Source organism: Nocardia sp. BMG111209, assembly GCF_000381925.1.
Classification (GTDB): Bacteria; Actinomycetota; Actinomycetes; order Mycobacteriales; family Mycobacteriaceae; genus Nocardia.
This window is the reverse complement of the sequence record NZ_KB907309.1, coordinates 1,091,969-1,149,639: the sequence shown is the minus strand read 5'-3', so window position 1 is coordinate 1,149,639 and position 57,671 is coordinate 1,091,969. Positions and strand designations below refer to the sequence as shown.

Annotated in this window: 49 protein-coding genes (2 of these 49 running past the window's edge); 24 read left to right on the top strand and 25 right to left on the bottom strand. The window is 69.7% G+C overall.

Annotated features, from left to right (window positions below):
• A protein-coding gene (locus tag G361_RS0136365) for a DNA polymerase IV (protein WP_019932071.1) crosses the window boundary here: on the bottom strand, positions 1-1,002 show its 5' portion. It extends 153 nt beyond the left edge of the window; 1,002 of the gene's 1,155 nt are visible here — the first part of the coding sequence; the start codon lies at positions 1,000-1,002; the stop codon falls past the left edge of the window.
• A gap of 147 nt (positions 1,003-1,149) precedes the next feature.
• Between G361_RS0136365 and G361_RS0136360 the strand changes: the two genes are divergently transcribed.
• On the top strand, positions 1,150-1,584 hold the full coding sequence (locus G361_RS0136360; protein ID WP_019932070.1) for a PaaI family thioesterase: 435 nt from the start codon (positions 1,150-1,152) through the stop codon (positions 1,582-1,584).
• Here the strand turns inward: G361_RS0136360 and G361_RS0136355 are convergent, their stop codons facing one another.
• From G361_RS0136355 to lon, 3 genes are all read right to left on the bottom strand, one after another.
• Positions 1,585-3,189: an FAD-dependent monooxygenase gene (locus G361_RS0136355; RefSeq protein WP_019932069.1), complete on the bottom strand. Its 1,605-nt coding sequence runs from the start codon at positions 3,187-3,189 to the stop codon at positions 1,585-1,587.
• A 114-nt stretch (positions 3,190-3,303) separates the two neighbouring features.
• Positions 3,304-3,837, bottom strand: coding sequence for a hypothetical protein (locus G361_RS47550; RefSeq protein WP_155981964.1), 534 nt, complete (start codon positions 3,835-3,837; stop codon positions 3,304-3,306).
• 375 nt (positions 3,838-4,212) lie between these two features.
• Positions 4,213-6,618: an endopeptidase La gene (gene lon, locus G361_RS0136340; protein ID WP_026343934.1), complete on the bottom strand. Its 2,406-nt coding sequence runs from the start codon at positions 6,616-6,618 to the stop codon at positions 4,213-4,215.
• Between the two features lie 140 nt (positions 6,619-6,758).
• On the opposite strand from lon, the gene G361_RS0136335 reads away from it, so the two are divergent.
• The gene (locus G361_RS0136335; RefSeq protein ID WP_026343933.1) at positions 6,759-9,908 is read left to right on the top strand and encodes a BTAD domain-containing putative transcriptional regulator; all 3,150 of its coding nucleotides are present in this window, start codon (positions 6,759-6,761) and stop codon (positions 9,906-9,908) included.
• On the opposite strand, the gene G361_RS0136330 is transcribed toward G361_RS0136335, so the two are convergent.
• Both G361_RS0136330 and G361_RS0136325 read right to left on the bottom strand, forming a co-directional pair.
• The gene (locus G361_RS0136330; protein WP_026343932.1) at positions 9,892-10,632 is read right to left on the bottom strand and encodes an ABC transporter permease; all 741 of its coding nucleotides are present in this window, start codon (positions 10,630-10,632) and stop codon (positions 9,892-9,894) included. The genes G361_RS0136335 and G361_RS0136330 overlap by 17 nt on opposite strands.
• Positions 10,629-11,594, bottom strand: coding sequence for a daunorubicin resistance protein DrrA family ABC transporter ATP-binding protein (locus G361_RS0136325; RefSeq protein WP_019932064.1), 966 nt, complete (start codon positions 11,592-11,594; stop codon positions 10,629-10,631). Before G361_RS0136325 ends, G361_RS0136330 begins: the two co-directional genes overlap by 4 nt.
• 118 nt (positions 11,595-11,712) lie before the next feature.
• On the opposite strand from G361_RS0136325, the gene G361_RS0136320 reads away from it, so the two are divergent.
• Positions 11,713-12,120: a hypothetical protein gene (locus G361_RS0136320; protein WP_019932063.1), complete on the top strand. Its 408-nt coding sequence runs from the start codon at positions 11,713-11,715 to the stop codon at positions 12,118-12,120.
• Positions 12,121-12,181: 61 nt separating this feature from the next.
• On the opposite strand, the gene G361_RS0136315 is transcribed toward G361_RS0136320, so the two are convergent.
• Positions 12,182-12,721: a TetR/AcrR family transcriptional regulator gene (locus G361_RS0136315; protein WP_019932062.1), complete on the bottom strand. Its 540-nt coding sequence runs from the start codon at positions 12,719-12,721 to the stop codon at positions 12,182-12,184.
• Between the two features lie 76 nt (positions 12,722-12,797).
• Here G361_RS0136315 and G361_RS0136310 point away from each other — a divergent pair, with 76 nt between their 5' ends.
• The 5 genes from G361_RS0136310 to G361_RS45970 all read left to right on the top strand — a co-directional run bounded on the left by G361_RS0136310 (position 12,798) and on the right by G361_RS45970 (position 17,893).
• Entirely contained in the window at positions 12,798-14,006 is a 1,209-nt protein-coding gene (locus tag G361_RS0136310) for an FAD-dependent oxidoreductase (RefSeq protein WP_019932061.1), read from the top strand.
• A 119-nt stretch (positions 14,007-14,125) separates the two neighbouring features.
• Positions 14,126-15,631: a threonine/serine exporter ThrE family protein gene (locus G361_RS0136305; RefSeq protein WP_019932060.1), complete on the top strand. Its 1,506-nt coding sequence runs from the start codon at positions 14,126-14,128 to the stop codon at positions 15,629-15,631.
• 66 nt (positions 15,632-15,697) lie between these two features.
• Positions 15,698-16,489, top strand: a complete 792-nt coding sequence (locus G361_RS0136300) for a TIGR03084 family metal-binding protein (RefSeq protein ID WP_019932059.1) — start codon at positions 15,698-15,700, stop codon at positions 16,487-16,489.
• Positions 16,490-16,809: 320 nt separating this feature from the next.
• Positions 16,810-17,316 carry an SRPBCC family protein gene (locus G361_RS0136295; protein ID WP_019932058.1) on the top strand — a complete coding sequence of 169 codons (507 nt, stop codon included), beginning with the start codon at positions 16,810-16,812 and terminating at the stop codon, positions 17,314-17,316.
• A 10-nt stretch (positions 17,317-17,326) separates the two neighbouring features.
• Positions 17,327-17,893, top strand: a complete 567-nt coding sequence (locus tag G361_RS45970) for a ribonuclease H (protein ID WP_019932057.1) — start codon at positions 17,327-17,329, stop codon at positions 17,891-17,893.
• Positions 17,894-17,974: 81 nt separating this feature from the next.
• On the opposite strand, the gene G361_RS0136285 is transcribed toward G361_RS45970, so the two are convergent.
• From G361_RS0136285 to G361_RS0136240, 10 genes are all read right to left on the bottom strand, one after another.
• Complete coding sequence (locus G361_RS0136285; RefSeq protein ID WP_196814719.1) at positions 17,975-18,601, bottom strand: hypothetical protein; 627 nt, start codon at positions 18,599-18,601, stop codon at positions 17,975-17,977.
• Positions 18,602-18,638: 37 nt separating this feature from the next.
• On the bottom strand, positions 18,639-19,535 hold the full coding sequence (locus G361_RS0136280; RefSeq protein ID WP_019932055.1) for a hypothetical protein: 897 nt from the start codon (positions 19,533-19,535) through the stop codon (positions 18,639-18,641).
• Between the two features lie 97 nt (positions 19,536-19,632).
• The gene (locus G361_RS0136275) at positions 19,633-20,802 is read right to left on the bottom strand and encodes an MlaD family protein (protein ID WP_019932054.1); all 1,170 of its coding nucleotides are present in this window, start codon (positions 20,800-20,802) and stop codon (positions 19,633-19,635) included.
• Positions 20,799-21,911 (bottom strand): MCE family protein, encoded by a 1,113-nt coding sequence (locus G361_RS0136270; protein ID WP_019932053.1) that lies wholly within the window; start codon positions 21,909-21,911, stop codon positions 20,799-20,801. The genes G361_RS0136275 and G361_RS0136270 overlap by 4 nt, the downstream gene beginning before the upstream one ends.
• The gene (locus G361_RS0136265) at positions 21,908-23,002 is read right to left on the bottom strand and encodes an MCE family protein (protein ID WP_019932052.1); all 1,095 of its coding nucleotides are present in this window, start codon (positions 23,000-23,002) and stop codon (positions 21,908-21,910) included. Before G361_RS0136265 ends, G361_RS0136270 begins: the two co-directional genes overlap by 4 nt.
• Positions 22,999-24,018 (bottom strand): MCE family protein, encoded by a 1,020-nt coding sequence (locus tag G361_RS0136260; protein WP_019932051.1) that lies wholly within the window; start codon positions 24,016-24,018, stop codon positions 22,999-23,001. The genes G361_RS0136265 and G361_RS0136260 overlap by 4 nt, the downstream gene beginning before the upstream one ends.
• Entirely contained in the window at positions 24,006-25,049 is a 1,044-nt protein-coding gene (locus G361_RS0136255) for an MCE family protein (protein WP_019932050.1), read from the bottom strand. Before G361_RS0136255 ends, G361_RS0136260 begins: the two co-directional genes overlap by 13 nt.
• On the bottom strand, positions 25,046-26,548 hold the full coding sequence (locus G361_RS0136250) for an MlaD family protein (protein ID WP_019932049.1): 1,503 nt from the start codon (positions 26,546-26,548) through the stop codon (positions 25,046-25,048). Before G361_RS0136250 ends, G361_RS0136255 begins: the two co-directional genes overlap by 4 nt.
• A gap of 9 nt (positions 26,549-26,557) precedes the next feature.
• A complete protein-coding gene (locus G361_RS0136245) occupies positions 26,558-27,421 on the bottom strand; it encodes an ABC transporter permease (protein WP_026343929.1) in 864 nt (287 codons plus the stop codon).
• A 4-nt stretch (positions 27,422-27,425) separates the two neighbouring features.
• Complete coding sequence (locus tag G361_RS0136240) at positions 27,426-28,244, bottom strand: ABC transporter permease (protein WP_019932047.1); 819 nt, start codon at positions 28,242-28,244, stop codon at positions 27,426-27,428.
• A gap of 568 nt (positions 28,245-28,812) precedes the next feature.
• Here G361_RS0136240 and G361_RS0136230 point away from each other — a divergent pair.
• The 8 genes from G361_RS0136230 to G361_RS0136195 all read left to right on the top strand — a co-directional run bounded on the left by G361_RS0136230 (position 28,813) and on the right by G361_RS0136195 (position 38,967).
• Positions 28,813-29,484, top strand: coding sequence for a trypsin-like peptidase domain-containing protein (locus G361_RS0136230; protein WP_019932045.1), 672 nt, complete (start codon positions 28,813-28,815; stop codon positions 29,482-29,484).
• Between the two features lie 370 nt (positions 29,485-29,854).
• On the top strand, positions 29,855-31,198 hold the full coding sequence (locus tag G361_RS0136225) for a cytochrome P450 (RefSeq protein ID WP_019932044.1): 1,344 nt from the start codon (positions 29,855-29,857) through the stop codon (positions 31,196-31,198).
• Positions 31,199-31,499: 301 nt separating this feature from the next.
• Positions 31,500-32,435 carry a L,D-transpeptidase gene (locus G361_RS0136220; protein ID WP_369798034.1) on the top strand — a complete coding sequence of 312 codons (936 nt, stop codon included), beginning with the start codon at positions 31,500-31,502 and terminating at the stop codon, positions 32,433-32,435.
• Between the two features lie 194 nt (positions 32,436-32,629).
• Complete coding sequence (locus G361_RS0136215; RefSeq protein WP_019932042.1) at positions 32,630-33,559, top strand: carbohydrate ABC transporter permease; 930 nt, start codon at positions 32,630-32,632, stop codon at positions 33,557-33,559.
• A gap of 62 nt (positions 33,560-33,621) precedes the next feature.
• Entirely contained in the window at positions 33,622-34,413 is a 792-nt protein-coding gene (locus G361_RS0136210; protein WP_081635776.1) for a carbohydrate ABC transporter permease, read from the top strand.
• A 19-nt stretch (positions 34,414-34,432) separates the two neighbouring features.
• The gene (locus G361_RS0136205; RefSeq protein ID WP_155981963.1) at positions 34,433-35,776 is read left to right on the top strand and encodes an ABC transporter substrate-binding protein; all 1,344 of its coding nucleotides are present in this window, start codon (positions 34,433-34,435) and stop codon (positions 35,774-35,776) included.
• 47 nt (positions 35,777-35,823) lie between these two features.
• Positions 35,824-36,906 carry an ABC transporter ATP-binding protein gene (locus G361_RS0136200; RefSeq protein ID WP_019932039.1) on the top strand — a complete coding sequence of 361 codons (1,083 nt, stop codon included), beginning with the start codon at positions 35,824-35,826 and terminating at the stop codon, positions 36,904-36,906.
• Positions 36,907-36,984: 78 nt separating this feature from the next.
• Complete coding sequence (locus G361_RS0136195; RefSeq protein WP_019932038.1) at positions 36,985-38,967, top strand: M13 family metallopeptidase; 1,983 nt, start codon at positions 36,985-36,987, stop codon at positions 38,965-38,967.
• A gap of 32 nt (positions 38,968-38,999) precedes the next feature.
• Here G361_RS0136195 and G361_RS0136190 read toward each other — a convergent pair whose 3' ends face one another.
• On the bottom strand, positions 39,000-39,851 hold the full coding sequence (locus G361_RS0136190; protein WP_019932037.1) for a DUF5753 domain-containing protein: 852 nt from the start codon (positions 39,849-39,851) through the stop codon (positions 39,000-39,002).
• A gap of 159 nt (positions 39,852-40,010) precedes the next feature.
• Between G361_RS0136190 and G361_RS0136185 the strand changes: the two genes are divergently transcribed.
• Positions 40,011-40,484, top strand: coding sequence for a hypothetical protein (locus tag G361_RS0136185; RefSeq protein WP_019932036.1), 474 nt, complete (start codon positions 40,011-40,013; stop codon positions 40,482-40,484).
• A 4-nt stretch (positions 40,485-40,488) separates the two neighbouring features.
• Here the strand turns inward: G361_RS0136185 and G361_RS0136180 are convergent, their stop codons facing one another.
• Positions 40,489-41,022, bottom strand: coding sequence for a DUF4190 domain-containing protein (locus tag G361_RS0136180; RefSeq protein WP_019932035.1), 534 nt, complete (start codon positions 41,020-41,022; stop codon positions 40,489-40,491).
• Between the two features lie 70 nt (positions 41,023-41,092).
• Entirely contained in the window at positions 41,093-41,878 is a 786-nt protein-coding gene (locus G361_RS0136175; protein ID WP_019932034.1) for a pirin-like bicupin family protein, read from the bottom strand.
• 327 nt (positions 41,879-42,205) lie between these two features.
• On the opposite strand from G361_RS0136175, the gene G361_RS0136170 reads away from it, so the two are divergent.
• Positions 42,206-43,573, top strand: coding sequence for an MFS transporter (locus G361_RS0136170; protein WP_052172989.1), 1,368 nt, complete (start codon positions 42,206-42,208; stop codon positions 43,571-43,573).
• A 166-nt stretch (positions 43,574-43,739) separates the two neighbouring features.
• Positions 43,740-45,257, top strand: a complete 1,518-nt coding sequence (locus tag G361_RS0136165; RefSeq protein WP_019932032.1) for a DUF4185 domain-containing protein — start codon at positions 43,740-43,742, stop codon at positions 45,255-45,257.
• Here the strand turns inward: G361_RS0136165 and G361_RS0136160 are convergent.
• The 4 genes from G361_RS0136160 to G361_RS0136140 all read right to left on the bottom strand — a co-directional run bounded on the left by G361_RS0136160 (position 45,245) and on the right by G361_RS0136140 (position 48,620).
• Positions 45,245-46,426, bottom strand: coding sequence for a sulfate/molybdate ABC transporter ATP-binding protein (locus tag G361_RS0136160; RefSeq protein WP_036496440.1), 1,182 nt, complete (start codon positions 46,424-46,426; stop codon positions 45,245-45,247). The genes G361_RS0136165 and G361_RS0136160 overlap by 13 nt on opposite strands.
• A gap of 2 nt (positions 46,427-46,428) precedes the next feature.
• On the bottom strand, positions 46,429-47,283 hold the full coding sequence (locus G361_RS45965) for an ABC transporter permease (RefSeq protein ID WP_052172988.1): 855 nt from the start codon (positions 47,281-47,283) through the stop codon (positions 46,429-46,431).
• A gap of 132 nt (positions 47,284-47,415) precedes the next feature.
• Complete coding sequence (gene modA / locus G361_RS0136145; RefSeq protein WP_019932028.1) at positions 47,416-48,225, bottom strand: molybdate ABC transporter substrate-binding protein; 810 nt, start codon at positions 48,223-48,225, stop codon at positions 47,416-47,418.
• The gene (locus G361_RS0136140; protein WP_019932027.1) at positions 48,222-48,620 is read right to left on the bottom strand and encodes a molybdopterin-binding protein; all 399 of its coding nucleotides are present in this window, start codon (positions 48,618-48,620) and stop codon (positions 48,222-48,224) included. The genes modA and G361_RS0136140 overlap by 4 nt, the downstream gene beginning before the upstream one ends.
• A gap of 119 nt (positions 48,621-48,739) precedes the next feature.
• Here G361_RS0136140 and G361_RS0136135 point away from each other — a divergent pair, with 119 nt between their 5' ends.
• A complete protein-coding gene (locus G361_RS0136135) occupies positions 48,740-49,555 on the top strand; it encodes a hypothetical protein (protein WP_019932026.1) in 816 nt (271 codons plus the stop codon).
• 25 nt (positions 49,556-49,580) lie between these two features.
• On the opposite strand, the gene G361_RS0136130 is transcribed toward G361_RS0136135, so the two are convergent.
• Positions 49,581-51,041 carry a CCA tRNA nucleotidyltransferase gene (locus G361_RS0136130; protein WP_026343926.1) on the bottom strand — a complete coding sequence of 487 codons (1,461 nt, stop codon included), beginning with the start codon at positions 51,039-51,041 and terminating at the stop codon, positions 49,581-49,583.
• Between the two features lie 154 nt (positions 51,042-51,195).
• Between G361_RS0136130 and G361_RS0136125 the strand changes: the two genes are divergently transcribed.
• From G361_RS0136125 to murJ, 4 genes are all read left to right on the top strand, one after another.
• On the top strand, positions 51,196-51,843 hold the full coding sequence (locus G361_RS0136125) for an NUDIX hydrolase (RefSeq protein WP_019932024.1): 648 nt from the start codon (positions 51,196-51,198) through the stop codon (positions 51,841-51,843).
• A gap of 35 nt (positions 51,844-51,878) precedes the next feature.
• The gene (locus G361_RS0136120; RefSeq protein ID WP_019932023.1) at positions 51,879-54,491 is read left to right on the top strand and encodes a hypothetical protein; all 2,613 of its coding nucleotides are present in this window, start codon (positions 51,879-51,881) and stop codon (positions 54,489-54,491) included.
• Positions 54,488-54,619, top strand: coding sequence for a hypothetical protein (locus G361_RS51545; RefSeq protein ID WP_019932022.1), 132 nt, complete (start codon positions 54,488-54,490; stop codon positions 54,617-54,619). Before G361_RS0136120 ends, G361_RS51545 begins: the two co-directional genes overlap by 4 nt.
• Positions 54,620-55,140: 521 nt before the next feature.
• On the top strand, positions 55,141-57,671 hold the 5' portion of the coding sequence (murJ, locus tag G361_RS0136110) for a murein biosynthesis integral membrane protein MurJ (protein WP_155982035.1). It continues 1,474 nt past the right edge of the window; only the first 2,531 of its 4,005 coding nucleotides appear in the window; its start codon is at positions 55,141-55,143; its stop codon lies beyond the right edge, outside the window.

The window sequence follows — 57,671 nt, the reverse complement described above, 5'->3', positions numbered from 1 at the left end:
GAAGAAGGTGTTGGTGCGCACGATGACACCGACCCGCGCGGTGACCCGCCCGTCGGCGGCCACCTCCTCGGCGACCTCGGCAGCGAGGCGGGCCACCTGCGCCTCGATCGCGGCCCGATCGGTGAGATCGTGCGGGAACGTCTCGGATTTGCTGTGACCGACCGGGATGTGCGGCTCGGTGACCACATCGGTGTCGCCCGCACCGTGGCCGAGCACCCACAGATAGGGCCCGGTGTTGGGCCCGAACGCGGCGGCCAGCCGCTCCCGATCAGCGGCCGCCAGCTGCGCCACCGTGTCGATACCCAACTCCGACAGGCGTTTCGCGATGCGGGAACCGATACCCCAGAGTGCGCTGGTCGGACGGTCCGCCATCAATTCGGTCCAGTTGTCTACGGTCAGACGGAAGATCCCCGTCCCGGCGCGGGCAGACTCGTCGGCTCCACCGTCACCGGCCTCGGCCGGAGCGAGCGGTTCGGTCGCACTGTCGCGATCCGCCGGCCCGCCGTCGGTCACCGCCGCCGTACCCTTGCCGACCGCCTTCGCGAAGCCGGTCGCCAGTTTGGCCCGTAACTTGTTGTCGCCGATGCCGATCGAACAACTCAGATCCAATTCCGTTACCGCACTGCGGATCTCGCGAGCCAGCAGCTCCGGATCGTCGGTGTCGGCGGCGAGGAACGCCTCGTCCCAACCGAGCACCTCGACCCGCACCGGGAAGGTGCGCAGCAGGTCCATCACCTCGGCGGAGGCCTCCTCGTAGGTGGCCATGTCGAGCGGGAGGAAGATACCGTCCGGGCACAGGCGAGCCGCCTGACGCAGCGGCATCCCGGCCCGCACACCGAAGGCCCGCGCCGGATACGACGCACAGGTGACCACCTTGCGCGGCTCGGCCGGATCGCCGTTACCCCCCACGATGACCGGCAGACCGCGCAGTTCCCGGTGCCGGCGGAACTCCACCGCCGCCTGGAACTGGTCGAGATCGACATGCAACAGCCACCTGGCCACGAGTACGTCTTACCTCACGGGTACGACGAATCCGGGCGGTCTACACCAAGACGGGATGAATCGGGCCCGCCGAGACACCGCGACTAGACTTCGATCTCGGCATCGGGCCCGTCCGGCGGCTCGTCCCCGACCGTTCGGAGCTCACCCGTGACCACGCCGTTGGATCTGGAACTCGCGCGGGCCGTGCTGGCCGCTCAGCCGTTCAGTGCCCTACTCGGGGCGGAGATCACCTCGTTCGGCGCTGGGGCTGCCACGTTGGAGATTCCGATCCGGCCCGAACTCGGGCAGCAGTTCGGTTTCCTGCACGGCGGGGTGCTGGCGTATGCCGCCGACAACTCGCTGACCTTCGCGGCCGGGACGGTTCTGGGGCCGAACGTGCTGACCGGCGGGTTCAGCATCACGTATCTGCGGCCGGCCGGGGGTGTCCGGTTGCGGGCCGAGGCGCGGGTCGTCGGGTCCACCCGGCGGCAGGCGGCGTGCAGTTGTGAGCTGTGGACCGAGGACGAGGCGGGGGAGGCCACCCTGTGCGCGGTCGCACAGGGGACCACCCGGGCCGTGGACGCGGATCGCACCGGCGGCTGATCAACCGAGTACGGCGGCGGAGTCCGATCCGAGTGTGGCGGTGGCGGGGATCGCGGTGCCCAGGGCCGCACGCAGGGCTCTGGTGAGGGCGTCGGGATCTGCGGTGCCGAGGCGGCTCGCCACGTGCTGGTCGGGGCGGATCAGGAGTGCGCCGCCTGCGGGGAGGCCGGTGGCTTCCTGCCACTGTTGTTCCGGGAGGTAGTGGACCTCGATGTCGGCGCCGGTCGCGTGGGCGGCGCGGCTCGCGGCATCCCGCCACGGGGTGCCGGTCCCCGCCACCAGCACCGCGAAGCCGGGGCCGCAGAGGTCGAGGGTGGACAGTGTCTCTTCGGGATCGAGCCACAGATGCGGGACTCGGGTTCCGGTCCGACCGGACAGGTCGTCGACGTGCAGTGGGGTCGGTTCGGCGTCGGGTGCGGCGTAGCGGTAGCGGCTCATGACGGTGTCGAGGTCGAGTCGGCGGGCCAGGTCGGCGGCGTTGTCCGGGGTCGGGAGGCCGTAGCGGGTCCGGAAGTCGGTGCCGAGCCGGGACTGTTCGATCGCGACGAGTGCTCGTGGTCGCCGTTCCGGTGCGTAGGTGTCCAGTAGGTCCGGGGACGCCGCGCCGGACAGTACCGCGGCGAGTTTCCAGACCAGGTTGTGCGCGTCGGCCACGCCGGTGTTGCCGCCGTAGCCACCCCAGGGGGCGTGCCGGTGGGCGGCGTCGCCGGTCAGGAAGATTCGGTCGCAGCGGTAGTCGTCGGCCACGAAGGTGCCGGTGTCCCAGGCGGCGCGGGCCAGGACGCGTACGTCGAGGTCGGGGCGGCCGATCATCGCGCGGATCAGGTCGGCGCAGCGATCGTCGGGGTAGTCGGCCGGGGTCGAGACGGCCGGATCGTATTCCAGGTGGAACGACCATTCGTCGGTGTTGTTCTTGGACAGCACCAGGCCGCGGACCGGGCCGTCGATCTCGCACTGGCTGAAGCTGCGGCCGTTCAGCACGCCGGTCAGATCGACCCGGGCGAAGACGTTCAGGTAGTGGTGGGTCGGTGGCAGCTCCCAGCCGCCGACGCCGAGCGCGCGGCGGATCGGGCTGTTCGCGCCGTCGGCGGCGATCAGATAGTCGGCGCGCAACCGGGTTTCGGTGCCGGCGGTGTCGCGCAGGGTGGCGAGGACGCCGTCGGGGCCCGGGTCGAAATCGGTCAGCTCGACGCCGAATCGCAGGTCGCCGCCGCGTTCCCGGGCGGTTTCGGCGAGGACCGGCTCGAGCAGTACCTGCGGCAGGAATACGAAACGCGCCGGACTGGGTACGCCCGCGCCCATGCTGTGCATGTCGATGTCGAGTGGCTGTGCGACGCTGAGGTTTTCGCCGGTCCAGGCGCCGCCGAAGCGGCCGGCCCGCAGGGCCGAGGCGGCCGCGGCGTCGACCCGTTCGGTCACCGCGAGCTGCCGGTAGATCTCGCCGGTGTGGGTGTGCAGGCCGCGGGAGCGCGGCAGCGGGGATGCGGCGGCGCGGCGTTCGACGAGTACGTAGGGCACGCCGTGATACTCGAGCAGCAGCGCCGTGGACAGGCCGACCAGCCCACCACCGACGACGAGGACCGGGGTATGAGGTACGGAAGTCATGCTCCCGATCGTGGATTCACCCGCTTGCGGCGGACTTGCGCCGCGGTGACGCGCCGCATGCGGACCCGTGCGCGCGAGGGGTGACGCGCACGGGCCCGCGGCGGGACGTCCGGATTACAGGTCGCCCTGGGCGTGCAGGTTGTTGGCGCCCTGCACGATGCTGAGGATGCCGACCGGGATGCCGGCCGCGGCGCCGCCGAGGATGGTGCCGACGCCGCCGACGGTCGAACCGCCGAGCAGGCAGCCGCCGAGGGCGCCGAGCGGCGTGAGCGTGCCGACCGAGACCAGGGCCGACAGGGTGCCGCCGGTGGCGATGCCGAGGGCGCACCCGACCGCCGCGCCCGTGACGCCGCCGACCAGGCCGCCGACGCCGGTGGCCAGGCCGAACTGGGTCGCGCCCTGGCCGAGTGCCGTGTTGAAGTCGGCCTGCGGATCGTGCGGGGCGGCATCGTCGACGAGTTCGGCGCTGGCCGGAATCTGCTGAGCGTCCGCGATGGGGGCCGCGGTCGCATCCGGGGTGACGACGGTGGATTGCACCGTCGTGGCCGCGAGATCCGGCGCGGCATTGGCGGTACCGGCCGCGAAGGCCAGGGTCGACGCAATCGCGAGCGTCCCGATCGACACCGCACCCATCATCGTCTTCTTCATCTCGATCACCGAATTTCAGGAGTTCTCTGGTCCGGAAACTTTCCGGGCCTGGTGAACGTAACGCAAACGTGATTAAGGACTTGTTAAGACCATGAAACGTCGGTGTCAGGATTTCGTATGCGGAGCCTTCGGAGCGCCTGAAAATCTGCTTTGAACTGGATAAATGTTCGATCCTCACCGACCGGAGCGCCTCTCGGTGATCGATGTCACCGGCCGTTCGGTGAACTACACCGTTGCAATATGACCGATTCGAGAGATATGTACCAGAATTGGCTATCTGTCAGCGATCAATCCGGAAATCGATTCCATACACGCGGAAAAGAAACGGGCCGTGTGGATTCCGAAGAATCCGCACGGCCCGTTCCGGTACTCGAATCAGGCGGACGCGGCGAATGCCGTTGCGTCGTAGGCCGGTTCGGCGACCGGCTCGATGGCGTACGCCAGGATCTCGGCCACATCGGCCACCGGGCGGACATCCAGCGAGGCCAGCACGTCGGCGGGCACCTCGTCCAGATCCGGTTCGTTACGTGCCGGGATGAACACCGTCCGCAGGCCGGCCCGTTGTGCGGCAAGCAGTTTCTGCTTGACGCCACCGATCGGCAGCACCCGGCCGTTCAGGGTGACCTCGCCGGTCATCCCGACATCCGCGCGCACCTGGCGGCCCAGTGCCAGCGACACCAGCGCGGTCACCATGGTGACGCCCGCCGACGGACCGTCCTTCGGCACCGCACCCGCCGGGAAGTGGATGTGGATGTTGCGATCCAGCACCGCCGGTTCGATCCCGATCTCCGCCAGATGTGAACGCACATAGGTCAATGCGATCTGCGCGGACTCCTTCATGACGTCACCCAGTTGCCCGGTCAGCGTCAGCGAGCGCTCGCCCTCGGCCGCGTTGGCCTCGATGTAGAGCACGTCACCACCCGCACCCGTGACCGCCAGGCCGGTCGCCACACCCGGAACCGCGGTGCGCTCCACCGAATCCGGGGTGAACCGGGGCCGGCCCAGGTAGTCCCGCAGCTCACCGAGATCGATGGTCAGCGGGCCGGATCCGGTGGCGATCGGCCGGTCGTAGCCGAGCGCCGCGTCGTAACCCAGTGCGGGCGCCGGGATCTCGCGCTCGGACAGCCGAGTCGCGGCCTTGCGCAACGCCTTCGCGATCAGTCGCTCGAGCTGCCGCACACCGGCCTCCCGGGTGTAGTTCGCCGCGATCTCGCGCAGCGCCGCATCGGTGATGCGCACCTCCTCGGTGGTGAGCGCGTTGCGTTCCAGCTGCCGGGGCACCAGGAAGTCGCGGGCGATGGCCACCTTGTCGTCCTCGGTGTAGCCGTCGACGGTGATCAGCTCCATCCGGTCCAGCAGCGGGCCGGGGATGGTCTCCATGACGTTCGCGGTCGCGATGAACAGCACGTCGGACAGGTCCAGATCCAGATCCAGGTAGTGATCCCGGAAGGTGTGGTTCTGGGCCGGGTCCAGCACCTCCAGCAGCGCCGCCGCCGGATCGCCGCGGTAGTCCGAGCCCACCTTGTCGATCTCGTCCAGCAGCACAACGGGATTCATCGAACCCGCCTCCTTGACCGCGCGCACGATGCGGCCGGGCAGCGCGCCGACGTAGGTACGCCGGTGCCCGCGGATCTCCGCCTCGTCCCGCACGCCGCCGAGCGCGACGCGAACGAACTTGCGCCCCAACGCCCGAGCCACGCTCTCACCGAGCGAGGTCTTGCCGACACCGGGCGGACCGACCAGCACCAGCACCGCGCCGGAACCGCGGCCGCCGACCACCTCCAGGCCGCGCGCGGCCCGCCGGGCCCGCACCGCCAGGTACTCGACCATGCGGTCCTTCACCTCGTCCAGACCGTGGTGATCGGCGTCCAGCACCGCGCGGGCGGCCGGAACATCGTCGGAGTCCGTGGTTTTCACGGTCCACGGCAGATCCAGGACGGTGTCCAGCCAGGTGCGGATCCAGCCCGCCTCCGGACTCTGCTCGCTGCCGCGCTCCAGCCGGTCGACCTCGCGCAGCGCGGCCGTGCGGACCGTCTCCGGCAGATCGGCGTTCTCGACCCGGGACCGGTAGTCGTCGGCCCCGTCGGGCTCGCCTTCGCCGAGTTCCTTGCGAATCGCGTTGAGCTGCTGGCGCAACAGGAATTCCCGTTGCGATTTCTCCATGCCCTCGCGGACGTCCTCGCTGATCTTCTCGGTGACCTCCATTTCCGCGATGTGGTCCTTGGTCCAGCCGATCAGCGTGGTCAAACGCGTGGTGACATCGGGAGTGTCGAGCAGTTGCCGCTTCTGTTCGTCGTTCAGGTACGGCGCGTAGCCGGCGGTGTCGGCCAGCGCGGACGGATCGGTCAGCTGGTTCACCACATCGATGACCTGCCACGCCTCGCGCCGTTGCAGCACCGAGACGACCAGCTTCTTGTATTCGGCCGCAAGCTCTTTCACGCGGCCGTCGGCGGGCGCCGGATCCACCGGCTCGGCCTCGACCCACAGCGCCGCGCCGGGCCCGGTCACGCCGTGCCCGATCTTCGCGCGCTGCTCCGCCTTCAACACCGCGGCGGGCGCACCGCCGCGCATCCGGCCCACCTGTTCGATGGTCGCCACCACCCCGTACGAGGCGTAACCCTCGTCGAGGCGCGGCGCCACCAGCACCGAGTCCAGTTTCGCGGCCCGGGCCGCGTCGATGGCAGCCTGCGCCGCCTCGTCGAGCGCGATCGACACCACCATGCCGGGCAGCACGACCGTGTCACTGAGGAACAACACCGGCAGATTCCGTGGGGTACTCATCGTCTGAAGCCCCTTCCAAGAACTTCCCCGGGCCGCTTCTCGTCCAGGGTTGAGCGATACCTACTCAACCCCGCCCCTTCCCCCGATGTTCCGCAGACATGTTCGCCCACCGCGAACATGCGCGTGGCATGATCGGCCGAATGCAGATCGGGCTACTCGGACCATTCGAGATACGCGGGGAAGACGGGGTTCTCGCCGATGTGCCGGGTGCGCGACTGCGGGGACTGCTGATCGCGCTGGCGCTGGAGCCGGGGCGGGCGGTGCCGCGGGCGACGCTCGTGGACTGGATCTGGGGCGACAATCCACCGGCGGATGCGGCGAATGCCTTGCAGCGTTTGGTTTCCCGATTGCGGAAGGTGTTGCCGGCAGGGGTGATCGAGGGCCAGGCGGACGGATATCGGCTGAGGGTGGAACCCGAGGACGTCGATGCGGTGCGGTTCGAACGGCTCGTGGCGCGGGCCCGTGACGACGAGGATTCGCGACGGCTGCCGCTGCTGCGGGAGGCGCTCGGGCTGTGGCGGGGTGCGCCGCTCCAGGACGTCGGGTTGCAGGAGAGTGCGGCCTTCGATGCCGCCATCACCCGGCTCGAGGGGTTGCGGCTGGCCGCCACCGAGGATCGGTTCGACGCGGAGATCGCCCTCGGTCACGGCGCGGGCCTGGTCACCGAGCTGACCGATCTGGTGGCGGCGCATCCGGTGCGGGAACGGCTGGTCGGCGCGTTGATGCGAGCGCTGGTCGCCTCGGGGCGCGATACCGAAGCGCTGCGGGTGTACGAGCGGACCCGGGAGATCCTGGCCGACGAACTGGGTGTCGATCCCTCCGCCGAGCTGGCGGAACTGCATGTCGCGTTGTTGCGCGGGGAACTGGGCCGGCGGGAGGAGGGCCGGCGGACGAATCTGCGGGCCGAGCTCACCAGTTATATCGGCAAGGAGTCCGATATCGCCGCGGTGCGCGAGCTCAGCGCCGAACATCGGCTCACCACGCTGATCGGACCGGGTGGATCGGGTAAGACGCGGCTGGCCGCGGAGACCGCGCGCACCCTGCTCGACGACCTGCCCGACGGCGCCTGGATGGTCGAACTCGCGGCCCTCGCGCCGGACGCCGGAGAATCGGGGGTCGCGCAGGCGACGCTCGCCGCGCTCGGCCTGCGGGACGCGCTGCTCGGCACGGCCGCCGAGGGCGGACCGGTGGATCGAGTGGTCGCCGCGGTCCGGGAGCGGGCGATGGTGCTCGTCCTGGACAACTGTGAGCATGTGATCGAGGCCGCGGCGGCCTTCGCCCATCGCGTACTCGGTGAGGGCCGGCGGCTGCGGATCCTCGCCACCAGCCGGGAACCGCTCGGTATCACCGGTGAGGCGCTGTGGCCGGTGGTGCCGCTGACCCTGCCGACCGCGGACGCGGGGCCCGCGGAGATCGAGTCGGCGGCGGCCGTGCGGCTGCTGCGGGACCGGGCCGCCGCGGTGCGCAGCGACCTCGCCACCGACGCCGCCGGGCTGGCGACCCTGGCCCGGGTCTGCCGCGCACTGGACGGGATGCCGCTGGCCATCGAATTGGCCGCGGCCCGGTTGCGCAGTATGTCCCTGGATCAGCTCGCCGATCGGCTCGACGACCGGTTCCGGCTGCTGACCGGCGGCAGCCGGACCGCACTGCCCCGGCACCGCACCCTGCGCGCGGTGATCGACTGGAGCTGGGAACTGCTCGGCGAGGCCGAACGAGCGGTGCTGCGCCGGCTCGCGGTGTTCACCGGTGGCGCGAGTCTCGAAGCGGCCGAACGGGTCTGCGCGGGCGACGGGGTCGAGGCGGGGGAGGTGCTCGAACTGCTGACCGCGCTGACCGAGAAATCGCTGGTACCGGCCGAGGGGGATCGGGCGCCGCGCTACCGGATGCTCGGCACGATCAGAGAGTATGCCGCGCAACGGCTCTCGGAGGCCGGCGAGACGGACCGGACGCGTCGCGCACATCTGGCGTACTTCACCGAACTGGTCGAGACCGCGGATCCGCACCTGCGCCGGGCCGAACAACTGGACTGGCTCGCCGTCCTCGCGGCCGACCACGACAACATCGCCGTCGCCATGCGCGGCGCGCTCGCGGCCGGGGTGGCGGCGGAGGCGATGCGGCTGGCCGCGGCCGCCGGCTGGTACTGGTGGCTCGGCGGGCACAAGGCCGAGGGCAACGAATCGGTCCTGGCGGCCGCGGCGCTGCCGGGTGAGGTGCCCGACGAGATCCGGGCCGTGGTGTACGCGCACGCCGTGCAGTTCGTGACCTCCGGACCGCAGAGCGATCAGTTCGACGCGGCGGAATGGATCCGCCGCGGGTACGAGGCGAGTCTGCGGGTCAGCAGCCGGCATCCGTTGCTGAGTTTCGCCGCCCCGCTCGAACGCATGCTGCACGGACCGGACGAGATCCTGCCCGCCTGGGAGGCGCTGCTGTCGGATCCGGATCCCTGGGTGCGGGCGCTGGCCCGGCTGCAATTCGGCAAGCTGCGGATCCAGCTCGGCCGCGGCGATGCGGCGGCGGATACGGCGCTCGCGACCGCGCTCACCGAATTCCGTGCGGTCGGCGAGCGTTGGGGAATCTCGTTCGCGCGAACCGAACTCGCCAATCGCATCGCCATGCGCGGCGATTTCACCGGCGCGTGCGAGCACTACGAACAGGCGATCGCGATCGTCCGGGAGATCGGCGCCGTCGAGGATGTGGTGCCGATGCGGTCGCGCCAGGCCCAGTTGTACTGGCTGGCAGGCGATTCGGCGGCGAGCGCGGCGGCGCTGGCGGACGCGCGGCGCTGCGCGGCGGACGTCTCGTGGCCGAACGTGCTGGCCGAATTGGCATTGGCGGAGGCGGAACTCGCGCGCTGGCGGGGCGATGCCGATCGGGCATATCGGCAACTCGACATCGCGGCGGCGCTGCTGGGTGACGAGGCGGGACAGCCGATCGGCCGTGCCACCAGTCACGATCTGCTGGGCTATCTGACCGGCGACCTCGACGCGGCCCGCGCGCACCGGGCGGCGGCGCTCGCGGCGGCGACCGAGGCGGGGCACGCACCGCTGATCGCCAAGGTGCTCGTCGGGATCGCGGATCTGGCGCTGCGGGCCGAACAGGACGAGCAGGCCGTCCGGCTGCTCGGCGCGAGCGCCGCCGTCCTCGGCCTGCCGGACCGTTCACTGCCGGATGTGGCGCGGATCGAGCAGACCGCACGACATCGCCTCGGTGACCTGAGGTTCACCGAGGCGATGCGGGCGGGTGCGCAGGCGAGCGGGCCGGAGCTGGCCGCGGTCACGCTCGCTTGCTGAAGGTCGAACGGGCCCAGGCATATCCGACCACGGCGATCCCGGCGCACCAGGCCACCGCGGCCAGCGCGGTGCCGGTGCTCGGGTGGCCGGCGAGCAGCCCGCGCAGGGTTTCGATGATCGGGGTGAAGGGCTGGTACTGCGCGAACTGCCGCAGCCCGGGGCCCATCTTCGCCGCCGGCACGATCGCACTGCTGAAGAAGGGCAGCATGACCAGCGGCACCGAGGCCAGGCCCGCGGTCTCGGGCGACTTCGCCGCCAGGCCCAGGGCGACCGTGAGCCAGCCCGCCGCGAAACCGAGCAGCACCACGATGCCGATCACGCCGAACCAGTCGGCGACCCCGGCCGACGGCCGGAAGCCCAGCGCGAAGGCCACGCCGGTCAGGGCCGCGATGGCGACCAGGTTGGTCAGCACGGTGGCGATCACATGTCCGGAGAGCACCGCGCCGCGGGAGACGTCCATGACCTTGAACCGGTTGATGATGCCCTTGGTCATATCGGAGTTGACCGCGGTGGCGGTGGCGCCCAGGCCGTAGCAGACCGCGAGCAGCATCAGACCCGGTGTCGCGTAGTCGATGTAGTGCTCGCCGACGTCGAAGGCGTCGCCGAACATGTAGACGAACATCAGCATGATGATGATCGGCATCAGGACCGCGTTGAACACGGAGGTGGGATTGCGGGCGATGTGCCGGAAGTTGCGGCGCAGCATGACCGAATGGGAGTTCATTTCGCGGATACCTCCGTGGTACTGCCCGGCTCGGCCGGGGTGGCGTGGCCCGTGAGGGCGAGGAAGACGTCGTCGAGGTCGGGGGTGTGGACGGAGAATTCGGCGGCGTCGAGCGAGTACTCGCCGAGCCGATCCAGCAGGGCGCGCAGCGATTTCGTGCCGCCGTCGCCGGGCACCCGCAGCGTCAGCGCCTCGTCGTCGCGGGTGCCGTCGGGGAGAACCCGTGCGGCCGCGTCGAGTTCGGCGATATCGGCGAAGCGCAGCCGGACGTGGGTGCCCGGGATCCGGCGCTTGAGCTCGCCGGGAGTGCCCGTGGCGACCAGGCGGCCCTGATCCAGCACCGCGATGTGGTCGGCGAGCTGATCGGCCTCCTCGAGGTACTGCGTGGTGAGGAAGATGGTCACGCCGTCGGCCACCAGATCGCGGACGATCGACCACATCGTGCGCCGGCTGCGCGGGTCCAGGCCCGTGGTCGGCTCGTCCAGGAAGATGATCCGCGGGTCGCCGACCAGCGTCATCGCCAGATCGAGTTTGCGGCGCATACCGCCGGAGTAGGTGGCCGCGGACTTCTTCGCCGCCTCGGCGAGATCGAAGCGTGCCAGCAGTTCCGCGACGATCCGCTTGCCGTCCCGGCCGGACCGGCCGTGCAGGTCGACCATCAACTGCAGGTTCTCCTGCCCGGTCAGCAGCTCGTCCACCGCCGCGAACTGGCCGGTGACGCCGATCGCGGCGCGCACCGCCTTCGCCTCCGTCGCGACGTCGTGGCCCGCGACCCGCACCGATCCGCCGTCCGCCTTCGTCAACGTGCTCAGCACGTTCACCGTCGTCGTCTTGCCCGCACCGTTGGGTCCGAGCAGAGAGAAGACCGTCCCCGCGCCGACCTCGAGGTCGATGCCGTCGAGTACGACCTTGTCCCCGTACTTCTTCCGCAGTCCCGAGACCGCGATCGCCGAATTGCTCATGCCGACGACTTTCGGCGGCCGGCCTGTCACGCCCCTGTCACGCCGCCGTCAGCGCGGACGGACGCGGTGTCAACGGCGTGACAGCCGACTGTCAGCGCGGACGCCGAATGTTGCTGCCATGACGAACAACACGATCACCCTCACCGACCGGGACAAGCTGACCCTGCGTACCGCCGCCTACGGCGCGGTCTCGCTGCTGGCGGCCGCCGGCCCGAAGGCGCACCGGGTCGCCACCGACGGCTGCGTCGCCCTGACCTCCGCCACCGGCGTGGTCGGCCATGTGCTCTCGCAGCGGCGCGGGGCGGTGCCGCTCGGCGGGAAATCCGTTGCCGCGCTGGCCGACCGGGTGCTGCCCGCCCTGACCGAGTCGATGCGCCTGCTCGCCGCGCAGGATCCGGCGGAGGCCGAGAACTTCCGGAGCACCATCGTGATCGCGGTCGACGCCGCCCGGATCCACCAGGATCGGCCCGGCCCGGCCGCCACCGAGATGGCCCGCAAGATCACCGCCGCCCTCGACGCGGCGTGATCGGATCCTTCCACCTGTGCCACGGGGTCCTCGACGGACCCTGTGGCACTTCGCTTTTCGCTCACGGCTCCAGGCCGAGGGCGGCGTACGCGGCATCCAGGGTGGCCCGGCGCAGATCTGCCGCCGGGGTGTCCGGGAACTGGATCGTGCAGTCCTGGATGCCGCCGAAGGCGAAGGCGGCGCGGGTGGCCTGGGCCAGGGTGGGTTCGGGGCCGTACAGCAGCGCCGCGAGCCGCCGCCGCCACGCCATCACCAGATCGATCAGGCCCAGGTCGGCGAGCGTGGTGAGTTCGCTCAGCATCAGCAGGACCTCGGCGCGGTGGCGGTAGTGGAAGTCGAAGTAGCCCGCCAGCAGCGCGCGAGGATCGACCTCGGGCCGCGCCTCCTGCTCGGTGAGGAAGGCCTCCTCGTCGTCGATCATCGGCGCCACGATGCTGCGGACCAGTTCCTCGCGTGACGAGAAGTGGTAGTAGAGCGCGGGTTTGGTGATGCCCAGCCGATCGGCGATCTCCTGCAGGCTGGTCCGCTGCACACCCTGCCGCGCGAACAGCTCGCGGGCGACGTCCTGGATCCGCTGTTTGGTGTCGGAGGGGCGGGGCATGGCGTCACCTTATCTTACTTACCGATCGGTAAGCGGCCGTGTTAGTCTTACTTATCGTTAAGTAAGGAGAACTCTGATGCGGATTCTCGTCTCCGGCGCCGGTGTCGCCGGTCCCGTACTGGCGTACTGGCTGGCCCGGCAGGGCTGGTCCGTCACCGTGGTCGAACGAGCGCCGAGCCCGCGGCGGACCGGTGGGCACGCCGTCGATCTGTTCCGGCCCGCGATGGACATCTCGGAGCAGATGGGCGTGCTCCCCCGAATCGAGCAGCGGGCCACCGGCACCAGCCGGCTGTCCCTGTACCGGGAGGGGGTGCCGCGGCCGGTCCGGGTCGACCTCACCAAGGTCTTCGGCGCCGCGTCGGCCCGGCACGCCGAGGTCATGCGGGACGATCTCAGCGAGATCTACCACGACGCCACCCGCGACGACGTCGAGTACATCTTCGGCGACTCGATCACCGCGATCGCGCCGGACGGGCCGGTGTCGTTCGAGCGGACCGCGTCCCGGCGCTTCGACCTCGTCGTCGGCGCGGACGGGTTGCATTCGACCGTGCGCCGGCTCGTCTTCGGGGACGAGTCCCGGTTCGCCACCTTCACCGGCGCCCATCTGGGGGTGCTGTCGCTACCGAACACCGCCGGGCTCGACGGCGAACTGGTCATCCACTCCGGGGTCGGCCGGACCGCGGGGATGTACGGCGCGCGGCACCTCGACGACGCGCGGGTGCTGTTCCTGTTCCGCGGCGAGCAGCAACTCGACTACGACCACCGCGACGTGGATCGGCAGAAGGAGTTGCTGCGCACCGCGTTCCGGGGATTCGACGCCGAGGTGGCGGACTGGGTGGCCGAACTGGACCGGACCCCGGCCTTCTACTTCGACTCGATCACCCAGCTCCGCATGGACACCTGGTCGCGGGGGCGGGTGACGCTCGTCGGCGATGCGGCGTACTGCCCCGGACCGGCCGTCGGCGGCAGCACCACCCTGGCCGTCGTCGGCGCGTACGTGCTGGCCGGGGAGCTGGTCCGGGCCGGCGGCGATCACGAGATCGCCTTCCCGGCGTACGAGCGGGCGATGGCCGAGCATGTGCGCGGCAGTCACGCGGCCGCGCTCAGCGCCGCGAAAACCCTGATCCCCACCTCGCGCCTCGGCGTGACCGGGCTGGCCCAGGGCGCCCGGCTGGTATCGGCGCTGCCCACCTGGGCCGGTCGCGCGCTGTTGCGGCTCACGACCGGGAGTGCGCGCCTCTACAACTCGATGACCGTCGAGGATTATTCGCGCGCCGGACGGTGAAATCCGGACGGTGTGGGCACCGCAACCGCCGGGCACTCGCTCCATGGTGGCGACGGTCCACTGCACCGGCCGGGTCGCGGGTCGTCCCGGACACTGCGGTGCGGACAGGAGGTGTGCGGATGAGCGAATTCTCGAGGAACGAGCCGGTCGGCCTCGACTCCGGATGGGAGGCCGGGGTTCCCGTGCCGGCCCGGCCGCGGGGACCGCTGCGGCGGGCGGTCACCGGGCTGGCCGCCCGGCTGGTCGCCGACCGCAAGGCGACCGTGGACGCGGTCGTCGAGGCGCCGGCGCCGGTCCAGCCCATCGACCTCGCCGACGACGCGCGCGTCACCGAGGTGCTGGAACTGGCCGAACAGGTCGGCGAGGTGGCGCTGTCGGCCGGGACGGCGGTGATGGACACCAGCACCCGGATCGAATTCATGGCGGCCACCTACGGCCTGGCGCACTGCGATATCGACGTCACCTACAACTCCATCCGCATCTCGGCCGACCGCGGGCCCACCATGCCGCCGGCCAGCACCATGCGGGTGGTGCACTACCGATCCCTGGACTTCACCCGGCTCGCCGCGGTGGACCGGTTCACCCGGCGGGTGCGGCGCGAACTGGTCCCGGTGGAGGACGCGCGCGCCACCCTGAACTCGATCGTCACCGCCCCGCACCCCTACAGCCGCTGGGTGGCGGCGAGCGGCTGGGCCCTGCTGGCGGCCTCGATCGCCCTGTTGCTGGGCGGCGATGTGCTGGTCGCAGCGGTCAGCTTCGCGACCACCATGCTGATCTACCGCGCCAACCGCGTCCTCAACCAGCGGCGGATGCCGTTCTTCTTCCAGAACGTGATCGGCGGGGTGATCGCGGCGACGCCGGCGGTCCTGCTGTCGACCTTCGCCGGGCGACTGGACGTCAACCCGTCGCTGATCATCGCCGCCGGGATCACGGCGCTGCTCAGTGGGGCGCAACTGGTCGGCTCGGTCGAGGACGCCATCACCGGGGCGCCGATCACCGCGGCGGCGCGCATGCTCGAGGTGATGATGCTGACCGGCGGCATCATCGCCGGTATCGCGCTGACACTGCGGGTGGCCGATCTGCTGCACGCGGTGGCGCCGCCGATCATCATGACCCCGGCCCGGGACGTCACCAATCTGCCGCTGAAGATCGTCGCCGGTGCGGTCGCCGCGGCGGCGTTCGCGCTGGCCTGTTACGCGGAACGGCAGGCGCTGCTGGTGGCCGGGCTCAGCGGCGCGGCCGCGACCGTGTGTTACCTGCTCGGCCCGCAGATCGGTTTCGGGCCGGTGGTGAGTACCGGGTTCGCCGCCACCGTGGTCGGCCTGGCCGGCGGCCTGATGGCCCGCCGCGCACTGACGCCGCCGCTGGTGGTGGCGATGGCCGGTATCGTGCCGCTGCTGCCGGGCCTGCGGGTGTACCGCGGCCTCGCGGCCCTGTTGAACAGCGATCTGCTCAACGGATTCAGCCAGTTGTTCGGCGCCTTCTCGGTCGGCTGCGCGCTGGCCGCGGGTGTGACCCTCGGCGAATGGTTCGCCCGGGAACTCCGGCGGCCGCATATTCTGCAGCGCTTCCGCGGCATCCGGCGGCCGCAGCCGATCCGGCGCCGCCGTGGCGCACTGGACTGAACGGCCGCCGGGTAATACAAGCACGCGTGCTTGCATTTTTCCGGACGGTTCTGCGATGCTGAGGCCATGGCCGAACTCGAGACGCTGCTCGGTGATCTGACCGCCGAGAGCGCCGAACTGGACCGGCTCGTGCGCGACCTGCCGCCCGCGGACTGGGCGCGGCCGACCCCGGCGCCGGGCTGGACCATCGCCCATCAGATCGGCCACCTCACCTGGACCGACGAGATCGCGATCCTGGCCGCCACCGATGCCGCCCGCTTCGCCGAACTGGTCCGCGCCGCGCAACCGCGCGCCGGCACCTTCGTCGACGAGGCCGCCGTCGAATTCGCCGCGGCCCCCGCGCCGGAACTGCTGGATCGCTGGCGACGCGGGCGGGGCACCCTGACCGACGCGCTGCGCGCGGTCCCGGCCGGCACCAAGTTGCCGTGGCTCGGGCCGTCGATGAGCGCGACCTCGATGGCCACCGCCCGGCTCATGGAGACGTGGGCCCACGGCCAGGACGTGGCCGATACGCTGGGGGCCACCCGCCCGGTGACACCGCGGCTGCGGCATATCGCCCATATCGGGGTGCGGACCCGCGATTTCGCCTATGCGGTACAGGGCCGACCGGCGCCGGCCGAGGATTTCCGCGTCGAACTGGCCGCGCCCGACGGCGGCGTATGGACCTGGGGACCGGAGACCGCCGCACAGCGGGTCAGCGGACCGGCGCTGGATTTCTGCCTGCTGGTCACGCAGCGTCGCCATCGCGGCGATCTCGCGCTGCGGGCGGACGGGTCGGATGCGGCCGACTGGCTGACCATCGCCCAGGCCTTCGCCGGGCCGCCCGGAACCGGGCGAGCGGTGGGCCAGTTCGCCTGATCACCGCCGCGGCACTGGGTGCGGGCGAGCGCTCACCAGCTATCGCGCCGCGCCCAGCGCCGAACCGGACGACTTTGGCCGGAGGTCTTGGATGGCAGTCCCGGTGAACGCTCGCCAGCCCTGAAGGTTTACCCGTTCGTCCCCTGCCGGAAACACTGCGCGGGAGCAGGGACCGGAAACCGACCGTTCCGCTACATTCGCGCTGCTCCCGCGCTTTCGATGACCCGCGATGAAAGCTTCACCGGATCCGGCGATACGGTTCAATAAATAGGACATATGTAGTACTTTTATGCGCAGCGGTGGAGCAGGGGAGCATGCCTATGGGCCACATCAAGTACGCCGGCGATGTCGGTGCACCGGTCGAAGTCGCATTCGCTTACACGGACAATCATCTGTTCGTACCGGATTGGCTGTTCGGCATCGGCGCCTTCGAACCGCTCGGTGAACTCGAGAACGGCCCGGGCGCACGCTATGCCGCGGCACTCCAGTTCGGATTGTGGCATCCCACCTTCGAGTGGGAGATCACGGAGTACCGCCGCAACGCGGTGATCGGATATACGGTGCGCAGGCGCCGGCAGAGGAAGACGGCGCCTGCGCACCCCGAGCCCGCACTGGGCACGCTCACGGTGCAATTCGATCCGCTCGGATACGGCCGCTCGGTCCTCACCGTGGCGGTCGAGTACAACGAGGCCAGAAGTTTGCCAGGCCGCCTCGGCGCCAAACTGGTTGCCGCTACCGTGGATTCGGCGGTCCGTCGTAGCAAATCTCAATTGCGCAGGGAGATAGAAGGTTTCCACGGCACCGATCTCGTCGGCAGGATTGCGTAGGGTACCGGTCATGATCATCGTGAGCACCGACGGTTCGTGCCTCCGTAATCCCGGAGGCGCCATCGGCTGGGCGTGGGTCAATCATCAGGGGACATCGGCGAGCGGGGGCGGGCCGACCGGCACGAACCAGATCGCGGAGCTACGAGCGGTATTGGAGGCGATCCTGGCGCATCCGGGATCGGAACCACTGCTCATCGAGAGCGATTCGCTCTACGCGATCAAGTGCGCGTCCGAATGGATCTCCGCCTGGCGGGTCAACGGCTGGCGCACCTCCACCGGGGCGCCGGTCAAGAACGCGGAACTGGTCCAGCACATCGACCAGGCCATCTCCACCCGGCCCGGTCCGGTACGCTTCCGCTGGGTGCGCGGCCACGTCGGCAACTACTTCAACGAACAGGCCGACGCGCTGGCCAACGCCGCCGCCCGGCAGATCGCCGCCAGCACCGCGGTCGCCGAGGCGCACACCGCGGAGATCCCGGCCATCACCGACGAGCCGCCGGTACCGGTACAGACCTCGGTCGCACCGAAATCCGGCCGGCATCGCGCCGAAACGCCCGACACGCTGACACTCTTCTGAACATCCGGTAAATTCTCCGGGCCTCGAATTCGATCTTTTCCGGGGTCCGATCGGATATCTTCCGGATATTCCGGCAATTGATCAGCGACCCGGTGTGACACCCGGGGCCGGCTGCGTGCCCTGCGGTTGCTGATCACCCGACTGCGGCGCACCCGGCGCGGGCTGACCGGCGCCGGACTGGTCCGGACCCGGCGCGAGCATCGCCAGATCCCACTTGTCCACCAGCCAGGTGTCGCCCTGCTTGGTCATACCCGCGACGACGGCGATGTCCTGCCGCTTCGGGGTCGGGGTGACGGAGTTGGTCTTCAACAGGCTGAGCGTGACCAGAATCTTCGCGTTGTCGGCATCGCCGGACTGGAAGCCGCAGGCCACATCCTGCACCGACGCCTTCACCTGCGCCTGGGTCAGCAACTGCCGCATCGGCTGCCAGGTGTCGGCCAGCGGTTTGGTGACCGTATCGGTGGCCTCGCGCTTCATCCGATCGAGGAAGTCGTCGAGATTGCCGGTGTAGTCGTAGGTGTTGGTGTCGTGGGCGAAGCGGCAGGCGGCCGCGGCGGCCCGATCCTGCGCGGTGAGCTGATCGCCGCGATGGCTGGACTGCTGGTAGAAGGTCACACCCGCGGCCACCAGCGCCACCAGGACCACGCCGGCCAGGAAGGCGCCGATCAGCGGCAGCGAGCCGCGCACACGGTTCCGGTCGTTCGACATGTCGGTCCTGTCCTTCTCGTCTGCGGTGCTCATCGGGTCACTTGCCCTGCGGGGCCAGCGCCGGGGTGTCGAACTTCGCCACCAGCCACTTCCCGCCGACCTGCCGCATCTCGACGGTGGCCGCCGCGGTGATGGTGTTCGGGGCCGAGTCGGGCGCCGCGGCGCTGGAGAAGGTCTGGCTGATCAGCAGCAGCACCTGGGCGTCGTGGTCCGAACCGGATTTCAGGCCGCACTGGACGTCGTTGGCGGTCGAGCTGACCTTCTTGTCGACGACCGCCTTCTTCACCTGGGGGCCGGTCTCGTCGATCTGCTTCTTCCAGTCGCCGGTCGACGCGTCGGAGACCTGCTTCAGGTAGTCGTCGATGTGATCGGAACTGTAGGTGGCGAAGACATGGCCGAAATCGCAGGCCGCGTGGGTCGCGGCGGCGCGCTGGTCCAGCTGCTGCTGCCGGTGGTGCGCCTGGACGGCGAGCACGACGACGGTCACCACGGCCGCCACCAGCACCACACCCGCCACGGCGGCGGCGAGCACGCCGCGCCGCGAACCGGGACGGGCCGGTTCCCCGGCCTCGCTCGGATCGGCGGACTCGGCGTCGGTGCCGGACTCGGCGCGCTCGGCGGCACCGGAATCCGGGACCGTCTCGGCGGCATCGGCATCGGTGGACACCGGCTCATCGGTCGTCGCACCGGTCGCCGGAGTATCCGGTGCCGCGGCAGCGATTCCTTCGGCCGGCTCCGCGGCAGCGATTTCTTCGGCCGGCTCCGCGGCGGGGACCTGGTCCGCCGACCCCGCGGCGGACTTCCCCGAATCGCCGGTGGTGGCCGATTCCGGGGCCGGGTCTGCCGGCGGTGTCACGGATTCGGCTGTCTGGTCCGCCGAGCCGGGGGGTACCCCGGCGGCGTCCTTCTCGAACGAGGCGTCATCCGTGGACATCAGTACCGTTCACACCTTTCCGATGCACCGCGATGCACCGTTTCGTCGGGCTCGGACGGTGCGTGCGGCACCGCGCCGGCAAACCGGCCGCGAGATTTCACCGTACCGGGGGAAGCGTTCGCTCGTTCGGGTCCACCCCGGGCGGCATGTGCGCACCGTTGTTCGGCACATCCGGGCGGGGTGCGTTGACCGCGCCGCGGATCTGCTGATCCGGCGGCGGATTGTCGCAGTAGTTCCACTTCGGCATGGTGCCGTCGCTGACCACCTGCGGCGATACCGGAGCGGTCCGGTACTGGCAGAACGGCCGCGACCAGATGTCGAGCACGGTGTGGAATTCGTTGTCGTGGGCCGGGACTCCGAGCGCGGAACCCCCGATTTCCAGTGCGGGGAACAATGCCCGCAGCGCGGGGGTGCGCAGCTGGGCGGCCCGCGTCATGGCCGCGAAGTTGGCGGCCAGCCGGGTGATCGGATCCGTATTGGTGTCCAGGACCGCGCCCAGCGCCTGCAGCTCCTTCGGGGATCGGTCCAGTACCTGCTGCAATTCGGCGTTGGCGTTGTTGAACTGGTCGAACAGGGTGGCCGAATTGCGGGTCAGGGTCGCCAGATCCGGCTGGGCATGCGAGGTGGTCGCCGAGATCGTGCGCAGATTGGCCAGCAGATTCGTGGTCTGCGGGAGCAGCTTGTCCAGGCCGGCGCTGGCGATCGCGATCCCGTCGATCAGGTTGCGCAGCTGATTCGGGCCGCCGCTGAGGGCGATGTCGAGTTCGCTGAGGATCGTGCCGAACTTGTCCGGATCGATCTGGGCGATCAGCGCGCTGGAATTGTCCAGCACCGACCACACCGGCGTCGGCGTGCTGACCTTCTCCGGATCGAAACGCACCTGCGAGCCGTCGGTGAGGTACGGCCCGTTGCCGTTGTCGGGCCGGAAGTCGATGTACTGCTCGCCCGCGCCGGACAGCGCCTGCACCGACACCTTGGTGTCGCGCGGGATCTTGTACCGGCTGTCGATGTGCGCCTGCGCCGCCACCCCGGCGCCGTTGTCGGTCAGCCGGACCGAGTCCACCTTGCCGATCCGGTAGCCGCGCAGGGTCACGTCGTTACCCGGTTGCAGCCCGCCGGAGCGGTCGAGATGCACCGTCACGGTGTAGTTGGACTGCAACGGGTTCAGTCGCACCACACTGACCAGCAGGTATGTCCCGCCGATCAGCAGCGCCACGGCGAGGCCGAGGTTGGCGACCAGGATCTTGTGCCGGCCGAACCAGCTCATCGGTGCGCCCCGTTCACTCGGTTCTGCACGATCTGGAGCACCTGGACCAGGCTGCCCGCGAAGTCCTGCAGATCGCGCAGGTCCCAGAACTTGCTGGTACCGGGCGCGGAGAGCAGGGCGACGTCCAGACTGGTGACATTGACCTGCGCCGCGAGGGTACTGCCCTTGAAGGTGGTGTCCGCACCGGGCCGCACCTGATGCAGCGCGTCCATCAGCGCGCCGAAGTTGTCGCCGGTGGCCGCCAGCGCGTTCATCAGCTTGGTGGTGCTGTCGAGCAGACCGGCCAGCTGATCGGTGGAGGTGTTCGCGTAGTCACCGAGCGCGGCGCTGGTGGTGGACAACTTGGTGAGCAGTTGCCCGATGTTCTGGTCGTTCTCCGCGATCGCGCCGACCATCTGCGGCAACGAGTTCGCGACCTGGCCGAGTTCGTCGTGATGGGCCTGGAGGGTGCCCGCCAGATCGTGGAAACCGGCAAGCACGTCGTCGACGCGCTTCGAATTGCTGTTCAAGTTGGCGGTGACCGCGGTCAGCTGCTTCACCAGATCGCCGACCTGGTCGGCCCGGCCGCCGACCGCGGAATCCAGTTCCGAGGTGAGCTTTCCGATCGCCGCGATCCCACCGCCGTTGAACAGCATCGAGACCGACATCAGCAGTTCCTCGACGGTCGCACCCGCCGCGGTCTGCTCGATCGGGAGGGTGTCGCCGTCGTGCAGCAGTACCGCGCCGGGTTCGGTCCGCGGCTTGGACACCGCGACGAACACATCGCCGAGCGGGGTGGCCTGCCGCAGTTCCGCCGTACTGCCCCTGGGCAATTCGATGTCCTTGCGGATCTTCAGGTCGACCACGGCCTGGAAGTTCTTCGTCTCGATGTGGGTGACCACGCCGACATCGGAACCGCCGATCTTCACCTTCGCCTGATCCGGGAGGTTCAGCGCGTTGGTGAAATACGCTCGGATGGTGTAGGTCTCGCCGGACTGCCCGGGTTTGGGCAGCGGCACGTTCTCGACGGTGATGCCGCAGCCCGACGCGGCGCCGAGCGCGGCGGTGACCGCCACCGCGACCGCGCTACGCCGGAACATCCACTGCCGCCGGTGGTTTCGCTGAGTCATTTGGTCATCTCCAACAGCGCGGCGGAAATTCCGAAGTCCGGGCCGAAGTCCTCGATCCGGCCGGTGCGGCAGCCGTCGGCCTTCATCTGGATCCGTTCGCAGAACAGGCTCACCACCTCACCGCTCAGCGCGGTGCCGAGCAGCGCGTGCAGGCGGACATACCCCTGCTCCCGGTTCATCGCGCGATCCATGTTCTGGAACAGCATCGGTGTCACGTCCACGACCTCGGTGATGCCCACGGCGTTGTCGCGCAGTTGCCGGGTCACCGTGGTGAGCTTGTTCAGGGTGTCGGCCAGCTGCTCCTGATGCGCCGACAGCGTGCCGCTGGTGTTGGCGAGGAAGGCGCTGAGCTGTTTCAGCGTCGCCTGCAGGCCCGGGGCCTGATCGGCGAGCAGCCGGGTCAGCTGGGTGGTGCGATCGCTGAAATCCCGCACGGATCGGTCGTTCTCGGCCAGCATCGTGGTCAGATCGTTGAGCTTGACGATGATGGTCGAGATCGCGTCCTTGTTGTCCACACCCACCTTCAGCGCGCCGGACAGCGCGTTCAGGGTGTCGCGCATCTTCTCGCCGTTGCCGTTTAACATCGGGTACAGCACCCGCCCGGACAGCGGGCCGATACCCTCCTGTCCCGGTTGCGGTTTCAGCGCCGCCGCGAACTGATCGATGGTCTGCAGCAGGGTGTCGAGTTCGACCGGGGTGCGGGTCTGCTCGACGGTCAGATGCGAATTGTCCGGCAGCGCCGGGCCGCCGGTGTACCGCGGGCTCAGCTCGATGTGCCGGTCGGTCACGATCGACGGCGAGATCAGCGCCGCCGTCACGTTTTTCGGCAACTTCACGTCCGAGTCGAGGCTGATGTGCACCTCGACGAACTCACCCTGCGGGATGATCTTGTCCACCTTGCCGACCTCGAGGCCCAGCACGGTCACCGGATTGCCCTCGAACATGCCCGCGATGTTGCGGAAGTCGGCGGTGATGTGGGTGGTGCCGCCGACCGCGTCGCGCACCGAACCCGGTACCAGCGAACAACTTCCGGCCACCAGGGCCGTCAGGGCGAGGAGAACCGCGCGCAGGGCGGTGATCCGTAGCGTCATCCCTGGCACCCTTCTGCCACCCGGGCCAGACACAACCAGTTGTCCGGGAACAACCACGGGATGCCGACCTCGCCGTAGTTGCCGTCGCCGAAGGCGTTGCTCAGGTACCGGACCGCCGGCGGCATCGTCGACAGCAGGCGGTCCAGGTTGTCCTTGTTCTTCTGCAGGCCGGAGGCCATCGTGTTCAGCTGGTCCAGCGTATTGCCGAACTGGTCGCCGTTGTCGGCGCCGATCTGCTGCAACTGCGCGGTCAGCGACGCGATGTTGTCCAGCAGCTGCCGCAGCAGGGCCTGGCGCTGCATCACCCGGTTGGCGATGGCCTCGCCCTGGGTGATCACCAGCAGCACGCTGTTGCGGTTGTCGCCCAGGATCTTGGTCACGGTGTCCAGATCCTTCAGCAACCCGTCCACCTGTTCCTTGCGGTCGTCGATCACCTTGGCCAGGGCGCCGATACTGTCCAGCGACTGGGCGGTCAGCTGAGCGTTGCCGCCGAGCTGCTGGTTGATCACGTTCAGCGATTCGGCCAGTTTGGCGGTGTCCAGCGCCTCGAAGCGCGGGGTGCCCTCCTGGATCACATCGGCGAGGTTGTACGGCACCGACGTGTTGGTCTTCGGGATCCGATGCCCCGTCAGGCCCTTGCCGTCGCCCGGATCGAGGTCGACGTAGTGGGCGCCGAGCAGCGTCGCCAGTTTGATGGTGGCGTGCGCGTCGTTGCCGAGTTTCACGTCGTCACCGACCCGGAGGGTGAGCAGGACATGGTCGCCCTCCAGCTTCGCGCCGGTCACGCTGCCCACCGGCACACCCGCCACGTTGACCTTGTCGCCGGTCCGCACGCCGGCGGTCTGGGCGAATTCGGCGTAGACGTCCTGATGGCCGATGCCGAGCCGGCCCCAGCTGGTGGAGGCCACCAGCAGCGCCACGATCAGCACCGCACCGCCGAGGCCCAGCCAGAAGAACCGATTCTGATCGAAGCGCCTGCGCATCCCTGCCCCGAAATTCGTCGTCACGGCCGGCACACCGCCGACTGGGAGGTGCCGCCGATCTGCGAGAACATGCCGCGCGGGAACAGCACCCCGTAGAGCGAGACGTCGAGGCGGCAGATGTAGGCGTTGGCGTAGGCGCCCTCGGCGGTGAACCGCCCGGCGTCGGAGAGGATCGACGGCAGGTCGATCGCCGCCTGATCCAGCTTGGCGCCGTTGGCGAGCAACAGGGTCAGCGCGTCGGTGCTGGCGTTCTGGGTGGCCGCCAGCTCGGACTGGATCCCGCCGACCATGGTCACCAGGGAACCGGTGGCATCGGCGATCTGCTGGGTCGACTGTTGCAACGACTGCCCCTGTTCGTAGAGTCCGCCGATCAGGGCGCGGGTCTGGGTCACCAGGGTCTCCAGTTCGTCACCGCGCTTGGCCAGGCCGCCCATCACGCCGGACAGATTGGTGATGACATCGGTCAGGATGACGTCGCGCCGCTGGAAGTCGGTCGCCAGCGCCGCCGCCTGGGTGATGAAGGCGCTCAACGAGACCCCGTCACCCTGCAACGCCTGGATCAGCGTGTTGGACAGATCGTTGACCTGCTGCGGCGACAGCACCTGGAACAGCGGCTGGAAACCGTTGAGCAGACCCGAGATGTCGAACGACGGCTCGGTGTGGTCCAGCGGGATGCCGCCCTTGTCGCGCAGCGGCGTGGCCGGGCCCTTGTCGCCCGGGGCCAGCGCGAGATACCGCTGACCGATCAGATTCTGGTATCGCACCAGCGCTTTCGTGGTGCCGTACAGCGTCTGATCGCGCTGGACGACGAATGTCACCTTGGCGACGGACTTCCCGGCCTGCGCGTCGTGACCGAGTTCGATCTTCTCGACCTTGCCGACCCGGACCCCGGCCATCCGCACATCGTCGTTGGCCCGCAGTCCGAGCACATCCGAGAAGGTCGCGGTGTACGTGCTGGTGGCGCCGGAGACGCTGCGCGCCAGGGTGTTCCACACCAGCAGGATGACCAGGACGGAGACGATGCCGAACAGGCCGAACCCGATCAGCGGCTTGCGGATGCTCATCGATCGGTACCGCCCTCAGTCACTCGCAGCTGTCCGCCGTCCAGGCCCGCCCGCAGCAGCAGATATTCCAGTGCGGTCGGGCGGCGGCCGAGCAGCTTCGCCAGGGCCGCATCGCCGGTGTAGGCGATCTGGCCGGCGTGCGAAGGCTGTTGCGGCGCAGCCGGATCCGGTGCCGGTGCGGCGGCGCCGGCCGGCTGCTGCGGCGGGGCGGCCGGTGCGGGCGCCATCCCGGGCAGGCCGGCGAGCAGGCCCGCCAGCGGGGTGCCCGCGAGCGGATTCGGCAGGGCCGCACCGGGTGTCGCGGCGGCCGGCGGCGGCGCGGCGGCCAGGATGTCGGGCAGCCCCGGCATCGGCACCACGGGCGGCAGGCCCTTGGCAGCGTCGAGCGCCCGCGGCTTCAGGGCATCGGGCAGGTGGCCGGGGTCGGCGACCGCGGGTGCGGTGGCGCAACTCGGCCCGGCGAGGTCGCCGTAGCGCGGGCAGTCGGCCGCCGTGTACGGATCCCAGGGGGTGAAGGTCACGCCGGCGTTCCACACCATCTGATGCTGCGGACCCCAGGTGAAGGTCGTCTGCAACGCGCGGGTCGACCGGTTGAGGTTGACGATGGCCCCGGTGATCGCGCTCGGATCCGCGGCGAGCGAGCCGAACATGTCGCCGACGCCGGCCGTGATCTGCTTGCCCACATCGGGATTCGCCGCGAACAGCGTGTTCACCCGGTCGACGGTGGCGCCGGCGCCGGTGATGAGGGCGACCAGCTGACCGCGCTTGTCGGCGATGGTCTGCGCGGTCTGCACCGAACTGGCGAGCACGTCCATCAGATCCGGGGCCGAGGTGTTCAGCGCCTTCAGCGAGCCGGAGAGATCGTCGAACAGCCCGGCCTCGTCGGGCACCGCGGCGCGGGTCTGCACCAGCCAGTCGTCCAGCCGTTCCACGGTGGATCCGGGCGGGCGGCCGTTGCCGTCCAGGGCGTAGGTCAGGGTGGTCAGCGAGCGGCCGAATTTGATCGGATCGATCTTGTCGAGGATGTCGCGGACGGTGGTCAGCGTGTCCTGCAGCGCGATCGTGCCCTCGCTGCGGTCCTCGTCGATGGTCGAGCCCGCGCGCAGATGCTGTGCGTCCGGCCCGTTGTAGACCAGTTCGACCGAGGTGACGGCGAACAGATTGCTCGGCACCACCCGGGCGGTGACGTTGGCCGGTACCCCGTCGGAGTACTCCGGCCGCATCTCGATGTGGACCTGTTGCAGTTCGCCTTTCGCGGCGACCGACACATCCTTCACCACACCCACCAGGACGCCGCGGAACTTCACGTCGGCGTTCTCGGGCAGGCCGTCACCGGTGGTGGTGAGGTTGGCGGTGACCGGCACCGCCGAATGCATCACCCAGCCCTTGTACCGGGCCAGCAGGAAACTCAGGATCACGGCGAACACCGCCAGGCCCGCCGCCCCGGCGATCAGCAACTGCCGTACGGAGGGGCCGCGGCCGCTCGGATCGATGATCATGACGCCCTCCTATCCCGAGATCCGGATCCCGGGGTTGACGCCCCAGACTGCCAGCGTGATGAACAGATCCGCGAAGACCACCGCGATGATGCAGTACTTGATCGCGCGGCCGGCCGCGACACCGACGCCCTCCGGGCCGCCGGAGGCGAAGAATCCGTAGTAGCACTGGATGAACGTCGTGATCGCCACGAACACCAGGGCTTTCAGCAGCGACCAGAGCACGTCCTGCGGTACCAGGAATTGGTAGAAGTAGTGCTGGAAGGTGCCGGTGGCGGTGCCGCCGATCAGCGAGACGGTGGCCGCGCAGGACAGGTAGGCGATCGGCAGGGCCAGGGAGTACAGCGGGATGATCGCGATCATCGCGGCGATCATCCGGGTGCTCACCAGATACGGCAGCGGCCGGATGGCCACCGACTCCAGCGCGTCGATCTCCTCGGAGATCCGCATGGCGCCCAGTTGCGCGGTGAACCGGCAGCCCGCCTGCGCGGCGAATGCGAGCGTGGCCAGCATCGGGCCCAGTTCGCGGGTGGTGGCGAAGGCGGAGATGGCGCCGGTGATCGGGCTGAGCCCCAACAGGTTCAGCGAGTTGTAGCCCTGGATGCCGACCGTCATACCGCCGAACGCGGAGAGGATCAGCACGATGCCGATGGTGCCGCCGCCGACGATGAGATTGCCGTTGCCCCAGGTGACATCGGAGAGCAGGCGCCAGACTTCGTTCGGATAGTGCTTGAGCGCCATCGGCATCGAGCCGATCGACCGGAGGAAGAAGAACACCTGGTGCCCGATGCGGGCGAGCCAGTCCCGGGGCGCCGTGGCGGCCGTCCGGAGCCGTCCGAGAGGCCGCAGCAGCGGCGGCACATAGGTCGAGGACACCGGATCACACCATCTGTGGGGGGAACAAGCTGTTGTAGATCTGGGTGGCGATGAGGTTCACGCCGAACAACATCACCGCCGAGAGCACCACCGCCGTGTTCACCGAATTCGCCACGCCACCGGGACCGCCGCGGGTGTTCAGCCCGGAATCACAGGCGATGATCGCGGCGAGCAATCCGAAGATCAGCGATTTACCCAGTGCGACAAGCAGATCCGCGGTCACCGCGAAGGAGGAGAAGGTGCCGACGTAGGAGCCGGGGGTGCCGTTCTGCGCGAAGATGTTGAATACATAGCCGGTCAGGAAGCCGACGAAAACCACGAAGCCGCAGAGCAATACGGATACCAGCATGGCCGCGCCGAGCCGCGGGGCGACCAGCCGCCGCAGCGGGTCGACGCCCATCACCTTCATGGCGTCGATCTCCTCGCGGATGGTGCGGCTGCCGAGATCGGCGCAGATGGCCGATCCGACCGCACCCGCGATCATCAGCGAGGTGACCAGCGGCGCGCCCTGCTGGATGATGCCGAGCCCGTTGGCCGCGCCGATGAACGACGTGGCGCCCACCTGCCCGGCCACCGAGCCGACCTGGATCGACACGATGACACCGATCGGGATGGCCACCAACAGGGTCGGCGCCGCGGCGACGCTGGTCATGAACGCGCACTGCCGGATGAACTCGGCGAAGGGGAAGCGGCCCCGGACGATCGAGACGAACAACTCGGTGACGGCCTGCATACCCATCACGATCTGGCGGCCGAAGGTTTCGAACGAACGCTTCGGATGGTCCTGCCAGTAGGCCCGCGTCCAGTCGACGGCTCCACTCATTCTGGTCGTCGCGGGACTCGATGTCCCACCCGGACTGTTCGCGAACTGCACCGGCTACCCCTCTCGACGTCGGTTGCCTGCCCCGACGACTTGTTGCTCACGGCACCCTACTACGGAGTTTGAAAAAACACATCGGAAAGTGTGCCGGTCGCCACAGATCCGAATCACCCCGTCTGACCCGCTGTGATGTGTGACATCGGACTGTCTGTGTTCACAATGGAACCGCGTTGCGATCGGGATATTTCGGAACGATCGCGGCAAAATAATCCGGACCAGGCAACCAATTTCAAGGAAAGAATTCATCGAAAAAGCTTCGGCGCCCGTCGAGTGTGGACGAGACTATCCGGGTGACAACTCCCGAGCCGCTTTACGGCGTCACTCGCACCGGGCATCCGACGCGCCGTGCCAACCGGAAAAACCGGGCACCGTCGCGGACCCCCGCGACATCCCGATTGTCCGCATCGATCCGGCGAAGCGTACGGCCGGGCGCGCCGTGTCCGGGCGCGAATACTGACAGGATGTAGTAGTACATGGTTGGTATCGTGCGGCTTCCGACAGCTGGAGGGACATGTTGACAAAACTCGCCAGGGCGGTGCGAACCGCCTTCGTCGTCGCCCTGGGCGCGGCGCTGCTCGGGACGGGACCCGGTGTGGCGCAAGCGGATCCGGACGCGCCGGTGATCGGTGGCGGTTCCGGCATCATCATCGACAACCAGTTCGAGTGCACGGTGACCACCGTGGGGCACGACCACACCGGCCGGCTGGTCGGCCTGACCGCCGGGCACTGTGGCGACGCGGGTGCGCAGGTCTGGGCCGAACAGGCCAGGGGCGCCGGAGTTATCGGCAAGTTCGTCTACTCCAACCACGATCTCGACTACGCGGTCATCCAATTCGATCCGGACCGCATCACGCCGGTCAACCGGGTCGGCAACCTGACCATCACCAATCTCGGTGCGCCCGCGCAGTTCCCGGCGGTGGTCTGCAAGGAGGGCCGCACCACGGGCAACACCTGCGGTATCGCCTGGGGCGACATCTTCCAGACCGATGAGACCTGGACCCAGATGTGTGTCGTCGAAGGCGATTCCGGCGCACCCGTGGTGGTGGGTACCACCCTGGTGGGCATGGTGAACGCCTACCTCGCGATGGCCTGCTTCGGGCCCGAGGTCGGCACGAACACCAGCGCGATCTTCAACGACCTCAACGCGCGCGGCGGCATCGGCTCCGGGTTCTACCCGATCTGATCCGGCTCGTTCGTCGGTCCGCACCACACCACCCGGGAGCTCCCTGCCGCCTTCGCGACAGGGAGCTCTCGTTTCATGGCAGACCAGTATGTTTTTTCCGTTCAGATCGAACCGGACAACCGACCTGTTCGTGTCCAGCACTATGGGTGGTCAAGGTTCCGAAGGGGTAGCGGGGCGTCGGCACGGGGCTCTGCCCCCAATACCCCCTGAGCATCGTGATACCGGCTCGGCAGTAGCGAGCTGCCCGGGCGCACGCGCGTCCGAGCCCCGTGATCATCGCCCGGACGGTTCCGGACCGGAGCCGCACCGTGCGGACCCGGCCTCGGGTACGTCCCGGGCCGACCCGGTTCCCGAACGCAGCGGCACCCGGATGCGCGTGCCCCGGGCGATGTTGCTGCACTCGGTGGCGGCCGGGGCCGATTTCGATCGGTACTTCCGCTGGCGGCGTACCCGCGACGGAGATCCGTTCGCCGTCCGATTCCCCGGTTTCGGGCGGGTGCTGTTCACCGGGACCCCCGAGGGCGCCAAGGAACTGCTGCGCGCGCCGGTGTCGCTGCTGGTCCCGCCGCGGCCGAATCCGATCGAACCGCTGGTCGGTTCCGCCTCGGTGATCCTGGCCCGGGACGAACGACACCGGCGCACCCGCGAACTCCTCGCCCCGGCCTTCCACGGCAGCGCGATCGCGTCCTTCGCCGAGGCGATCCGCGACGCCGCCGACGCCGAGATGGACGGGGTACGCACGGGCGTGCCCTGGCAGCCGGGAGTCCGGCTCGATCTGCGGTCCGCCGCCCGCGCCATCACGCTGCGGGTGATCCTGCAGGCGGTGTTCGGACTGTCGGATCCCCGGCGACGCGCCGAGTACACGAAGGAGGTCGTCGCCTATCTGACCGCCTTCAGCGGGCCGCTGCTGCTGGTACCGGCGCTGCGACACGGCGCGTTCGGGCGGACGCCCTGGGATCGCTTCGTCGCGGCGCGGACCCGGCTGGACGCGCTCATCACGGCCGATATCGAGCGCCGGCGCGGCGAGACCACCGCCACCACCGACATCCTGGGCACCCTGCTGCGGGCCCGCTACGCCGACGGCGGCGAGATGCCCGTCGACGAGCTGAGCGAGCAGTTGCGCACCTTCCTGGTCGCCGGGCACGAGACCACCGCCACCAGCCTGGTGTGGGCGCTGTACTGGTTGTACCGGCAACCGGAGACGCTGCGCCGGCTGCGCGCCGAACTGGCCGCGGCCGCGGGCGCCGAGCCCGACGATCTGTCCCGGCTGCCGTACCTGGACGCGGTGTGCAAGGAGACGCTGCGGATGCATCCGCCGGTCCCGATCGTGTTGCGGCGCTTGATCGGACCGTTCACGCTGCGCGGCGTCGACCTCGCCGCCGGGGACAACATGGGTATCGTGGTGTCGCTGCTGCACTCGGATCCCGACGTCTTCCCGGACGCCGCCGAGTTCCGGCCGGAACGTTTCCTCGAACGCCGCTACACCCCGTTCGAATTCGCCCCGTACGGCGGCGGGCATCGGCGCTGTCTCGGCGCCTCGCTGGCCGAGTACGAGTTGCGAATCGTGCTGGCGACCTTGCTGAGCCGGGTGGAACTGGCGCCGACGGCGCGCTATCGGCGCGAGCGGATCCCGCGTACGGTGCCACACAACATCGCCACCGGCCCGCAACGTGGCATGACATTCGACGTCATAGCAAACCTGCAACACGAGTGATTTGCGTCACGTTTGCTGTTCGGACATTTCCGGCCTCGCGGCAAACGGCCAAGTCGCGGCCCGCGCCGACTCGCCGATCCGAACACCGCATTCACCGGTCGCCGGAGACCGGGTGGCGTGCATGTGACTCGACGCATACCAGGGAGCCTGTTTCCATTACCGCGAGAACATGATTGGCGCACACGGACCGGCAAGGTACTAATGGACCCGGCGTCGGGGACTCGCCGGAAACTGATTCGCCACGTTCGGAGCATCGGATACGAACGGGGCGGAAGTACGAGAGGACTGTAGGGCTGTGCGCATCAACACCGGTCGGCAATCCGCCCAGAACGGGACCGCCAGATCCGCGACGAGCAGGACCACCCGAATCGGGGTGCTGGCACTGACCGTCACGGCCGCGGGCGCCGTATTCGCCGGGCCGGGCGTCGCCGCCCCGCTGTGGCCGGGCGGGCCGGATATCCCGGGCGCACCCGCCGCGGTGCAGACCCCGCCGCCGGAGAACGGCGCGGCGCCGGTGAAGAATCCGCCCGCGCTGCCCGCGGCCAACTTCGCCGCCCCCGGCATCAGCCCCGGCGACGGTGACGTCGTCGGTGTGGCGCAGCCGATCATCATCAACTTCAAGGATCCGGTCACCGATCACGACGCGGCCGAGAAGGCCATCCGGATCACCTCCAGCAACGCCACCCACGGCCACTTCTACTGGGAGGGCGACAAGCAGGTGCGCTGGCGGCCGGAGGAGTTCTGGCCGGCCAACTCCGACATCACCGTCGAGGCCGCGGGCACCAAGGTCGGCTACAAGATCGGCGACGAGGTGATCACCACCGCCGACGACGCCACCCACACCATCACGATCACCCGCAACGGCGAGGTCGTGAAGACGATGCCCACCTCGATGGGCAAGGTCAAGCACGAGACGCCGAACGGCATCTACTACGTCGGCGAGAAGAACCGGAAGATGATCATGGACTCCTCCACCTACGGGGTCCCGGTCGATTCGCCCGAGGGCTACAAGGTCGACGTCGAATGGGCGACCCGGTTGTCCAGCAACGGCATCTTCGTGCACGCCGCGCCGTGGTCGGTCGCCCAGCAGGGCGTATCCGACGCCAGCCACGGCTGTCTGAACGTGAGCACCGCCGACGCGCAGTGGTTCTTCGAGAACTCGCAGAAGGGGGATCCGGTCGTCGTGCAGAACTCCACCGGCACCTTCACCGGTGACGGGATGAGCGACTGGAACTGACCGCGAGGCAGTGAAAGCGAGCCGGACAGCCTGGCGGACCCTAGGATTCGCCCATGTCCGGCTCGCTCGATCCCGCCTCCGGTTCCGCTGACGCGGCACGGTCCACGACCACCGCTCCTGGTGCACACGAACCGTTCACAGGTCCGGCATCTCGGATTTTCCGGTCATTTGCCGGAGGGCGGCAGGCTGCCGCAGTGCGCACCGGTCCCGAGCGAGTTCTGCCCCAGCATCGCGCCCGGGGACTGCGGGGCCGTCCGTGGACCGACTACGGGCTGTTCCTGGTGCTCGTGGTGCCGAATCTCGCACTGCTGGCGGTCTTCGTCTACCGGCCGCTGATCGACAACATCCGGCTGTCGTTCACCGACTGGAACATCTCCGATCCGCTGGCCCACTACATCGGCGTCGCGAACTACCGGGAATGGTGGGGGCGCCACGACAGCTGGCAGATCGTCGGCAACACCGTGGTCTTCACCGTCGCCGCCGTCGTCGGCAGTATGGTGCTGGGTCTGGGCCTGGCGATGCTGCTGGATCGGAAGCTGTTCGGCCGCAACGTGGTTCGCTCGATCGTGTTCGCGCCGTATGTGATCTCCGGCGCGGCGATCGGCATCATCTTCCAGTTCATCTTCGATCCCAGCTTCGGCCTGGCGCAGGATGTGCTGCACCGCATCGGGATTCGGCACGTGCCGGACTTCTACCAGGATCCGCACTGGGCCATGGTGATGATCACCGTCACCTACATCTGGAAGAACCTGGGCTACAGCTTCGTGATCTATCTGGCCGCGCTGCAAGGGGTTCGGCGCGAGCTCACGGAGGCCGCGGAGATCGACGGGGCGAGCCGGCTGACCACCTTCACCCGGGTCCTGTTGCCGCAGTTGCGGCCCACCACCTTCTTCCTGTCGATCACCGTGCTGCTCAACTCGTTGCAGGTCTTCGACATCATCAACGTGATGACCCGCGGCGGGCCGCTGGGCACCGGCACCACCACGATGATCTACCAGGTGTATCGGGAATCCTTCGTCAACTTCCGGGCCGGTTACGGCGCGACGGTGGCCACCATCATGTTCGTGGTGCTGCTGATCGTCACGCTGCTGCAGGTCCGGGTCATGGATCGGGGTGAGCAGTGAGCGAGGCCGCGACCGCGTATCGCCGGCGGGAGCGCGCCGCCACGCTGTTCGGCTACGCCGCGATGGTGTGCGTGCTGATCATCGTCGGGGTGCCGTTGTTCTGGGTGCTGATCACCTCGTTCAAGGGGCGGCCGGACATCTACACCCAGCCGGCGGTCTGGTGGCCGCACGCCTGGCATCCCGGCAACTTCCACGAGGCGACCACGACGCTGCCGTTCTGGCAGTTCCTGCGCAACTCGCTGATCATCACCGCGGTCATCGCATCGGTGAAGTTCGTCCTCGGCATCCTGAGCGCGTACGGCCTGGTATTCCTGCGGTTCCCGGGCAAGAACATCGTCTTCCTGGTGATCATCGCGGCGCTGATGGTGCCGAACCAGATCACCGTGATCTCCAATTACGCGCTGGTCGCCCAATGGGGCTGGCGCAACAGCTATCAGGGCATCATCGTCCCGCTGTGCGGGGTGGCGTTCGGCACCTTCCTGATGCGCAACCACTTCCTGTCGCTGCCCACCGAGGTGATCGAGGCGGCCCGGATGGACAACGCCGACTGGTGGCGACTGCTGACCCGGGTGGTGCTGCCCATGTCGGGACCCACCATGGTCGCGTTCGCGGTGGTCACGCTGGTGAACGAGTGGAACGAATATCTGTGGCCGTTCCTGATGTCCGACGATGCCCGGGTCGCCCCGCTGCCGGTCGGACTGACCCTGCTGCAGAACACCGAGAATCCGAGCGTCACCAACTGGGGGCCGGTGATGGCGGGCACCCTGCTCACCATGGCGCCGATCCTCGTGGTGTTCCTGATCCTGCAACGTCAGATGATCAAGGGCCTCACCTCCGGTGCGGTCAAAGGTTAGTCCCCACAAGGAGATTCACGTGTCCCCCTCGTCCAATGGCACTGCCCGTCTTCCCGCTCTGTCCCGGCGCGGGTTCCTCGGCGTGGCCGGCGCGGCCGCGGCCGGGCTGGCGCTGACCGCGTGCGCGGGCAGCGGTGGCGGCTCGAAGCAGTCCGGCAGCTCGAACACCATCACCTTCTGGTCCAACCACCCCGGCACCTCCAGGGATCTGGAGACCGAGATCATCAACCGCTTCCAGGCCAAGAACCCGGACCTGAAGGTCAACCTGATCGACGCGGGCAAGAACTACGAGGAGGTGGCGCAGAAGTTCAACGCGGCGCTCTCCGGCGGGGAACTGCCCGATGTGGTCGTGCTGTCCGACGTCTGGTGGTTCAACTACGCGCTGACCAAAGCCATCGAGCCGCTGGACTCGCACTTCTCCGCGGCCGGGGTGAACGTCGCGGACTACGTCGACACCTTCGTCGGCGACTACAAGTTCGCCGGCAAGACCTGGGCACTGCCCTACGCGCGGTCGACCCCGCTCTTCTACTACAACAAGGATCTGTGGAACAAGGCCGGCCTGCCGGACCGCGGCCCGCAGAGCTGGCAGGAGTTCGACGAGTGGGGCCCGAAGTTGCAGAGCCTGGTCGGCGACGGCAAGTGGGCACACGGCTGGGGTGACGCGAAGAACTACCTGGCCTGGACCCTCCAGGGCCCGAACTGGACCTTCGGCGGCGCCTACTCCGACCAGTGGACGCTGAAGTTCAACGATCCGCACACCATCGCCGCGGGCAACTACCTGCGCGACTCGATCAACGGCAAGAAGTACGCCAGCATCCGGCCGCAGATCGCGGTCGACTTCGCCACCGGCGTCATCGCCTCCACCATCGCGTCCACCGGTGACCTGCGCGGTATCACCAAGAACGCGGCCGGCAAGACGGAGTTCGGCACGGCGTTCCTGCCGCATCCGAACGGTCCCGGCGTCACCACCGGCGGTGCGGGCCTGGCGATTCCGTCGCGGATCTCCGACGAGCGCAAGGCCAACGCGCTGAAGTTCATCGACTTCGCCACCAACGCGGCCAACACCGCGTACTTCACCCAGGGCACCGGATACATCCCGGTCCGCAAGTCGGCGCTGCAGGATGCCAGCGAGCAGGACTTCCTGTCGAAGAACCCGAACTCCAAGACCGCCTTCGATCAGCTGGCGACCACCAAGTCGCAGGACTACGCCCGGGTGTTCCTGCCCGGCGGTGACCAGATCATCGGCACCGGCCTGGAGCAGATCGGCCTGCAGAACAAGGATGTGACCTCGGTGTTCGCCGACGTCTCGAATCAGCTGCAGGCCATCTACGATCGCCAGATCGGCCCGAAGCTGCCGAAGTAGCAGCCGCCCCAGCCCACTCCCGCCCGACCCCAGGAGACCGAATCCGTATGGCCACGGTGCAATTCGACAGTGCCACGCACCTGTACCCCGGCGCGGACGCCCCTGCGGTCGACGGCCTGGACATCGAGATCGCCGACGGGGAGTTCCTGGTCCTCGTCGGCCCGTCCGGATGTGGGAAATCGACCAGCCTGCGGATGCTCGCCGGGCTGGAATCCGTCGAACGCGGCCGCATCCTGATCGGCGGCCGCGACGTCACGGGCCTGCCCCCGCGGGCCCGTGACGTGGCCATGGTCTTCCAGAGCTATGCGCTGTACCCCAATATGACCGTGGCCGAGAACATGGGCTTCGCGCTGCGCAACGCCGGGGTGAGCCGGTCCGGCACCCGGGAGCGGGTGCTCGAGGCCGCCCGGATGCTGGAACTCGAGGAACTGCTGGACCGCAAACCCGCGAAACTGTCCGGCGGGCAGCGGCAGCGGGTCGCGATGGGCCGCGCCATCGTGCGCCGCCCGCAGGTGTTCTGCATGGACGAACCGCTGTCCAACCTGGACGCCAAACTGCGGGTGAGCACCCGCGCCCAGATCGCCGCCCTGCAGAAGCGGCTCGGCACCACCACCGTCTACGTCACCCACGACCAGGTCGAGGCGATGACGATGGGGCATCGGGTCGCGGTGCTGCGCGACGGCACCCTCCAGCAGGTCGCCTCGCCGCGGGAGCTGTACGACGATCCGGTGAACGCCTTCGTCGCCGGTTTCATCGGCTCGCCGGCGATGAATCTGCTGGACGCGCAGGTCACCGAGGGCGTCGCGGTGATCGGCGATCTGCGCGTCCCGGTGCCGCGCTCGATCACCGGCCGCGACCGGGTGCTGGTCGGCATCCGGCCCGAGGCGTGGGAGATCGCCACCGATCCCACCCACGCGCTGGCGCTGGAGGCGGAACTGCTGGAAGAACTCGGCGCCGAATCCTTCGTGTACGCGCACGGTATCCACGAGCACTGGTCCAGCCGGTCGGGGCGGGTGGTGGCCCGGGTCGACCGGCGGTTCCGGATCGCGCTGGGCGAGAAGCTGCTGCTGACGCCGAAGGCCGACGAGATCTTCTTCTTCGACGCCGGCACCGAGGAACGCCTGCGCTGAGCGGAACGCCGTCGGTACCGATCCGACGGGTCCACGCGGTAGGGGCGCGACCCGGCCCGGATCGGCATACTGGACGGCGTGACTTCAGACGCGAGCATTCCCTCCGGTATCGATCTGGACTACCGCGACACCGCCGTCCGGGTGCAGGACGACCTGTTCGCGCACGTCAACGGCCAGTGGCTGGATGCGTACGAGATTCCGGCGGACCGCGCGGTGGACGGCGCCTTCCGGGCCCTGCACGATCAGGCCGAACTCGATGTGCAGGCGATCATCCAGGAGGCCGCGGCCGCCGTCGCGCCCGCCGGCAGCGAGGAACGCAAGATCGGCGACCTGTACAGCAGCTTCATGGACGAGGAGGCGGTGGAGGCGGCCGGGCTCGGCCCGATCGCCGAGGAACTCGCCGCCGTCCGCGCGGTCACCGATCGCGGCACGTTCGCGGCGCTGCTGGGCCGGTTGCAGCGCACCGGCGTCGGCGGCGCGGTGGCCGTGTACGTCGACACCGACGACAAGAACTCGCAGCGCTACCTCGTGCACGCCACCCAGTCCGGCCTCGGCCTGCCGGACGAGTCGTACTACCGCGGTGACGATTTCGCGGCGATCCGCACCGAATACCTCGCGCACATCGGCCGGATGTTCACCCTCGCCGGCATCGATGCCGACCCGCAGCGGGTCCTCGCGCTGGAAACCGCGCTCGCGGCCGGGCACTGGGACGTGGTGCGCCGCCGCGACGCCGAATTGAGCTACAACCTCACCACCCTCGGCGAGCTGGCCGCGGCGAATCCGGAATTCGACTGGGCCGGCTGGATTTCCGAGCTGGCCGCGGGCACCGACCGGTCCGGGGCCGAACTGTTCGCCGAAATCGTGGTGCGGCAACCGGATTACCTGCGCGCCTTCGCCGGGCTGTGGGCCACCGAATCGATCGAGGACTGGCAGGCCTGGGCGCTGTGGCGGGTGTTGCGTTCCCGCGCACCGTATCTGACGGCCGCCGTGGTGGCGGAGAACTTCGACTTCTACGGCCGCACCCTCACCGGCGCCCAGGAGAACCGCGAGCGCTGGAAGCGCGGCGTCTCCCTGGTGCAGGACCTGCTCGGCGAGGCGGTCGGAAAGCTGTACGTGGCACGGCATTTCCCGCCGGAGGCCAAGGCCCGGATGCAGGACCTGGTGGACAACCTGATCGAGGCCTACCGCCGCAACATCACCGACCTCGAGTGGATGGGCCCCGACACCCGACAGGCCGCGCTGGCCAAACTGGAGAAGTTCACCCCGAAGATCGGCTACCCCGACCGCTGGCGCGACTACGACGCGATCCGGATCGACCCGGCCGATCTGGTGGGCAACTACCGCAACGGCTATGCGGCCGAACACGATCGCGATCTGAACAAGCTCGGCGGCCCGGTCGACCGCACCGAGTGGTTCATGACCCCGCAGACGGTCAACGCCTACTACAACCCGGGCATGAACGAGATCGTCTTCCCCGCCGCCATCCTGCAGCCGCCGTTCTTCGATCTGCACGCCGACGACGCGGCCAACTACGGCGGGATCGGCGCGGTGATCGGCCACGAGATCGGTCACGGCTTCGACGATCAGGGCAGCAAGTACGACGGCGACGGCAATATGGTCGACTGGTGGACCGATGCCGACCGGGCCGAATTCGCGCTGCGCACCAAGGCTCTGATCGACCAGTACAGCCAGTTCTCGCCGAAGGACCTGTCCGACAACCACACTGTGAACGGCGAGTTCACCATCGGCGAGAACATCGGTGACCTGGGCGGACTCTCGATCGCCCTGGCGGCCTACCGCATCGCCCTCGGCGACGCCCACCCCCCGGTGCTCGACGGCCTGACCGGCCTGCAACGGGTCTTCTTCGGCTGGGCCCAGGTGTGGCGCACCAAATCCCGGACCGAGGAGGCGATCCGGCGCCTCGCCGTCGACCCGCACTCCCCGCCGGAGTTCCGCTGCAACGGCGTGGTCCGCAACCTCGACGGCTTCCACGAGGCCTTCGCCGTACAACCCGGCGACGACCTCTACCTGGAACCCGATGAGCGCGTGCGGATCTGGTGACACCGCCGGGGCCGGTCGCTGCCGACCGGCCCCTAGGCGCGGGCGTACCGCCGGATCAGGGCCAGGGAATCCGCGCGGCCGAGGGAGCCCTCCAGCGCCCGCCGATAGGCGAAGCCCAGGTCGCCGAGCCGGTCCGTGTTCTCCACCGCCCCACCGATGAGCGAACCCTCCGACCAACCGAAGGTCGGTAGCGTCGGCGACGCGAAGTCGAGCAGATGGAAGCCGGATCCACCGAGTACGGCGCCGGTCTCGCCGCGGAAGGGGAGTACCCGGACCTCGACGGTGTCCAGTTCGTCGATCAGTCCGGCGAGGTATTCCAGTTGTCCCCGAAGCACTTTCGGGCCGCCGACCTGTTGCAGCAGCGACGCCTCGCCGACCAGGGCGATCAGTTCCGCCCGATCCGCGCCGCGCAGCCGCCGCTGTCTTCGCATGCGGACCTCGACCAGTTGTTCCACCTGCACCGGGCGGATCGTCACGTCGGCGCGGATCAGGGCGCGGGCGTAGTCCTCGGTCTGGAGCAGGCCCGGGAGCACCAGGCTGTCGTAGCTGCGGATGGTCGCCGCGCCGTATTCCAGGCCGTAGTAGCGCTGTAGTTCGGGGCCGATCAGGGCGGCGGCCCCGGCCCACCAGCCGCGTTCCCGGCCGGTCGCGAGCAGGGTGAGCAGTTCTGCGCGCTCCGCGGCGGAGACGTCCAGCAGGTCCAGGACCGGGCCGATGGAGTTCGCGGTCAGGACGCGGCGGCCCTTCTCGACGTGGGACCAGTTGGCCGGGGTGAATCCGGCGCGGCGGGCGAAGGTCGCGGAATCGAAGCCGCGGCGTTCTCTCAGTTCACGCAGGCGCAGGACCAATTCCCACCGGGCAACCGTGGGGGACAGCGGAGCCATGGAGGGTCATCGTACGCCCGGAGCCGTCCGGCGTGTGACTATTGTCATTCCCCCGGACCGGTTATACGGTCTGTGCATCGGTGACCACGTCGTTCGGTGATGTCCCGGCTGTCCGGCCGGCTGTTCATATCGCGTCGATGCAGAGATGGGGTTGCCTTCATGAGCACGCTGGACCCGCCGGCCGCCTGTGCCGATGCCGAGGAGGCGTTCGTCCGCTGCCGTGGTTACCGCCGGGAGAACGGGTTGTACGGCGTGGTGGAGCCGGCGCTCGGGCGAATCATGTTGGACGTCGGGGCGGTCGGCGCCGTGAGTATGCCCGCCGGACTGGGCGCCGGGGTGCGCGCGCTGCTCGCCGCGGCCGGCCGGGGCGGGCCGGTCATCGGGCATCCGCGCTCGTCGCGCTGGACCTTCCTGACCGGGCCGGCCGGCGCATCCGCGCAGGACACGACGCTGCTCGCCGAATTGTTCCATCTCGGCGCGAATCTCGCCGTGCCCGGCGCCGGTGTCGTACTGCCCTCACCCGCCGACGAGCGGACGGGTTACCGGATCTGGATCGATCCGCCGGTGGGCGCCTTCCGGCCCGAGGTGGCCGCCGTGCTCGACGCCGTCCGGCGGCGGCGGGCGGCCCGCTGAGGCGTCAGCGTGCGGGAGTGGGGGTCAGCGTGATGCTGTACCGGTTCTCCAGGGTGTCCTGGAAATCCTGGGAGCACTTGTCGATCTTCGCCTGGTCGCCCTTGGCGTTCTGCACGCAGTCGTAGTAGTCCTTGCCACCGCTCTGCACGAAGATGTTGCCGTAGATCACGCCGATCACGATGCCGCCGATCAGGCCGAGCAGTCCGAGGATGAGCCCGGTGATCGCCATACCGCCGCCGGCGGCGGTTCCCCTGCGCGCCTTGATCGTCGCGATGATGCCGAAGATCACCGCCAGCAGTCCGAGCAGTACGCCGCCGAGGACGGTCAGGAAGCTCAGCAGCGCCAGGATGCCCAGGACCAGTGCCGTGATCGCGAGGCCCCGGCTGCGCGACTCCTGCCAATACTGTTGTCCCGGTGGGGGATACTGGCCGGGCTGGGGGCCGGGGTAACCACCGGGATACTGTCCGGGCGGATATTGGCCGGGAGGCGGGTACTGTCCGGGCGGGGGATAGTTACCAGGGGGCGGGTACTCCGTCACCGCTGTCCTCTCGTTCTACGGTCGGCCACCGGGCGACCCGGCGGCGTCGACTGGTAGTCGACTGTAGAGGTTATCGGCCGCCGAGCCGCGCGTGCATCTCCCACACCAGAATTTCCGACGGAACTTCGGCCACGATCCGCTGACCACCGGTGCGGGTCAGTCGCACCGCGTCGCCGGCGTACAACGTGCCGGTCCCCTCCATCCGCACCTGCCCGCGCGCCACGAACAGATGCAGGAACAACGCCTCGGGCAGGCCGACCGTCGCACCCGGCTCCGGCATCCGGGCCACGTGCAGCGCCGAATGGGTCGAATTGATCGCGATGGCGGCGCGCTCGCGGTAGCGCGGCAGTCCGGACGCCACCGTCACCAGCCCGCCGCCGGCCAGCTCGTCATCGATCTCGAGTTGCTGATAGCCGGGGGTGAGTCCGGGTTCGTCCGGCACGACCCACATCTGCACGAAATGCACCGGCTCGGTGTGCTCGGCGGTACCGCCCTGGGCCGGTGGCAGCCGCCACGAGTCGTTCTTCTCCGAGTGCAGGATGCCGGTGCCGGCGCTCATCCGCTGCGCCAGGCCCGGATAGACGATTCCGGCGTGCCCGAGCGAGTCCTGATGGACCAGGGAGCCGTCGAGCACCCAGGTGACGATCTCCATATCGCGGTGCGGATGGGTGTCGAACCCCTGACCCGGCAGCACGATGTCCTCGTTGTTCACCAGCAACAGCCCGTGATGGGTGTTCTCCGGGTCGTAGTGCTCGCCGAACGAGAACGAATGCTTCGAATCCAACCACGCCACACGGGTTTTCATGCGGTCACCGCCGCGATGCACGTCGATGTGTGGTGTCGTGAGTGTGGACACCGTGGTCCTCCTCTCGGGCCGAGCACCGATCACCCCGCGGAGCAGGCGTGCGCTCCGCACCCCACCGAGCAATTACCAGTAAATTCTAGCCTGGCGCCGACCGGGCCCCGGACCCGTGATCGCCGCCACGACCCGCCGAGCATCCCCCGGCGCCCGCCGGACAGGTTTCCGTTCGTCCGCCCCGGCGGGCCGTACGGACGCCGGAAACCGTATCATGATGTGCCGCAACGCAACCGGAGGAGAACCGCTGATGCGACCCGACGCGCCCGGATGGGCCGGGCGCGGCCCGCGACGGGTGGCCCCGCCGGCCCGCCGGGACCGGGCTCGATGACCGATTCCCGAGGGCGCCGCGCGGCCTGGCTCGCGGGGGTGCGCCGGCCCGGTGTGCTGCGGCTGGCGCTGGTCCGATTCGCCGGTCAGTTCGGCGACGGCATGTTCCAGGCCGCGCTCGGCGGCGCGATCCTGTTCAACCCGGAGCGGGAGACCGATCCGCTGGCCATCGCCGGTGGATTCACGGTGCTGCTGCTGCCGTATTCGATCATCGGCCCGTACGCGGGCGCCCTGCTCGACCGCTGGGACCGGCGGACGGTCCTGCTGGTCGCGAATCTGCTGCGGGCCGTGCTGATCGGCGTGACCGCCGTGGGCCTGCTGAGCGGCATTCCCAACCTGCCACTGGAGCTGCTGGCGCTGGCCGTGATCGGGATCAGCCGGTTCGTCCTGGCCGGAGTGTCGGCCGCGCTGCCCCGGGTGCTGGCGCCGAATCTGCTGATTCCGATGAATTCGGTGCTGGCGACGGTGGCCTCCGGCTGCGCCGCGGCGGGTGCGGCGCTGGCCGTCGCGCTGATCGGCGCGCTCGGCAGCGGGAATCTCGCCTCCGCCGTCGCGACGGGCGGCAGTGCCGTCGGCTCGGTACTCGGGGCGCTGGCCGCGGCGAGTTTCGGGGCGCGGGTGCTCGGACCCGACGCCGAGGGACAGCAGCGCGAGAACATCAGCTCGCTGCGCGCGATCCTCACCGGACTGCGGACCGGCGCCCGTGCGGTGTGGGAGTCGGTCGAATGCACCACAGCGATGATCGGTGTCGCCGCGCACCGGATCGTCTTCGGCGCGGACACCCTGATCATGGTGCTGGTGCTACGGCGCGATCAGAGCGCGGGCCTGTCGCTGCACAGCGGGCTGGGCGGATTCGGCGTCGCGATCGCCGCCGCGGCCTCCGGGATGCTGGTCGCGGCCGTGGTGGCCCCGCTGCTGATCCCGCGCCTGGGCCGCCCGCGCACCGTGGCCGCCGGGCTCGTGACGGCCGTCGTGGTGCAGGCGCTGCTGGTCACGCCCGTCACGATGTCCGGCGGGCCGGGCGACCGGCACGCTTACCACCTCCTGCTGGCCGGCGCCTTCCTGCTCGGGCTCGCCGGTCAGACGATCAAGCTGACCGGCGACGCCACCCTGCAACTCGATGTCGAGGATGCCCGCCGCGGCCAGGTGTTCGCGTTGCAGGACACCATCTTCAACGTCGGCTTCGTGCTGGCGGTGGCGGTGGCGGCGCTGATCGTCCCGGCGGACGGGCGCTCGGTGCCGGTCGCGCTGGCCGGCGCCGGTGTCTACGCGCTCGGCGTGGTCGCGGTGATCCTCAACGGCCGGCGGGCGGGCGCCCGGCCCGGATCCGAGGCGCCGGGGCCCGCGCGGCCGCTGCCGCGGTAGCCGGTCCGCGCGGAATTCCCTTCGCGTCGCGATGTATTCGGGCGTACCCGTCGATTAGATTGATGGGCGCTGTGTCCGGTCCCGGCCGGATGTCCGGGTCGCAGTGCGTGCTCACCGCCGCGCGGACGGCAGTCGTCACGCAGGCATCGAGGAGGACCGAGACATCATGGGGCTGTCCCCGCGCCGAACGGCCGTGCCCGCCCTGTTCGGGGTGCTGGCGTCGGGCGTCCTGACGTTGCCGGCCGTCGCCGAACCCGCCGCCTGGGCTCCCCGGCCGGTGAACGCCTGTGGCGAAATCGGTTTCGATCCGCTGTCCCGTAAGCCCGATCCGCTGGCGCCGCCCGCGCCGCTGCTGCCGCCGAGTATCGATATCCCCGTCCCGGTGCCGAAGGTGACGATGGTGCCGGTCCCCGGGCCGAAGCCCGACAACACCCGCATCGACGCGCCGGCGCTGCCCGCGGATCCGTGCGGCGCGCCGTGTCCCGACGTCCGCAACAGCCTCGGTCCCGATCCGGCCGGCGCCGCGAACCTCCCGCCGTTCGCGCTGCCGCAGGTCCAGATCAAACCGGAGATCGAACCCATCCCGATCCCGGTGCCCGGCGGCGATCCCCAGCCGCCCGAACCCCCGCCGGCCCCGGTGGTCCATCCCGCCGAACCCGGTGCGGTCGCGCCGGCCGTGCCGCCCCGGCAGGTGCGATCCGTCGAGCTGGTCAACCAGGTGACCGGCCACGGCTCGGTCAACCGGACCGATGTGCGGTATCAGGTGGACGGCACCGACCTCGGACTGATGTGGGAGACCAAGCCCGGCGAGGTGGCCGTCGTCTTCGGCGACACCTTCGGCAAGGGCTGGCAGCCCGGCGGCGCCGGGGCCGAGGATCAGGACTGGCGCAGCAACGTGCTCGGCTACAGCACCGGTCGCGACCTGTCCAAGGGCCTGGTCATCGACTCGATGGTGCAGGACCGGCGCTGCCACGCGGCCGAACTGCTGGACAGCCGCAAGATCAAGAACTTCGAGACCACCACCATCCCGACCTCGGGATTCGCCCTCGGCTCACGGCAGTTCCTGACCTACATGTCGATCAACCACTGGAGCCGGATCCCGGGCATGTGGATCACCAACCGCGGTGGCCTGGCCTACTCCGACGACGACGGCCGCACCTGGGTCAAGGATCGGTACGCCGAATGGGACAACGTCTTCGGCACCGACCGATTCCAGGTCGGCGCGATGGTGCCGCACGGTGACCACGTCTACCTGTTCGGCACCCCGAACGGGCGCGTCGGCGTGGTCGGCCTGGCCCGGGTCGCGAAGTCCGAGATCCTGAACAAGTCCGCGTACCAGTACTGGGTCGACGGCACCTGGGCCCCCGCCGCCGAGAATTCGGCGACCCCGCTGTTCACCGGCCTGGCCGGTGAGCTGTCCGCCCGCTTCGACGATTCCACCCAGCAGTGGCAGCTGGCCTATCTGGACCCGCTGCGGCACGCCATCGTGCTGCGCACCGCGGCCCAGCCGCAGGGCACGTGGACCGACGGCGCCGCCCTGATCGATACCGACGACTATCCGACCGCATACGGCGGCTTCATCCATCCGTGGTCGAGCGGCCGGGACCTGTACTTCACCGTGTCGGCCTGGAACACCTACAACGTCTATCTCATGCACGCCACGCTGGACGATCAGCACGGATAGACGTGCACCTCGGTGGCCTTCACCACGAAGTACACCGAGACCCCGGGAGCGAGCGCCAGTTCGGCCACCGCCCCCGGGGTGAGGTCGGCGACCAGCCCGGCGCCCCCGTCGGCCCGGTCGGCGGCGTGCACCCGCACCGTCCCGCCCCGATCGCTCAACTCGGCAATCCGCACCCGGAACACATTGCGCGGACTGCCGACCGGCGCCTCCCGATAGACGGCGACCGCGGCCGGGGAGAACACCGCCGCCGCCCGGCCACCGGCCACCCATTCCCCGTCGCGCCGGCCCGAGACGATGTCGTCGCCGCACTGGACCGCGCCGATCCCGGTATCGGTGGCGCCCGCGAGCGGTACGGCAGCCGGTCCCGGGGGCCCCGGCGGGACGGCGATGCCGATCAGCAGGTTGACCCCGGCGACGCGGGCCGCGAATTCGCTGCGCGGACGGGCGAGTACGTCGCCGACGGGGCCGTGCTCGACGATGCGGCCGGACTCCAGCACGACCACCCGGTCGGCCAGCGTCAGCGCGTCGACGATGTCGTGGGTGACCAGGATCGCGGTGGGTGCGCGGCGATTCCGCGGTGCGGCAGGGGATTGCGCGGCATCGGCGGTGGGGCGCAGGACCCGGCGCAGCAGGGCCCGCATCGCGACCGCGACGGTCACGTCCAGCGCGGCCATCGGCTCGTCCAGCAGGATCAGTTCCGGCGTGACCGCGAGGGCCCGCGCCAGGGCGACCCGCTGCGCCTGGCCGCCGGACAACTGAGCCGGTCGGCGACGGGCGAATTCGCTCGCGTCCACCGCGGCCAGCCACTCCCGGGCGGATGCGGCGGCGACGCGGCGCGAGACACCGCGGCTGCGCGGGCCGAAGGCCACGTTCGCCGCGACCGACAGATGCGGGAACAGCAGCGGATCCTGCGCGAGCAGGGAGATCCGGCGCCGATGCGGCGGTACCGCAATGCCTTTCGCGACATCGGTCAGGTCGCGGTCGTGCAGCCGCACCCGGCCGCTGTCCGGAATCAGCAGGCCCGCGACCACATCGAGCAGCGTCGACTTTCCCGCGCCGTTGGGCCCGAGTACCGCCAGCACCTCGCCGGGCCGCACGGACAGGTCGACCGACAGGCCCCGCTCGGCGACCCGGGCCGAAACCTCCAGTCCGGCAGCCGGTTCCATCATGTTCACAGGCCGACCCACTCCCGTCGCTGCGCCGCGTTCGACCGCGCCCCGCGGTACGCGATCAGCACGATCACCACCGCGACCACCACCAACAACAGCGAAAGGGCCACGGCGGCATCGGGATCCGCCTCCCGTTGCAGATAGATCTCCAATGGCAGCGTGCGGGTGCGGCCCTGCAGGCTGCCGGCGAAGGTGAGGGTCGCCCCGAACTCCCCGAGCGACCGCGCGAAGGACAGTACGGTCCCCGAGATCAGCGCGGGCCGCAACAGCGGCACCGTGATTCGCCACCACACGATCGTGGGTGACGCGCCGAGCGTGGCGGCGACCCGTTCGTAGCGTTCACCCGTGGTGCGCATCGCCCCCTCCAGCGTGATCACCAGGAACGGCAGCGCGACGAACGCCTCGGCCAGCACAACGGCGGTGGTACTGAACGCGATCCGGATTCCGGCGGCCTCCAGATGCCGGCCCAGCAGGCCGTAGCGCCCGAACAGGTACAGCAGCGCCATACCGCCGACCACCGGCGGTAACACCAAGGGCAGCAACACCATCGCGCGCAGCACCGGCAGGACCCGCCAGCGGATCCGGGCCAGCACCATCGCCATCGGCACCCCGAGCAGTACACACAGCACGGTGCTGGCGAGCGCCGTACGCAGACTCAGCACCAGCGCCGCATGCGACGCTGGCGTACCGATCAACGCCCAGAAGCTGTGCCAGCGCACAGCTTTCGCCAACGCCACCAACGGGCCGACCACGAAGGCGAAACCCAGCAACGCGGGCAGCAACAGCCAGCGCGGAATCGACGGACCGGGGGAGCGCAGCGCCACCCGGATCCCACCCGCCGCCTTCGGAAATCGCATCCGGCCCACGGTCACGGCGCCACCCCATCCAGCACGGTCACCACCACCCGATCGACCGCGATCACGACAACCGGATCCGGCACGGCTCCGGCATGATCCGGTGCGGTCACGACGCGGCCGATCGGGTTGCGGTCACGGGGTGACGAATCCGGCCTTGGCCAGCGCGGCGCGGCCCTCGGGACCGGTGATCAACGCGTCGAACTGCTGCGCCAGGTCGGCATGCTTCGAATCGGCCACGGGGGCGATCGGATAGACGTTCACCGCGCCGGCGGACTCCGGGAAGGCGACGGTGGTGACCTTGTTGCCGGCCCCGGCCGCGTCGGTCACGTACACCAGGCCCGCGTCGGCCTCACCGGAGGTGACCTTGGCCAGGACGTCGGTGACCGCGGATTCCTCGCTGACCGGGCTGATCGCCACGTGCGCGTTGGTGGTCACCTTCTTGGCCGCGGAGCCGCAGGGCACCTGCTGGGCACAGACCACCAGCCGCAGTCCGGGCTGGGACAGATCGGCCAGTGCGGCAATGTGCTTCGGATTGCCCGGCGGCGTGACGATGGTGAGGGTGTTGGTCGCGAAGGTCTGCGGCGCGGCGGTGATCCGGCTGGTCTTCACGACCTTGTCCATGTTCGCCTGATCGGCGGAGGCGAATACGTCGGCCGGCGCGCCCTGGTTCAGCTGGGCCGCGAGGTCGGAGGATCCGGCGAAGGAGAAGGTCACCTTGGTACCCGGGTGTTCCTTCTCGAACGTCGCGCCCAGGTCGGTGAACACGTGGTTCAGCGACGCCGCGGCGAATACGGTCAGCGTGGTGCTGCCGGTCGGGCTGCCGGAGGCGCTCGAGGAGCCCGAGGAGCCGGAATCACCGGAACCACAGGCGCCCAGCAGGCCCACGGCCGCGACCGCCGCGGTCACGCCGACGACGGCGCGCCGCACGGCCCGGCCGCTCACCGGCCCGGCGTCTCGACGACGACCGTGGTCGCCTTCACGCTCGCCACCGCGACGCTGCCCGGTTCCAAACCGAGCGCCCGCACCGACTCGCTGCTCATGAGCGACACCACTGTGAACGGTCCGCATTGCATCTCCACCTGTGCCATCACCCCGTCGATCACCACGCGGGTGACCAATCCGGGAAACCGATTGCGTGCCGAACTGGCACTACCCAGCCTGGTCTGTGGCGGCCGCGCGTTGGCACTGGCCAGTTCGGCCAGATCGCGACCGTCGATCACCAGGCGGCCCGCATCGTCCTTCTGCGCGGTGAGCGCACCGGTGTCGATCCATCGCCGCACGGTGTCGTCACTGACGCCGAGCAGTTCGGCGGCATCGCGAATTCGCAGGCTGGGCATCGCCGGAGCATATGTCCGCATTATCGGATCGGACAAGATGATCCGGCCGTATCTTCGGATAACAACGACCGACCGCCTCGTCGGCCGGGTCGGTGGCGGCAGGTACGCTCGGGGCCGCCATGGCCACCTCATTCGACCCCGCCACCTGGTCACCGTCGCGCGCGCTGGATCTCGGCCGCCGGCTCCTCGATCCCGAATGGCTCGAACACTGGGCCGCGGCCACCACCGCGTGGCTGGATCCGGTGGCCGACCCGGTCTCCGGCACCGTCACGGCGCTGCTGCCGGATGCCCTGATGAGCGCGCTCAGTCACGGCATCGTACGACGGTTCGGTGGCACCGAGTTCAGCGCCACGCTGCTCGGCCGCGAGCTGGATGCCACGCTGCACGCCCTGCGAGCCGGTCGCCGCGGCGCGCATTTCCACATCGAGGCGACGCTGACCGGGATGCGCTGGAGCGGTCACCCGATCCGGGAGGCGACCGTCGTCGCGCACGGCGTCCGGCTGGTGCCGGGGGTGCCGACCCGGGTGCGGGCCGCCGGGCTGGAGATCACCGGCACGATCGCGCTGGACGTCCTGCTGGACCGGCTGAATCGGCGCGGCCTCGACTGGGAACTGACGCCCGGTCCCGGCGGCACGATCCATGCCGCCCATCGGCGCCGCCGGATCCGGGCCGTACTGGACGCGGTGATCGGCGACCACCTGCTCAGCGTGGCGGTCCATCGCGCCACCTGGTGGGGGATCCGGGTGCCGCGCCGCCACATTCGCGTCCCGTCCCGGCCGTTGCCCGGGTTACCGCACGACCTCCGCATCGAACGCGCGGACCGCGACGGCGAGCTGGTGCGATTCCGGATCACCGTGCCCGCGGTGACCGGATCGTTCGACCTGGCCGCGATGCGCGCCGCGATCGTCGCGGGCACCACCATGATCATCTTCTGAGCCGGTTGTGCCCACCAGGATGCGGTTAGGGCGCGCCCGCGTTCCACCACTCGCGCAGCGCTTCCTCCGCCTCGTCGCGGGACAGCGGCCCCCGGTCCAGCCGTAGTTCCTTGAGGTAGCGCCAGGCGCGGCCCACCTGCGGGCCGGGTTCCAGGCCCAGCATCTCCATGATGTCGTTGCCGTCCAGGTCGGGACGTACCCGCGCGAGATCCTCGGCCTCCTGCAGCCGGCCGATCCGCTCCTCGAGGTTGTCGTAGGTCGCCTGCAACGTCGCCGCGCGCCGCTTGTTGCGGGTGGTGCAGTCGGCGCGCACCAGCTTGTGCAGCCGGGGCAGCAGTTCACCACCGTCGGTGACGTAGCGGCGGACCGCCGAATCGGTCCACTGACCGGTGCCGTAACCGTGGAACCGCAGGTGCAGGTACACCAGCCTGGCGACATCCTCGGTGAACGCCTTCGGATATTTCAGTGCCCGCATCCGCTTGCGGACCAGCTTGGCCCCGACCACCTCGTGGTGGTGGAAGCTCACGCCGCCGCCGGGCTCGTTGCGCTTGGTCGGCGGCTTGCCGATGTCGTGCAACAGCGCGGCCCAGCGCAGCACCAGATCCGGATCGCCGTCCTCCTGGTCGATGGCCTGCCGCAGCACGGTCAGCGAATGCTGATACACGTCCTTGTGCTGGTGGTGCTCGTCGATCTCGAGCATCATGGCCGGCACCTCGGGCAGTACCCGCTCCGCCAGTCCGGTCTCGCACATGATGTCGATGCCCTCGGTCGGGTGCGCGCCGCCGATCAGCTTGTCCAGTTCGGCCCGCACCCGCTCCGCGGTGATCCGGTCGATCTCCGCGGCCATCGCCGTGATCGCGGTCAGGACCCGGGGTGCGAGGGTGAAACCGAGCTGGGCGACGAAGCGGGCGCCGCGCAACATCCGCAGCGGATCGTCGTGGAACGAATCCTCCGGCGCGGCCGGGGTATCCAGCACCCCGGCCAGCAGCGCGTCCAGTCCGCCGAGCGGATCCACGAATTCCAGCGAACCGTCCGCACCCACCTTGACGGCCATGGCGTTGGCGGTGAAATCGCGCCGCACCAGATCGCCCTCGAGCGTGTCGCCGAAGGTGACCTCGGGATTGCGGGACACCCGGTCGTAGGTATCGCTGCGGAAGGTGGTGATCTCCAGCTGCCGGCCCGCTTTCGAGGCGCTCACCGTGCCGAACGCCAGACCGCCGGTGTCCCAGAGATGATCGGCCCAGCCGCGCACGATCTGCAGCACCTGCTCCGGCCGGGCATCGGTGGTGAAATCCAGATCGCTGCCCAACCGGCCGAGTACCGCGTCCCGCACGCTGCCGCCGACCAGGTACAGCTGATGCCCGCGCGCGGCGAACATCTCACCGAGCGGGGTGAGCACATCCGACAGCCGGCCGAGCGTGACCGCCGCCGCCGCGAGCAGCCGGGTCCGGCGCTCGTCGGGCACATCAGGGGCGGGGGAGGGCACGACTGCCTCCTCGGACTTCGGCGAAACCACGAAACGGCAGCTTAGTCGGCGAGGCCGCCGACCTCCGAAACCCGAGCCTGCTGCGGCCGATAACCCCCGCCGCACCGGCGCGAGGAGGACGAAGCGGCAAATCGAACACCGCTAGACTGACGCAGTGTCTACGGCCGATCGCGCGAACAGCCGACGCCGCCGGCCGCGGCGTCGCGGTTCGGGCGGTGGTGCCGCCAAACCCGCGAAACCCGCCACCGCGGCCAAGGCCGGGGGCACAGCCAAGTCCGCCGACAAGGCGGGCACGGCCAAGAACGGGGCCGCCAAATCCACTGCCGCCAAGGGTGCGAAGCCGCGTATGCGGACCGTCCGGGAGACTTCGGCGGGTGGTCTGGTGGTCGAGGGCCTGGACGGGCCGCCGGAGCAGCGCTGTGCCGCACTCATCGGGCGCACCGACCGCCGCGGGCGGTTACTGTGGTCGCTGCCCAAGGGACATATCGAGGACGGTGAGACCGCCGAGCAGACGGCGGTTCGCGAGGTGGCCGAGGAGACCGGTATCAGCGGTATGGTCGTTGCCGAACTCGGCAGTATCGACTACTGGTTCGTCACCGACGGCCGCCGGGTGCACAAGACCGTGCACCACTATTTGATGCGGTCGATCGGCGGCGAGCTGTCGGATGCCGATGTCGAGGTGACCAAGGTGGCCTGGGTGCCGCTGAGCGAACTCGATTCCCGGCTCGCCTATGCCGACGAGCGCCGATTGGCGGAGGTCGCGAACCGCCTGATGGATCGGATGGAGAACGGCAGACGATGAGGCGTGCGGGTCACCGTCGGCGTCGCCGGGCGCCGATGTTTCTCGGCATTGTGCTGGTCGTTCTGGGGGTACTGGGAATTCCGGGTGCCGCTCCGACCGGCGCGCAGCCGGCGTCGGGTACCGGCTCCACGACGCCGAAATTTCTGAAGCTCACCATCGACTCGGTGACGCCGAACACGGTCACCACCTCGACCTCGGCGGTGCTCGTGATCGTCGGGACCGTCACCAACATCGGCGACCGCAACGTCGACGACATCAGCGTGCGGGTGCAGCGCGGCGCCGCGATCGGTAATCCCGGCGGCCTGCGCTCCTCGCTGCGGCCGGACCAGAGCGACTACGACGTCGTGACCACCCCCTTCCAGGACGTCGCCGACGAGCTGACACCCGGCCAGCGCAAACAGTTCACGCTGCGGATCGGCGTGCGGCCCGGGATGGCCGGCGCCGGCAACGCGGTCACCGGCGCACTGGACATCAGCGATCCCGGCGTCTATCCGGTGCTGCTGAACGTCAACGGCCAGCCCGCCTACGGTGGCCAGGCCCGCCTCGACGATGCCCGCTTCCTGGTCCCGATCCTGGGCCTGCCGGCGATTCCGGACGGCGACGCCAAGGGTTCGGGGCTGCCGCCGGTACCCGCGCCGCCCGACACCCCGGTCGCCACCACCCTGCTGTGGCCGCTGGCCGATCGTCCCCGCCTGGTGGCCGGCATCCCCGGCTCGGTGGACGGCCGTGCGCTGCTCACCGACGACGAACTGGCCGGCGAACTGGCCACCGGCGGCCGGTTGGATCAGCTGCTGGCCGCCCTGGAATCGGTGCTGCACCCCGATACCGGCCTGGATCCCTCGCACACCGGTCCGGGCCTGGCCTCGGCCCTGTGCCTGGCGATCGATCCGGACCTGCTGATCACGGTGTCCGCGATGACCGACGGCTACCGGGTGCTGGCCAGCCCCTCGGATCCGGACGGCTCGACCCGCGACGGCTCCGGCGCGCACGCCGCCAAGACCTGGCTGGACCGGCTGCACTCCCTGGCCGGATCGATGTGCACGGTGGCACTGCCGTTCGCCCAGGCCGACCCCACCGCACTGGCCGCGGTCCACGATCCCGGCGTCACCGCCCGGGCCATCGACGCACCGGCGGATATCGTCGACTCGATCCTGTCGATCAAATCCGTGCGCGGGGTCGCGCTGCCCACCGCGGGCAGTATCGACGGCGATGCGGCGACGCTGCTGTCCCGGCACGGCTACACCAGCACGATCCTGGCGGACAACGCGGTCAGCACGCCGGACGCGCACAACGCGGCGGTGAGTTCCGCTCCCGGTGACGCGCACAGCACCGCGGCGCTGACCGGTCCCGAGGCCGACACGCCCGAGCTGGTGCAGTTGCCCGCCCCGCCGCCCGCACCGGGGTCCACGCCCGCCGTCGCGAATCCGCCCGGCGGCGCACCGGCCGCCGCACCCCCGGCGACCGCCGCGCCGAGTTCCGCCCCGGCACCCACCGCGCCGCCGGTGGCCGGAACCCCCGCGGCCGCCCCGGTGGGCCTGAAGGCCGCCACCTTCGACATCTGGTCGGCGACCGCGCTCGCCGCGGTCGGCTCGAATCCGCCGACGCCGTCGTTCACCCCGGAGCGGGTCCGCTACGACGTCAACAACGACTCCCGCGCGGCCCGGCTGCAGGACGCGCTCGCCGCGCTGTCGTGGTCGGCGGTGAATCCCCAGTCGCCGCGGCGTTCGGCCCTGCTGGCGCCGCCGCAGCAGTGGAGCGCCAACCGGGACGAGGCGACCGCGCTGCTCAACCAGGTGGAGCTGCTGATCCGCAACGGCCTGGCGACCCCGCGCTCGTTCCAGGATCTGCTCGCCCAGCCGGCGGATCCGCGGCCGTTCGACGTGAACTATCTCGCGGAGACCGCCGACGAGGCGGTGCCCGCCGCCTACGACGATCCGGTCCGGGACCAGGGGCAGCGGATCACCGATCTGATGGGCGCGCTGGTCGAGGTGCCGCAGCAGGAGCCCACCCCGCGCACCTTCCTCACCCCGCTGCGCGACGATCTGGTCCGGGCGCTGAGCCTGTCCGATCGCAACGCCACCGGTGAACAGGGCGAGACCGCCGCGCGCCGCCGGCTCGACCAGACCACCCACACCATGGACGGGCTGTACCGGTCGGTGACCGTGCTGCCGCCCGGCGGGGTGTACACACTCGCCTCCGAACAGAGTCCGCTGCTGCTGGTCGCGCGCAACGATCTGCCGGTCGCGGTGCGGATCCGGTTCAAGATCGATGCGCCGGCCGAGGCGACCATCACCGATATCGGCGAGCAGCAGTTGCCGGCCGAGGGCACCCGGTCGTTCCAGATCCCGACCCAGGTCAGCGACAAGCGCAACCTGGTGATCCCGATCTCGCTGACCACGCCCGGATCGGTTCCGCTCGGAAATGCGACATCGGTGTCGGTTCGCTCCAACGCCTACGGTCAGGCGTTGGCGATAATTACCGCATGCGCCGGAGCACTACTGTTGCTACTGGCCGGTCGTCGTCTGTGGCGCCGGTTCCGGGGGCAACCCGATCCGGCCGACGAAGGGTTGGACCCGGGCAAGCGACGCCGGGTCAACCGGTACGGACGCGCGCGGACGCGGGCGACGCAGCGACAGGAGGCACGATGAGCGACGGCGATATCTCGAGATCGGTCGCCACGATCGCCGTGCCGGTCGGGCCGCTGCCGCTGATCGCTCGGCCGATCCGCGCGTACACCCGGCGTGCTGCCGCCCGGCCGCTGCGGGAGGCGTGGTGAACGACTACGACGGCCCCCGCCGCGACGGCGACGGCCCGCCGCCACGGCGCACGCCCGCGGCGCCGTGGGAACGCGGGCCCAATCCCGACGGCGCCGACGGACCGCCGCCGAACCGGCCGTTACCGCAGGTACCGCAGCAGGTACCGCCGGGGGTGTCCCGGCGGCAGGTCCCGCTGACCGGCCCGATGCCGCAGGTCCCGCCCGGGCACCGCCCACCGCCGCCGGTCGATCCGGACCACCGGCCCCCGGTCCGCCCGGTCCCGCCGGGACAGATACCGCCCGGCGCACCGCCCCGGCAGGGCCCGCCCGGTGGTTCCCCGCGCCCGATCCCGCCGAACCCGCCGCGGCGGGAGCCGCCGCCCGGCGCCCCCCTGCGCCCGGCACCGCCTGGCGATCCGTCGCGACAGGGCCCGCCCAGCGGCTCGATGCGCCCGGTCCCGCCGAACGCCCCCCCGCACAACGGGATGCCCCATCGGCCCGCACCCGGTGAGCCGTTCGAATCCGGACCGCCGAGCCGGCCGATGCACCGGGTACCGCCGAATGAACCCGCCCGCGGCCGTCCGATGCCGCCGGGCGCTCGGCCCCCGCATCGCGGGCAGCCGCCCGCCGACCCCGGTGAGGCCGGCTATCGCTACCACCCGGCCGCGCTGTCGACCGGCCCGACCGAACGGATCGCCCGGCCGCGGCCCGACGCACCCCGTCCGGAGCGCGTCGGCGGCCATCCGCGCACCGCCACGCAGCTGGCGGTGCGCCCGGCCGCCAATCCGAACTCGCGACTGCTCAGCGCCTCCGGTTCGATCGCGATCGCGACGCTGATCAGCCGGATCACCGGTTTCGGCAAGCAGTTGCTGCTGCTGACCGTGCTCGGCCCGGCCATCGCCAGCGCCTTCACCGTCGCCAGCCAGATCCCGACCATGGTGGAACAGCTGGTGCTCGGCGCGGTGCTGACCGCGTTCGTGGTGCCGACCCTGGTCCGGGCCGAGAAGGAGGATGCCGACGGCGGCGCCGCCTTCGTGCGGCGGCTGGTGACGACGGCCTTCCTGGTACTCGCCACAGCCGCGCTGTTCTGCACGGCGGCCGCGCCGCTGCTGATCAAGTACATCTTCCTGTCCGACGACGGCAAGGTCAGCACCGGTCTGACCACGGCGCTGGCCTATCTGCTGCTGCCGGCCATCCTCTGCTACGGCATGTCGTCGCTGCTGATGGCGATCCTGAACACGCACGAGATCTTCAAGCCCGGCGCCTGGGCACCGGTGCTGAACAACGTGGTCGTACTCGTCGTACTGGGCATGTACGCGCTCACACCCGGCGAGATCTCGCTGCATCCGGTGCGGATGGGCGAACCGAAACTGCTGATCCTCGGGGTCGGCGTGACGCTCGGCGTCCTGGTCCAGGTGCTCAGCCTGCTACCGCCGATCCGGCGCGCCGGGATAAATCTGCGCCCGCTGTGGGGTGTCGACGCCCGGCTGAAGCAGTTCGGCGGCATGGCCACCGCGGTCATCCTCTACGTCTTCATCAGCCAGGCCGGTTTCGTCTTCGGTACCCGGATCTCCTCGCACGCGGACGTCGCCGGCCCGGCCATCTACAACAACGCCTGGCTGCTGTTGCAGTTGCCGTACGGCGTGCTGGGCGTGACCGTGCTGACCGCGATCATGCCGCGGCTGAGCCGCGACGCCGCGGCCGACGACAATCCGGCCGTCGTCGACGATCTCTCGACCGCGACCCGGCTGACCATGATCGCCCTGCTGCCGGTGGTGTTGTTCCTCACCGTCGCGGGCCCGCAGGTCGGCAAGGCGCTCTACGGCTACGGGCACTTCGGTCACGCCGAGGCCACCCGGCTGGGCGAGACGGTCAGTTGGTCCGCCTTCACCCTGATCCCGTACGCGCTGGTGCTGATCCATCTGCGGGTCTTCTACGCCCGGGAACAGGCCTGGACGCCGACCTGGATCATCCTGGGCATCACCACGGTCCGGATCGCGCTCTCGGCGCTGGCGCCGATCGTGGTGCCCGAGGACCACGTGGTGATCGCGCTGAGCGTCGCCAACGGCATCGGGTACATCGCCGGTGCGATCATCGGCGGCTGGCTGCTGCACCGCAGCCTGGGAGATCTCCGGATGACCAACGTCGGCCGGACCATCACCCGGGTGGTGCTCTCCTCGGTGGCCGGCGCGGCGGTCACGGTGATCGTGGACCAGCTGCTCGGACTGCCCCGGCTGCACAGCGTGAGCGGTTCGATGTTCCGGGTGGTCGTCGACGCGGTGGTCATGTTCGGCGTCGCTTTCGGGCTGATGCGCCTGATCGGTATCCCGGAGATCGTGTCGATCACCGTCTCGATCTCGCGGCGTCTCGGCATCACCGCACCGGCCCCGGATCTGGCCCTCGGCGATCCGGATGCCGACATGCAGGACACCATGGTGCTGCCGCGGTTCGACGCCGCGCCGTACTACTACCGGTACGAGCCGTACATGGATACCCAGACCATGGTGCTGCCGGTCATTCGACCCGGTGCGGTTGACCGCACCGGCACGGGTGAGTTCCCGTACCCTGTTCGGCAGAGAAACGCAAATGCCGAACCCGGCACTCACCGGCAGGACCCGGACTCCCACCATGACGAAACGGGTACTCGCGCGGATGCGGAACATGGACAAACCGGCGACGGGCTTGGTGCGACGCCGGGATATCGGACCACGACACACCAGGGCGAAGGAGGAACCAGCGTGAGCGACGACGCGGCGGGTGCCGTACCGGCCGCCGATGCTGCTGCCGCGGCGGGCGCTGTGCGCACCGACGACGTCCAGCCCGCCGGCGTGCCGTCGGACGACCGGCACGCCGGCGACCACAGGGAGCCGCCGGCCGAGCAGCATGCCGGGGTTCCCGGCCTGGTGCCGTCCCGCGATCCGGTCTACGACACCGGCATGATGTCGCCGGTCTCGCCGGAGATGCCGCCGATGCGGACGGAACCGCCGATGCGGCGACTACAGCGCGGGCCGAAGCTGATCCCGGGCGCCTCGGTGGCCGGTGGCCGCTACCGGCTGCTGGCCGATCACGGCGG

What these genes read in the sequence shown, in the direction of transcription:
- G361_RS45965 (WP_052172988.1), bottom strand. Translation starts at nt 47,283, where the DNA reads ATGCGATTTCCGAAGGCGGCGGGTGGGATCCGGGTGGCGCTGCGCTCC.
- G361_RS47550 (WP_155981964.1), bottom strand. Translation starts at nt 3,837, where the DNA reads ATGAAGAAGACGATGATGGGTGCGGTGTCGATCGGGACGCTCGCGATT.
- G361_RS0136255 (WP_019932050.1), bottom strand. Translation starts at nt 25,049, where the DNA reads ATGAGCATCCGCAAGCCGCTGATCGGGTTCGGCCTGTTCGGCATCGTC.
- G361_RS0136275 (WP_019932054.1), bottom strand. Translation starts at nt 20,802, where the DNA reads ATGAGCTGGTTCGGCCGGCACAAGATCCTGGTCGCCAACCTCGGCCTC.
- G361_RS0136230 (WP_019932045.1), top strand. Translation starts at nt 28,813, where the DNA reads ATGTTGACAAAACTCGCCAGGGCGGTGCGAACCGCCTTCGTCGTCGCC.
- G361_RS0136160 (WP_036496440.1), bottom strand. Translation starts at nt 46,426, where the DNA reads ATGATGGAACCGGCTGCCGGACTGGAGGTTTCGGCCCGGGTCGCCGAG.
- G361_RS0136200 (WP_019932039.1), top strand. Translation starts at nt 35,824, where the DNA reads ATGGCCACGGTGCAATTCGACAGTGCCACGCACCTGTACCCCGGCGCG.
- G361_RS0136330 (WP_026343932.1), bottom strand. Translation starts at nt 10,632, where the DNA reads ATGAACTCCCATTCGGTCATGCTGCGCCGCAACTTCCGGCACATCGCC.
- G361_RS0136225 (WP_019932044.1), top strand. Translation starts at nt 29,855, where the DNA reads ATGCGCGTGCCCCGGGCGATGTTGCTGCACTCGGTGGCGGCCGGGGCC.
- G361_RS0136320 (WP_019932063.1), top strand. Translation starts at nt 11,713, where the DNA reads ATGACGAACAACACGATCACCCTCACCGACCGGGACAAGCTGACCCTG.
- G361_RS51545 (WP_019932022.1), top strand. Translation starts at nt 54,488, where the DNA reads ATGAGCGACGGCGATATCTCGAGATCGGTCGCCACGATCGCCGTGCCG.
- G361_RS0136285 (WP_196814719.1), bottom strand. Translation starts at nt 18,601, where the DNA reads ATGTCGAACGACCGGAACCGTGTGCGCGGCTCGCTGCCGCTGATCGGC.
- G361_RS0136170 (WP_052172989.1), top strand. Translation starts at nt 42,206, where the DNA reads ATGACCGATTCCCGAGGGCGCCGCGCGGCCTGGCTCGCGGGGGTGCGC.
- G361_RS0136265 (WP_019932052.1), bottom strand. Translation starts at nt 23,002, where the DNA reads ATGACGCTACGGATCACCGCCCTGCGCGCGGTTCTCCTCGCCCTGACG.
- G361_RS0136190 (WP_019932037.1), bottom strand. Translation starts at nt 39,851, where the DNA reads ATGGCTCCGCTGTCCCCCACGGTTGCCCGGTGGGAATTGGTCCTGCGC.
- G361_RS0136295 (WP_019932058.1), top strand. Translation starts at nt 16,810, where the DNA reads ATGGGCCACATCAAGTACGCCGGCGATGTCGGTGCACCGGTCGAAGTC.
- G361_RS0136140 (WP_019932027.1), bottom strand. Translation starts at nt 48,620, where the DNA reads ATGCCCAGCCTGCGAATTCGCGATGCCGCCGAACTGCTCGGCGTCAGT.
- G361_RS0136165 (WP_019932032.1), top strand. Translation starts at nt 43,740, where the DNA reads ATGGGGCTGTCCCCGCGCCGAACGGCCGTGCCCGCCCTGTTCGGGGTG.
- G361_RS0136310 (WP_019932061.1), top strand. Translation starts at nt 12,798, where the DNA reads ATGCGGATTCTCGTCTCCGGCGCCGGTGTCGCCGGTCCCGTACTGGCG.
- G361_RS0136250 (WP_019932049.1), bottom strand. Translation starts at nt 26,548, where the DNA reads ATGATCATCGATCCGAGCGGCCGCGGCCCCTCCGTACGGCAGTTGCTG.
- G361_RS0136305 (WP_019932060.1), top strand. Translation starts at nt 14,126, where the DNA reads ATGAGCGAATTCTCGAGGAACGAGCCGGTCGGCCTCGACTCCGGATGG.
- G361_RS0136270 (WP_019932053.1), bottom strand. Translation starts at nt 21,911, where the DNA reads ATGACTCAGCGAAACCACCGGCGGCAGTGGATGTTCCGGCGTAGCGCG.
- G361_RS0136185 (WP_019932036.1), top strand. Translation starts at nt 40,011, where the DNA reads ATGAGCACGCTGGACCCGCCGGCCGCCTGTGCCGATGCCGAGGAGGCG.
- G361_RS0136280 (WP_019932055.1), bottom strand. Translation starts at nt 19,535, where the DNA reads ATGTCCACGGATGACGCCTCGTTCGAGAAGGACGCCGCCGGGGTACCC.
- G361_RS0136135 (WP_019932026.1), top strand. Translation starts at nt 48,740, where the DNA reads ATGGCCACCTCATTCGACCCCGCCACCTGGTCACCGTCGCGCGCGCTG.
- G361_RS45970 (WP_019932057.1), top strand. Translation starts at nt 17,327, where the DNA reads ATGATCATCGTGAGCACCGACGGTTCGTGCCTCCGTAATCCCGGAGGC.
- G361_RS0136240 (WP_019932047.1), bottom strand. Translation starts at nt 28,244, where the DNA reads ATGAGTGGAGCCGTCGACTGGACGCGGGCCTACTGGCAGGACCATCCG.
- G361_RS0136210 (WP_081635776.1), top strand. Translation starts at nt 33,622, where the DNA reads ATGGTGTGCGTGCTGATCATCGTCGGGGTGCCGTTGTTCTGGGTGCTG.
- lon (WP_026343934.1), bottom strand. Translation starts at nt 6,618, where the DNA reads ATGAGTACCCCACGGAATCTGCCGGTGTTGTTCCTCAGTGACACGGTC.
- G361_RS0136300 (WP_019932059.1), top strand. Translation starts at nt 15,698, where the DNA reads ATGGCCGAACTCGAGACGCTGCTCGGTGATCTGACCGCCGAGAGCGCC.
- G361_RS0136325 (WP_019932064.1), bottom strand. Translation starts at nt 11,594, where the DNA reads ATGAGCAATTCGGCGATCGCGGTCTCGGGACTGCGGAAGAAGTACGGG.
- G361_RS0136335 (WP_026343933.1), top strand. Translation starts at nt 6,759, where the DNA reads ATGCAGATCGGGCTACTCGGACCATTCGAGATACGCGGGGAAGACGGG.
- G361_RS0136315 (WP_019932062.1), bottom strand. Translation starts at nt 12,721, where the DNA reads ATGCCCCGCCCCTCCGACACCAAACAGCGGATCCAGGACGTCGCCCGC.
- G361_RS0136355 (WP_019932069.1), bottom strand. Translation starts at nt 3,189, where the DNA reads ATGACTTCCGTACCTCATACCCCGGTCCTCGTCGTCGGTGGTGGGCTG.
- G361_RS0136120 (WP_019932023.1), top strand. Translation starts at nt 51,879, where the DNA reads ATGTTTCTCGGCATTGTGCTGGTCGTTCTGGGGGTACTGGGAATTCCG.